Here is a 57,671-nt window from a genome sequence, read left to right as displayed (position 1 = left end):
AAAGTCAGGTTGAGTTTGTGTATATCGGCTAAACTTACGTTTAACAGAATGTGATGCCGTGACTGCTTACACTTTACGTGTTTGTCATCGCTTACTTTTTGGCGTTATATGATGGATAATGCCGGGATACAAGAGACCCGACTCTTTTAATCTTTCAAGGAGCAAAGAATGCTGATTCTGACTCGTCGAGTTGGTGAGACCCTCATGATTGGGGATGAGGTCACCGTGACAGTTTTAGGGGTAAAGGGTAACCAGGTACGTATTGGTGTTAACGCTCCTAAAGAAGTATCTGTCCACCGTGAAGAGATCTACCAGCGTATCCAGGCTGAAAAATCCCAGCAGTCCAGTTACTGATATTATTGCGTCTCGCTGTCGGGCGAGACGCAACCCCCTCCTGTTATTCTTCCTCCATAAAGTTACCGTTCTATTTCAATTGCGCTCTTTTTGACCGCTCCATAACCCTTAACGTCCGCAAAGTTCACGCTTCTCACGTGAGAATGCTGCACAGCTGCCTGCAAAATCCGCTTATAAAACACCCTCTTTGCGGGTTTTACATGCGAATTGCCTGCGATTTGTCCAAACGATAAAAGCTTTTGGAAAATTGTTTGACTTATAAGTCCCAGAAAGTAATATATGCGCCACGCAGCGACGAGAAGCTCTTAACGAGTTACTCGAAGCACTCGAAAGAGGCGTTGTGTGGTGAGGTGGCCGAGAGGCTGAAGGCGCTCCCCTGCTAAGGGAGTATGCGGTCAAAAGCTGCATCCGGGGTTCGAATCCCCGCCTCACCGCCATTTTGCATCCGTAGCTCAGCTGGATAGAGTACTCGGCTACGAACCGAGCGGTCGGAGGTTCGAATCCTCCCGGATGCACCATCTATTACTTCATATTGCTTTAGAAGTGATATGAATATCGAGTAGTACAGTAGTAAATCCCGATGCATCCGTAGCTCAGCTGGATAGAGTACTCGGCTACGAACCGAGCGGTCGGAGGTTCGAATCCTCCCGGATGCACCATTTACTATTTCATATTACCTGGTCGTGATATGAACATCGAGTAGTACAGCAGTAAATCCCGATGCATCCGTAGCTCAGCTGGATAGAGTACTCGGCTACGAACCGAGCGGTCGGAGGTTCGAATCCTCCCGGATGCACCATTTGCTGTTTTTCAAAGCGTTACCCTGATGCATCCGTAGCTCAGCTGGATAGAGTACTCGGCTACGAACCGAGCGGTCGGAGGTTCGAATCCTCCCGGATGCACCATCTTCTCCGAGATAATAGCTACGCTATTGTTTCAAGGTCTGCGGTTTAGCCGCAAGCACCAGGGAGGATAACGTTGCTTTAGCAACGGCCCGAAGGGCAAGGCGCAGCCGAGTAATCCTCCCGGATGCACCATATTCTCCTCTTGTTTATTCCTTCGACGTTCCGTCAGTAATCCCACTCTCTTTCAGCGACAAAAACGCCCGTTTACGATAAAGTAATGCTTTGTTAATCGTTTAGCGAGAGCACGATGTACGCACAGTATGACGGTCTGATCTTTGATATGGATGGCACCCTCTTAGACACCGAGCCGACGCATCGCAAGGCCTGGGATGATGTCCTGGGTCGTTACGGTATGCGTTTCGATTTACAGGCGATGGTTGCCCTCAACGGATCTCCCACCTGGCGTATTGCCCAGGCCGTGATTGAGCTGAATCAGGCCGATCTCGACCCGCATCAACTCGCACGCGAAAAAACCGACGCAGTGAAAGCTATGCTATTAGATACCGTACGTCCTTTGCCATTGATTGATGTGGTGAAGGCATGGCACGGACGTCGTCCGATGTCGGTCGGTACGGGCAGCGAAAGCGCAGTGGCGGAAGCCTTGCTGAATCATCTGGGCCTGCGCCACTATTTTTCTGCCGTGGTTGCCGCCGATCATGTTAAAAATCATAAGCCCGCACCGGACACTTTTCTGCTCTGTGCTGAACTGATGGGCGTACCCGCAGCAAAATGCGTTGTTTTCGAGGATGCCGATTTTGGTATTCAGGCTGCGCGTGATGCCGGAATGGCCGCGGTGGATGTTCGCTTACTATGAGTGACGCGCTGTCACTTGCTTCACTGTTTGCCAGCAGTTTCTTAAGCGCTACGCTATTACCGGGCAACTCGGAAGTCGTACTGGTGGCGATGCTGTTGTCCGGCGCAAGTCAGCCCTGGTTGCTCGTGTTAATAGCAACAATGGGTAATAGCCTTGGAGGGCTGACTAACGTTATTCTTGGGCGTTTCTTTCCGCTACGCGAAAAATCGCGCTGGCAGGAAAAGGCAGTCGGCTGGCTAAAACGCTATGGCGCTGCCACGCTGTTATTAAGCTGGATGCCTGTAATAGGTGATTTGCTGTGCCTTCTGGCGGGATGGATGCGCATCTCCTGGGGGCCGGTTCTCTTTTTTTTGTGCCTTGGCAAGGCGTTACGGTATGTTCTCGTGGCATGGGTAACACTACAGGGTATGACGTGGTGGCACTAATTGGTGGAGTGAGATAGCGACCTTCAATCGTCAACCATTACAATTATGCTGAGAAACATTACTTTGACAGGCGGGAGGTCAAATTGATCCCGGACGTATCACAGGCGCTGGCCTGGCTGGAAAACCACCCTCAGGCACTGAAGGGTATTCAGCGTGGGCTGGAACGCGAAACGCTGCGCGTTAATGCGGATGGCAGCTTAGCGACAACGGGTCACCCGGAAGCGTTAGGCTCGGCGCTGACACATAAATGGATCACAACTGATTTCGCCGAAGCGCTGCTGGAGTTCATTACTCCGGTAGACGGCGATATTGATCATATGCTGAAAACGCTGCGCGATGTCCATCGCTTCACCGCCCGTAATCTGGGCGACGAGCGCATGTGGCCGCTCAGCATGCCGTGCTATATCGAGCAGGGGCAGGAGATTGAGCTGGCGCAGTACGGCACCTCTAACGTGGGTCGTCTGAAAACGCTCTACCGCGAAGGGCTGAAAAACCGCTATGGCGCGTTGATGCAGACTATCTCCGGCGTCCATTACAACTTCTCACTGCCGATGGCGTTCTGGCAGGCGAAATGCGGTGAAACGGATAAAGAGGCGATCTCTGCGGGCTATTTCCGCCTGATCCGCAACTATTACCGTTTTGGCTGGGTCATTCCTTATCTGTTTGGTGCCTCTCCGGCCATCTGCTCGTCGTTCCTGCAGGGGAAACCGACCACATTGCCGTTTGAGAAGACCGAGTGCGGTATGTACTACCTGCCGTATGCCACCTCTCTGCGCCTGAGCGATCTTGGCTATACCAATAAATCGCAAAGCAATCTCGGTATTACGTTTAACGAATTGCATGAATATGTGGCAGGATTGAAGCGGGCGATCAAAACGCCGTCCGAAGAGTACGAAAAAATCGGCCTCGAAAAAGACGGCAAGCGCCTGCAAATCAACAGCAACGTGCTGCAGATTGAGAATGAACTGTATGCGCCTATTCGTCCGAAGCGCGTAACGCGCAGCGGTGAAACGCCGTCGGATGCGCTGCAGCGCGGGGGTATTGAGTACATCGAAGTTCGCTCGCTCGATATCAACCCGTTCTCACCGATAGGCGTTGATGAACAGCAGGTTCGCTTCCTCGATCTGTTTATGGTCTGGTGCGTGCTGGCGGATGCGCCGGAAATGAGTGCGGATGAGTTGCTCTGTACCCGCACGAACTGGAATCGGGTGATTCTGGAAGGGCGCAAGCCGGGTCTGACGCTGGGCATTGGCTGTGAAACCGCGCAATTCCCGCTGCCGAAGGTAGGCAAAGATCTTTTCCGCGATCTGAAACGTGTCGCCCAGACTCTGGACAGCGTCTATGGCGGCGAGGAGTATCAAAAAGTGTGTGACCAGCTGGTCGAAAGCTTTGATAACCCTGAACTGACGTTCTCAGCGCGTATCTTGCGTTCTATGATTGATCAGGGCATTGGCGGCACCGGCCGTTCGCTTGCTGCGGAGTACCGTGAGATGCTGATGCAGGAGCCGTTAGAGGTGCTGAGTGAAGCCGATTTTGTGGCGGAACGCGAGGCGTCTATCGTGCGTCAGAGAGAGGTCGAGGCGGCAGATACCGAGTCGTTTGAGACGTTTCTGGCGAAGCAGGCCTGAGCCAAAAGAAAAAGGCCACATCGCTGTGGCCAAAATATACATCTCTGAATTCAGGGATGATGATAACAAATGCGCGTCTTTCATATACTCAGACGCGCATTCTGTAGAAGAGTTCAGTTTATTTTAAAAAAAATCACTATCGGAGGTGACGTATGCCGTTATTAGATAGCTTTACCGTCGACCATACCCGTATGGAAGCACCTGCTGTACGTGTGGCGAAGACCATGCACACCCCGCACGGCGACACGATCACCGTTTTCGATCTGCGCTTCTGCGTGCCGAACAAAGAAGTGATGCCTGAAAAAGGCATTCACACCCTGGAGCACCTTTTCGCCGGGTTTATGCGTGACCACCTGAACGGCAACGGCGTGGAGATCATCGATATCTCTCCAATGGGCTGCCGGACCGGTTTCTACATGAGCCTGATTGGCACGCCGGAAGAAAAACGCGTGGCGGATGCCTGGAAAGCGGCGATGCAGGACGTGCTGAAGGTAAAAGAGCAGAATCAGATCCCTGAGCTGAACGTATACCAGTGCGGTACTTACCAGATGCACTCTCTGGAAGAAGCGCAGGAGATCGCGCGCCACATCATCGAACGTGATGTCCGCGTGAACAGCAACGACGAGCTGGCGCTGCCGAAAGAAAAACTGCAGGAACTGCACATCTAGTGCACCTTTTCCCTCTCCCTCAGGGAGAGGGTAGGGTGAGGGTTGTTTAGCCCATGACTACAACCGCAACCTTCTCCTTTACCCATCGCCCCCTCATTCCCTTTGCGCATGATTACCTTCATGGCGACAGCGAGCCGTGGCATCAGCACGACTGCGCCCAGCTGCTGCACAGCCTGAGCGGCGTGGTGCGGGTGGACACCGCCTCCGGCTGTTGGGTTGTCCCACCGGGGCGCGGCGTCTGGCTACCGGCGGATACACCGCATTCCCTGCGCATCTCCGGCAACGTTGCCGCCCGCACGCTGTTTATCGATCCGCTGGCGCGCGCCGATCTCCCGGCCACCTGTCAGATCGTGCAGATCTCCGCGCTGTTGCGCGAGCTGATCCTTGCCTCCCTGACGCTTCCCGAATCTTACGCACCCGGCAGCCGCGATGAACGCGTGTATGAGCTGATTCTGGATGAAATCCGCGTGATGCCGGTGCTGCCCTTTCATCTGCCCGAACCGCAAAGCGAACCGTTACGTACGCTTAGCCTGCGTATTCGCCATTCTCCGGGTGAACCCTGGAGCAGCGCCCAGGCTGCCAACGCCCTCGGGATGAGTGAGCGCACGCTGAACCGCCATTTTCAGCAGCAGACGGGGTTACGCTACGGCGAGTGGGTGAGAAGGGCGCGTTTGCTGGAGGCGCTGGTACGGCTGGCGCAGGGCCAGCCGGTATTACGCGTGGCGCTGGATCTGGGCTACGGCAGCCACAGCGCCTTTACCGCAATGTTCCGCCGGGTGATGGGCATTTCACCCAGCGAGTATTTCAAAGACGGTTAACCGACGGCATTCAGCAGCGCCTGCAGCGAAGCGCGCGCCACGTCGCTGTCGATCCCCACGCCCCAGCGGCTGCTGCCGTCCTGGAACAGGCAGCGAATATAGGCCACTGAACGGCTGTCGCTGCGCTCGCCCAGCGTGTGTTCGTGATAATCCTTGATCGCAAACGGCGCATTGATCCAGCGGCTCAGCCCGTTAGCCGCGGCGGATAACAAACCGTTTCCCTGTCCGTCCAGCTGGCGGGTTCCTCCCTCGGTCAGGATACTTGCCGTCAAGCGTAACTGCCCGTCCTGCTCGCTGTCGCTGCGATAGGACTGCAGCGCAAAGCGCGGCGTCGCCACCAGGCCGTAGCGGCTGCGGAACAGCTGCCAGAGCGCGTTCTGGGTCATCTCTTTTCCGTGACGGTCGGTTTCCTGCTGCACGTGCTGGCTAAAGTCCTGCTGCAACGCACGGGGTAATTTCAATCCATGGTTCTGCTCTATCAGCCACGCGCTCCCGCTCTTACCGGACTGGCTGTTCACGCGGATCACCGCTTCGTACGTGCAGCCAATATCCTGTGGGTCGACCGGCAGATAAGGCATCTCCCAGCGCGCGTCAGGCTTGCGGGCATCAAAACCTTTTTTAATCGCATCCTGATGCGAGCCGGAAAACGCGGTGTAGGCCAGCCGTCCGGCCCACGGATGGCGCGGATGGACCGGAAGCTGATTACAGTTTTCTACCACTTCCACCACGCGCGCCATCTCGCTGAAGTCAAGGTTCGGGCTAACGCCCTGGCTGTAGAGGTTCATCGCCAGCGTCACCAGGCAGACGTTGCCCGTGCGCTCGCCGTTACCAAACAGGCAGCCCTCCACGCGGTCGGCCCCGGCCATCACGGCCAGCTCCGCGCTGGCAATGCCGGTGCCTCGGTCGTTATGCGGGTGCACGCTGATACAAACGTCGCGGCGGCGGCTAAAGTGGCGGCAGAAATACTCAATCTGATCGGCATAGACGTTCGGCGTGTTGACTTCTACGGTGGCGGGTAAGTTGATCACCATCGGGCGTTCGGCGCACGGCTGCCAGATGTCCGCCACGGCTTCGCAAATCTCCAGGGCAAACTCCGGCTCGGTAAAACAGAAGGTTTCCGGCGAGTATTCATACTGCCAGCGGGTTTCAGGGTTAGCCTCACAAAGCTGACGGATCAGGCGCGTGGACCGCGTGGCCAGCTCCACGACGTGCGTCTTCTCCATGCCGAACACCAGGCGACGGAACAGCGGGGCGGTCGCGTTATAGAGATGCACCGTGGCCTGTTTTGCGCCGCGCAGGGACTCAAAAGTGCGGAGGATCAGATCTTCCCGCGCCTGGGTTAACACCTGAATCGTGACGTCATCCGGAATGCGGTTCTCTTCAATCAGCTGGCGAACAAAGTTGAAGTCGGTCTGCGAGGCCGACGGAAAGGCGACCTCAATCTCTTTGAACCCACAGCTCAGCAGCAGATCCCAGAACTGCAGCTTGCGCGCGCTGTCCATCGGCTCGGCAAGCGCCTGGTTGCCATCGCGTAAGTCCGTTGAGAGCCAGCGTGGCGCATGGGTAATGCGCTGTTCAGGCCAGCGGCGGTCGGGCAATGAAACGGTAGGATAGGGGTGGTATTTGTCGGCGGGTGTATTCAGCATGATGCGCTCCTGTTGTCTTTTCACTATCGTGAATCGATTTCAGGTGCGCTGCTTTATCGGAACTGACAATCGCTGTCGCGTTTTGGACAAGGTGGCGATGGTTGCCCGGTGGCGGCTACGCCTTACCGGGCCTACGGATGTGCCGGTTATCGTAGGCCGGATAAGGCGTAGCCGCCGCCCGGCAACCTGCACAGAAGGTTAGTGCGCGCCGCCGCCGCCGCTACCGGCACCAAACGGTGGTCTGGCAAACCACACCAGCCCCAGCAGGACGAGGAAAATCCCTGCCGAGATCCAGAAAATCTCGTTGGCGGAGATAATCAGCCCCTGGTTGGTGATCTGCTGGGCGATCCAGCCGGACGCCTGCTGCTCCGTCATGCCCATACCCTGCAGCTGGCTGTACATCTGCTGGGCATTCGGGTTAAACGGATTCACCGCTTCTGTCAGCTGGGCATGGTGCATCGATTCACGGTTGGTCCAGAGCGTGGTGGTGATCGATGTCCCGATGGAGCCTGCCAGCGTTCGGGTAAAGTTCGACAGGCTCGACGCTGCCGCCATGCGCTCAGGGGGCAAGCCGGAAAGCGTGATGGTGGTGAGCGGCATAAAGAAGCACGCCACGGCGAAGCCCTGAATAAACTGCGGCCACGCGGAAGCGCCAAAGTCCATGCCCGGTTCGAAGGTATAGGCGCGCCAGTAGAAGCACACGGCATACATAATGAAGCTGAACGTCACCAGCCTGCGCATATCGAGCTTATGGGCGAAGCGGCCAATAATCGGCGACAGCAGCACCGGGATCAGCCCAACTGGCGCAGAGGCCAGCCCTGCCCAGGTTGCGGTGTAGCCGTATACCTCCTGCAAAAGCTGCGGCAGCAACACAATTGCGCCGAAGTAGAGCATATAGGCCAGGCTGATACACAGGCAGCCGATGGTGAAGTTTCGCGACTTAAAGAGCGAGAGATCGACAATTGGGTTATCGTCCGTCAGCTCCCAGACAATCAGGAAGCTCAGCGAGATCACCGCGACAACCGTCAGAACGATAATCTCTTTCGAGTTAAACCAGTCCAGCTCTTTACCCTGGTCGAGCATCACCTGCAGGCTACCAATCCCCAGCACCAGCAGCGCCAGGCCAACGGCATCAATTCGCCGCTGCTCGGTTCGGGTTTCGCGACCGCGCAGCGTTTGCAGGGTCAGCATCACCACGACCGCGCCAATCGGCACGTTGATGAAGAAGATCCAGCCCCAGTGATAGTTATCGCTGATATAGCCGCCCAGAATAGGACCGCAAATCGGGGCGACAATCACCGTCATTGACCACAGTGCCAGCGCGATAGAGCGTTTGGCGGGCGGATAGTTGTTGAGCAGCAGACTCTGCGACAGCGGAATCAACGGCCCGGCAACGATCCCCTGAATCACGCGGAAGAAGATCAGCATGGTCAGGCTGGATGACACGCCGCACGCCCACGAAGCAATGACAAAGGCGATAGTCGACCAGAGGAACAGTTTCACTTCACCGACGCGCTTCGCCAGCCAGCCGGTGATGGGAATGGAGATGGCGTTCGCCACCCCGAACGAGGTAATGACCCAGGTTCCCTGGCTCAGCGACGAGCCAAGGTTACCGGCAATCGTTGGGATCGCCACGTTTGCGATGGTGGAGTCCAGCACCTGCATGAATGTCGCCAGCGAAAGCGCAATGGTCATAATGACCAGTTGCGCCCCTTCCAGCGGTTTTTGCGGCTTTTGCTGTTGCATAGCGCTCACCTTCGGCTTAACCGGCGTTTGCCTTCACGATGTCATCGATCAGCTTGTTGACCGGATCGAGGTTGATTTCACGGGCGTTACTTTCGTACGCCGGGCTGCTACGCACCTGGCTTGCCAGGATCTGTCCGTCGCGGTTGGCGGTGTCGACCGTCACCAGCGTGGAAAGGCCAATACGCAGCGGATGATCCGCCAGCTGTTTGGCATCCAGTTCGATACGCACGGGCAGACGCTGAACTACTTTGATCCAGTTACCGGTGGCGTTCTGCGCAGGCAGCAGGCTAAATGCGCTGCCGGTACCCATATCGAGACCCACCACTTTACCGGTGTATTTCACGTCATCACCGTAGATGTCGCTGACAACGGTTGCGGTCTGGCCGATACGCATGTGGGCAAGCTGCGTCTCTTTGAAGTTGGCATCCACCCACAGGTTGTTTGCCGGTACCACCGCCATCAGCGGCGTCGTTGTGCCGATCTGCGCGCCAGGCTGAACCGAGCGGCGAGAGACGTAGCCGGTCATCGGGCTGACGATTTTGGTACGCTGCAGGGCAAGCCATGCGTTACGCACTTCGGTCGCCGCCTGTTTTACCGCTGGCTGGTTTTCCAGACTGGTGCCCAGCACCATCGCCTGGTTGGCGTTGTATTGCTGAATGGCGACATCCAGCTGGGCCTGCGCGCTGGCCACGGCGTCACGCGCGTGCTGCAGCTCTTCACGGCCAATCAGGTTGGCGGTGCCGAGCGGAACGCGACGGTTCAGGTCGCTCTGCGCCTGCGCCAGTGCGGTTTTCTGCACGTCGATGCTGGCCTGCAGCTGTTTACTGTTGATCATCAGCTGGCGGGTCTGACGCACGCTGGAGGCCAGCTGCGTCTGCGCTTTTTCAAACGCCTGTTGGGCGTCGGTCGGGTCGAGCGTGACCAGCACATCGCCTTTTTGCACAAAGTCGGTATTGTCAGCCCAGACTTTCGTCACGCTGCCCGACACCTGCGCCATAATTTGTACCTGGTTCCCTGCCACGTAGGCATCGTCCGTCTCTTCGACGTGACGCAATACCAAAAACCAATAAATCCCATATGCCACGGCAATAATAATAAAGAGCAAGGTCAACAGAAGAAGGGCGCCCTTACGTTTACCTTTCTTGTTGGCCGGTTGCTGCGGGTTGGTGGTCTCCGCATTTGCGCTCATTGTTGTTCTCCACAATCTTCTTATTTTCACATCGGCTGAGCCGACCTGTTGTCAGAAAGGCCAGCAGTATTACGTGCTGGCCTGTCGATTTTCTTTTTAAACTCTGGATGTTCGAGCGTGTTGTCGCGTTAGCGCAGCGCCTCAAGAACGGCGCCATCTTCATCCATCTGATCCAGACGGGTAAGAAGTTTGCGCGTGATTTGCTCAAGCTGCTCGCGCTCGGCGGTGCTGAGGGCAGACCAAAGCTGATGCAGGCAGTTGTGCTGAGGTGGCAGCACCTCACGCAGGAATTGGTGACCTTTATCGGTCAGTTGCAGATGCAGGCAACGGCGATCGTTGTCGCTTTCACGGCGCTCAATCCAGCCGCGTTTTTCCAGCTCATCGGCAATACGGGTAGCATTGGTGCGGGACGAGCCCAGCGCGCAGCTCAGCTCAGACGGCTGAATACTGTGGTTTTCCTGAGACTCCAGCGTAATCAACGCCATAAATAACGTCTCGTTAATCCCTTGAGCTTTCAGCATCTTATTACGGTTATCCAGCAGCTTACCCTGCATGTGCATGCACAGGCGGGTCAACAGGATCTCCTGATACGGGAAGTCCTCATGACGACTGGCGCGGAATTTAAGCATTTGTTCAATGGGCGTAAACGAACTATCCATTTGGGCATAACCTCATTAATTACAGCCGATATAGTAACGATAGTGACAAATAATGTAAATTAATTATTTGTGCGGTTATATCCGCAGCATGAATGTCACCATCATAAAGCGCCGGGTAGGTCCGTGACCCGGTGAGCACAGAAAGGGCGGTGAATTTCCCAGGGAAGGAGGATGTGAGGACGGGGGTCTGAACTATTCATGCCGGTTGTAAATATGTCACCCACATTAAAATTTCTGGGATAAATGATTACGTTTACATTAACAGAGTGCAGGGCCCCTTTACACCCTAAGAGGCCCAAAGCAATGTAAAACTTAATGAATCGCTTCCTGTCGATGATAGCCGCGCCACCAGACCAGCAGGTTTAGCGTGGCGACAATGGCCCCGATGGCGCAGACGCCCGTCCAGCCGGCATGCTGCCAGGCAGAGGCCGAAATCAACGACCCGGCCGCACCGCCGATAAAGTAGCTGGTCATGTAGCCCGCGGTCAGGCGGTTACGCGCTTCAGGCTTCACCCGGTAAATGACGGTCTGGTTAGTGATGTGCACGCCCTGCACGGTGAGGTCGAGCACCAGAATACCGACGATCAGCGCCAGCACGGAAACATGTCCATACCAGATAGCGGCCCACGAGAGCAGCAACAGCACCAGCCCGGCGCTGGTGGTCATGTGCGATTTACCCTTATCGGCCAGCCCACCGGCCGGACGCGCGCCCAGGGCACCGGCTGCCCCCGCGAGGCCAAACAGGCCAATCACCCCTTCGGAATAGTTAAACGGCGGCGCAGCGAGCAGGAACGCCATCGATGTCCACAGAATGCTAAAGTTGGCAAAAGTGAAACAGCCCAGAATAGCGCGGGTGCGCAGCAGTTTATCCTGAGTGAACAGGCTAAAAACGGAGGCCAGAAGCTGGGGATAGTTCAGGTGGTTTTCCTGCTTCACCTTTGGCAGACCGCGCCACAGCGCCAGGGCCATGATTACCATCAGCACGCTCGCCACCCAGTATACGGTACGCCATCCACCGAGACTCGCCAGCAGCCCCGCAACGGTACGCGCCAGCAAAATCCCCAGCAGCAGGCCGCTCATGATGGTCCCGACCACTTTGCCACGCTTTTCCGGTGCGGCAAGCGTAGCGGCGAGCGGGACCAGAATTTGCGCCACCACCGAGAACAGCCCCGTCAACGCGGTGCCGAGGATCATCATCCCCAGCGACTGGCTGCTTGCGGTGATCAGCATGCCGCCTGCGGCCAGCAGCGTCATGGAGACAATCAGCATGCGACGTTCAAACATATCACCGAGCGGGACGAGGAACAGCAGCCCTGCGGCATAGCCGAGCTGCGCGGCCGTCACAATAAAACCCGCCGAGCTGGCAGAGAGGTCAAACGCGCGGGCGATGGTGTCGAGCAGAGGCTGCGCGTAATAGTTGCTGGCGACGGCAAGGCCCGTTGCCACAGACATTAAAAGGATAAGCGCCGGGCTAAGCCCTTGAGTTGATTTGGTCATCAGGTTTGCGGATCGTCAGTTGAGTGATTATTTTTCCGGAAACCATCATACCGAATGATTGAGAATGTTGGGGAGTTGTTACGTGGTGGATTGTGCGGTTTAGGTCTCCCTTACCCTAACCCTCTCCCGGAGGGAGAGGGCAGGAGTGAAGGGACAAAGCATTACTTCTGCGCGGCCAGCGCCTCTTTCACCCAACCATCAAACTGCTGCTGGTGGGCTTTGATCCAGCCGTCGACATGGCCTTTCACGTCCGCTTCAGACGATTTGCCGTCATGCATCATGGCGTTCTGGGCGTTGATGTCCGCCAGCGGCAGTTTCATTACCGAGAACAGCTTCGCCGCCGCCGGGTTTTTCTCAGCCCAGGCTTTGTTGGCAACGATGTGCATGGTATTGACCGGGAAGCCGTAGTTCATGCCGTTCGGCAGCTTAGTGTCAATATCTTTCTGCTCGCCAGGCAGAGAAGAGAACGGCACCTGCAGCCACACCACGTCTTTACCCGGCTTCAGTACGTCGCTCACCCAGTATGGGGTCCAGGTGTAATAGATAACCGGCTTACCCTCTTTGAAGCGGGCAATGGTATCGGCCATCATTGCCGAGTAGTTGCCGTGGCTTACGTCGACGGTTTTCTCCAGATCGAAGGCTTTATTCTGGTGGTTAATGACCGCCTCGCAGCCCCAGCCCGGTGAGCAGCCCATCATATCGGCCTTGCCGTCACCGTTGGTGTCGAACAGTTTGGCGATCTTCGGATCTTTCAGCTGTTCAATATTGGTGATGTGATACTGCTCGGCGGTTTTCTTGTCGATCAGATAACCCTGCGCCGCGCCGGTCACGAAGGTGCCTTCACGATAAAACTTCTTGTCCCCGCCCGCAGCGGCATACATGTCGTCGTGCAGCGGCTGCCAGTTAACGGCGGTGAACGTCGCATCGCCGGAGGCAATGGAGGTATAGCCCACGTTGTAATCCACTTCGCTCGGCGTGTTCACCGTGTAGCCCAGTTTTTCCAGCGCGCGGCTGACGATCAACGTCTGGAAGCTCTCTTCCGAAATGGTGCTCTGCACCGGCTGTACGGTGATGCCTTTGCCCGGCAGGTCTGCGGCAAACGTGCTGGTGGAGACAAGGGTGGCAAACGCTGTGGCAAAAAGTACCTTATGTCGCATCGTTGTTCCTTATTTTGATTTCGTGAAAGGGCGGGTGATTAACCCGACAGGGCCGGTGGTATACCAGCGACGGTTGCCGCGACTGCGTGAATCACGACCGACGGCCTGGGTCAGGCGGTCAAGAATAATGGCGAGGATCACAATGCCCACGCCGCCTACGGTAGCCAGCCCCATATCGAGGCGGCCAATGCCGCGCAGCACCATCTGGCCCAGACCGCCCACGGCGATCATCGAGGCGATAACCACCATCGACAGCGCCAGCATCAGCGTCTGGTTAACGCCTGCCATGATGGTTGGCATGGCCAGCGGAAGCTGAACCTTAAACAGCATCTGACGCGGGCTTGCACCGAACGAGCGTGACGCCTCAATGAGATCGGCTGGCACCTGGTTAATCCCCAGAATGGTCAGACGAATAATCGGCGGCAGGGCGAAGATAATGGTCACCACCACGCCCGGCACGTTACCAATACCGAACAGCATGACGATAGGTACCAGGTAGACGAACGCGGGCGTGGTCTGCATGGCATCCAGCAGCGGGCGAATGATCTTCGCCGCCCGCGGGCTTCGCGCCAGCCAGATCCCCATCGGCAGGCCGATCACCACGCAGAAGAGCAGGGCGGTTAAGACCAGCGCCAGGGTGATCATCGCCTGCGACCATGCACCAATCGCCCCGATGGCAATCAGCGAGATCAGCGTGGCGACCCCCATCCCCGCGCTGCCAAACTGCCAGGCGATCAGGGAGAACAGGATAATCGCCACCGGCGCGGGCATACCCAGCAACATCTGCTGGAAGCCGTTCAGGATGTAATCCACCGGGACGCGGATCCCCTGGAATACCGGGCGGAAGTGCGTCACCACCCAGTCGATCCCTTCGGTTACCCAGCGGTCGAGCGGGATCAGCGTTTTGTGGAACGGATCCATAATATTGAAGTGTTCAGGCGCCGGTGCAGGCGCGCTGTTGAGCCAGTCCGCCGTGCTGCCATCGGTTGGCGCAGGCGTGGATGACCCCCACGCGTCGGCAGATTGTGCAGCGCTGTCCGCTGCTTCAGTGGTGCCCCACGGGTTAGATTGATCAGCCATTGTTTGTCCCCTCGCGATCTAAAGCCTGCAGCAACATGCGTTTTGAGATGATGCCGACGTACTGTTGTTCTTCACCGACGACCGGAACGGCACAGGGTGCCTGGCCAACGTGTGAGAGCAACTCGCTAAGCGGCGTTTCGGCGTCCACGGCAAGCGGGGCGTCGATCACGGCCGCATCAATGCTCTGATTTTCAGCCAGAGCGGTTTTCAGGGAGTCGATGGAGACCACGCCAACAAATTTGTTACCGCGTTCAACCAGATAACCGTATTCTCGGTCTTCATCCTGCAGCAGTTTGAGCGCGGAGCGTGGGCCGAAGCCTGGCGTTTTGCGAATGATGCCGTTCGGCGTGCGGCGCGCAATATCTTTGGCGCTAAACACCTGGCTAATATCCACACCGCGGAAGAAGGTTCGCACATAATCATTCGCCGGATTATTGAGTATTTCATCCGGTGTACCGACCTGCACGACTTCACCGTTTTGCATAATGGCAATGCGATCGCCAATACGCATGGCTTCATCAAGATCGTGGGAAATAAATACCACGGTTCGTTGATGTTTAGCCTGTAATTTTACCAGTTCATCCTGCATTTCAGTACGAATTAGCGGATCGAGCGCGGAGAAGGCTTCATCCATTAATAAAATATCGGGATTAATGGCTAATGCGCGGGCTAATCCTACGCGCTGACGCATCCCACCAGAAAGTTCATCTGGATAAGCGTGGGCATAATTTTCAAGGCCCACCTGACGTAATGCATCCAGCGCTTTTTCCTGACGTTCAGCGGCGCCTGCGCCTGCTAATTCCATGCCAAAGGCGGTATTATCTAATACCGTCATGTGTGGCATCAGCGCAAATGACTGAAAGACCATTGCAATCTTCTTTCTGCGCACCTCGCGAAGCTCAGCATCTGATATTCTGGCGATATCCACGCCATCAATCAGCACCTGTCCACGGGTGGGTTCAATCAGGCGATTGAGAAGGCGAACCATAGTGGATTTACCCGAACCGGATAATCCCATGATGACAAAAATCTCGCCTTCTTCAATGGCCAGACTGGCGTCTTTAACGCCAAGCGATAGCCCGGTTTTATCCAGAATTTGTTCTTTCGAGAGGCCTTTCTCAATATATTTGAATGCGCGCTGCGGATGCTCGCCAAATATTTTATAAAGATTTTTCACTTCTAATTTAATTGCCATGCAATAGAGAGTGTCCTGTTATTTGTTTATGTCGATATCATTACCATGGTAAATAGTTAACTGGCATTACCCTAACATACTCAGAATCTGAGACAACCCTGGGTTTGCTTATGGCATGAATTTTGCCACAGGCGAAACGGCTGAATTTCCCATGATAGAAGGGCTGAGGGCAGTTTCAATTTTTCTCAATTTTTTGTTTCTGCATCGGGAAATTTCGCCTGTATCGAAGAGATTCAGGCGAATATGACGTGGAAATTACAGTGTAGTAGCCAGGGAAATATAAGGGAGAAACTCATGGGATTTATCATAAATTAATGAACGTTAATTATCCCCTCACGCTGCCCAGAGGGGAGAGGGCAGCGTGAGGGGAATAATGCTTTAAAAATCCCAATCCTCATCTTCAGTTTCAACCGCTTTGCCCATCACGTAAGACGATCCGGAGCCGGAGAAGAAATCGTGGTTTTCATCAGCATTGGGTGAAAGCGCCGCCAGAATGGCCGGGTTTACGTCCGCCATGTCCGGTGGGAACAGCGCCTCGTAGCCAAGGTTCATCAGCGCCTTATTGGCGTTGTAGCAGAGAAACGCTTTGACCTCGTCCTCCCAGCCGGAGCCGGCGTACAACGCCTCGGTATAGCTCAGCTCGTTGTCATAGAGATCCATCAGCAGATCCAGCGCAAAGCCTTTCAGCTCCTCGCGCCGGGCTTCGCTGACGCTCTCCAGCCCTTTCTGATATTTATAGCCAATGTAATATCCGTGTACGGCTTCATCGCGAATGATCAGACGAATCAAATCGGCGGTGTTGGTCAGCTTACCGCGGCTCGACCAGTACATCGGCAGCCAGAATCCGGAATAGAACAGGAACGATTCCAGAAATACGCTGGCGATTTTTTTCTTCAGCGGATCGTCGGCCTGATAATACTCCAGCACCAGGTTCGCCTTGCGCTGCAATGATTCGCACTCCTCACTCCAGTCGTACGCGGCGTCCACATCTTTGGTCTGACACAGGGTTGAGAAAATCGAGCTGTAGGAGCGGGCGTGAACCGCCTCCATAAAGCTGATGTTCGACATCACCGCCTCTTCATGCGGCGTCAGCGCGTCACTCATCAGCGCGGGCGCACCCACGGTATTCTGAATGGTGTCGAGCAGCGTCAGCCCGGTAAAGACGCGGATGGTCAGCTGCTGCTCGGCGTGGCTAAGCGTTTGCCAGGCCGGAATATCGTTAGATAACGGCACTTTCTCTGGCAACCAGAAGTTGCTGGTCAGGCGGTTCCACACCTCCAGGTCTTTATCGTCCTGGATCTTGTTCCAGTTAACGGCACTCACGCGTGACAGTTTCATCCTTTCTCCTTACAGCGCGCAGGACACGCAGCCTTCGATTTCGGTGCCTTCCAGCGCAAGCTGGCGCAGGCGAATGTAGTAGAGCGTCTTGATGCCTTTCTTCCAGGCATAGATCTGCGCCCGGTTGATATCGCGCGTGGTGGCGGTATCCGGGAAGAAAAGCGTCAGCGACAGACCCTGATCCACATGTTTTGTCGCCTCGGCGTAGGTATCGATGATCTTCTCCGGGCCGATCTCATACGCGTCCTGATACAGGGCCAGGTTCTCGTTGGTCATAAACGGGGCCGGGTAATAGACGCGGCCGGTTTTGCCTTCCTTGCGGATCTCAATTTTCGACACAATCGGGTGGATGCTCGACGTGGCGTGGTTAATGTAGGAGATCGACCCCGTGGGCGGCACCGCCTGCAGGTTTTGGTTATAGATGCCGTATTGCATCACCTCATCGCGCAGTTGCTGCCACATCGCGCGCGTGGGCAGCGTGACCCCGGCGCGGGCAAACAACTGGCGCACCTTTTCGGTTTTCGGCTGCCAGTCATTTTCCAGATACTGATTAAAATACTCGCCACTGGCATAGCGCGACTGCTCAAAGCCCGCGAAACGCTGGCCGCGCTCGCGCGCCAGCATCATTGAAGTGTGCAGCGCGTGCCAGGTGATGGTGTAGAAATAGAGATTGGTGAAATCCAGCCCTTCGGGGCTGCCGTAGGCTATTCCTTCGCGCGCCAGATAACCATGCAGGTTCATCTGCCCAAGGCCGATGGCGTGCGACGCGGCGTTGCCCGCTTCAATCGAGGGCACGCTGCGAATATGGCTCATGTCCGACACCGCCGTTAGCCCGCGCACGGCGGTCTCCACGGTGCGGCCAAAATCGGGGGAGTCCATGGTGTGCGCAATATTCAGCGACCCGAGGTTGCAGGAGATATCCTTGCCCACGTCGGCGTAATCAAGGTTTTCGTCATAGGTCGACGCCGCGTTGACCTGCAAAATTTCCGAGCACAGGTTGCTCATGTTAATGCGCCCGGCAATCGGATTGGCGCGGTTTACCGTGTCCTCGTACATGATGTACGGATAGCCGGACTCAAACTGGATCTCGGCGAGCGTCTGGAAGAAATCGCGGGCGTTAATGTACTTTTTGCGGATGCGATCGTCGGCCACGAGTTCATCGTAACGTTCGCTTATCGCCACGTCCCCAAAGGCTTTACCGTAAAGACGTTCGATATCGTAGGGTGAGAACAGCGCCATATCGGCATTCTCTTTCGCCAGTTGGAAGGTGATATCCGGGATCACCACGCCAAGTGACAGGGTTTTAATGCGAATTTTTTCATCGGCGTTTTCGCGTTTGGTATCCAGAAAACGCAGGATATCCGGGTGGTGCGCATGCAGATACACCGCCCCGGCTCCCTGACGCGCGCCCAGCTGGTTAGCGTAGGAGAACGCATCCTCAAGCATTTTCATCACCGGAATAACACCGGAGGACTGGTTTTCGATGCGCTTAATCGGCGCACCCGCTTCGCGCAGGTTGGAGAGCAGAAACGCCACGCCGCCGCCGCGTTTGGAGAGCTGCAAAGCCGAGTTCACCGCCCGGCCAATCGACTCCATATTGTCTTCGATGCGCAGCAGGAAGCAGGAGACCAGTTCGCCGCGCTGCGCTTTCCCGGCGTTGAGAAACGTTGGGGTGGCAGGCTGGAAACGGCCCGAGAGGATCTCATCGGTGAGTTGCACGGCCAGCGCCTCATCCCCCTGCGCCAGGGTGAGTGCCACCATCACCACCCGATCCTCGAAGGTTTCGAGATAGCGTTTACCGTCGAAGGTTTTCAGGGTGTAGCTGGTGTAATACTTCCACGCCCCGAGAAAGGTCTGGAAGCGAAAACCCCTGGCGTGCGCACGCTCGAACAGCTTAACGATGGCGTCACGCCCGTAGCGGGCGAGCACGCGCTCTTCGTAGTAGCCCTCTTTGACAAGATAATCGAGACGCTGTTGGATGCTCTCAAAAGCCACGGTGTTCGGGCGAACGTGGGCGGTAAAAAAGGCGTCCACCGCATCATGGTCTTTGCCAAACTGAATGTGCCCCTCACGATCGTAGAGGTTAAGCATCGCGTTTAATGCGTGATAATCCGGTGTCGCCTGGACTACGGGTTCTGCGGTTGTCGTTGCCAAAATTCGTTCACTCCTTTACGCACGTTTTCTACGTCCTGCTGTGTCCCCATCAGTTCAAAGCGATAGAGATACGGCACGCCGCATTTTTGAGAGATGACATCCCCGGCGCGTCCAAACGCATCGCCGAAATTACGGTTACCCGCCGCGATCACGCCGCGGATAAGCTGTCGGTTTTGAGGATCGTTAAGAAAGCGGATCACCTGCCGGGGCACGGCCCCCGCCGTTCCGCCGCCGCCATAGCTGGGCACCACCAGGATGTAGGGTTCGGTCACCTGAATCCGCTCCCGCTCGTTGAGCGGAATGCGGATCGCAGGCAACCCGACGCGCGCCATAAAGCGGAGCGTGTTTTCCGAACTACTGGAGAAGAAGACCAGCCCACTCATGCACGGGCGGCCTGGGCGGCAAGGCGGTTGATCATATCCGGGCGAAAGCCAGACCAGCTGGTTTCCCCGGCGATCACCACCGGCAACTGCCGGAAACCCTGCGCCCGCAGGGAGTCTGCGGCGTCCGGGACCGTGTCGATATTCACCATCTCAAACGCAACGCCGCGACTTTCCATGGCGCGTTTGGTGGCGTGGCACTGAACACAATTGTTACGAGTGTAAATAATAATGCTCATGATTCGTATTTCCATTTAGAATGAGAGAGCGGCGCGATGTATCGCGTCAGGTTGTGTGTATCTTGCTAAAGGGAATACTAGATGTAGTTGTGATAAGTTTCAACCATACAAGATATGGGAAATTTAGATTGATATCGCCACGATGATGAGCATAGCGGGGCAGGGTGTGCTGTACGGGTTTTTCAGCGTAGCAGGCAAAGAAAAGCCCCGGCGCCTGAGGCAACCGGGGCAGCGTTCACCGCGAATTACTTACGCAGGCTGAGCAATGCGCCGACAAAAATACCGACGGCGGCGACGGTTCCCAGCGCGCACATCGGTTTCTCACGCACGAAGGTGCTGGCGCAGCTCATCGCGTCGCAGGCGGCCTGTGAAGTGCGTGAACGGCCGTTCATCCGGGCACGGGTTTCACGCAGCAGAGACTGAGCCTTACGTTTCGCGGCATCTGCTTCGTCCTTCGCATCAGAACCCCAGGATTTCAGCACTTCCTCCAGCGTGTCCGCTAATTGGCTGACATCGTTACGAATATCCTGAGCGTCGTCGTTAATTTCGTTTCGGTTCGGTCTGTTAAACATACGATCCTCCTTAATTTTGCATTCCCGTTTAGTTTAGCTCATGAATTTAATATCTGAAGTCAGTCACGGCGTATTGCGCAGTTTATGGAATATTCTGAGGGCGCTGCTATTGCTCAATACGGTAAGGTTGCCGTGCAGGAAAAGATAACGAGGAATATATATGTATTTACGACCTGATGAGGTGGCGCGCGTTCTTGAAAAGGCGGGATTTACCATGGATGCGGTGACGACTAAAGCCTATGGATATCGCCGCGGTGAGAATTATGTTTACGTCAACCGTGAAGCGAGAATGGGGCGTACGGCTCTCATTATTCACCCGACGCTGAAAGACAGAAGTCAGACATTTGCTGAGCCTGCCTCGGATATTAAAACCTGCGATCAGTATCAGCAATTTCCGCTCTATTTAGGCGGAGAAAGGCATGAGCATTATGGTATACCGCATGGTTTCAGTTCACGCATGGCGCTGGAACGGTTCCTGCAGGGACTGTTTGGCGACGCGCAGTAAACGTGCGACTGGCCTGCGCCAGTCGCTTACCTTCCTGCTCAGGCCTGGCTGTAACGGCTGACCTTAAACAGGCGACGGCAGTAGTCGAGAAAATAACCGTACACCGCACCCATCATCATCGACACCACGATATTCGAGCTGACCGCCGCGGCGATTTGCTGCCAGCTTGCTCCTACCGTCAATAAAATCACCACATATACCGGCGACTGGAAGGTCACATACGCCAGCACATCTGCCAGATTCTTCGCCCATCCACCCGGGCTAATGCGGCGAGCAAAGCGCATCGCAGCGTCACGGTAAAACCCGTAAGGCCAGGCAATCAGGATATTGACCGGGATGGCCACCAGGCGCGAGGAGAGCGACTGCTCAAACGTCATGCCAGAGAGAACGATTTCAATCACCATGTTCACAACGGAACAGTAGACAACCATCGCGAACGTATCCGCTACCGCGTGGCGCAGGCGAGATTGCGGTGAGAACATGTCTGAACTCCTTGAAATGGACAAAATGACGGCGTTGAGCGGGTTAAGCCAGTGCATTAGGTTGGTTTGTTTATCGAGCATAGAATAAGTCTCTGGCTATAAACTAACAACTAGTGATAAATTTTTATTTGTAGGCGTTTTGTCCACAAAATTCTCTAAAATTGGTTATTTCTTACGCGCTGCGTTATTTTCTCTCTCTTACCCGCATTTATTACCACAAATCAATGTGTTGAGCTAACAGTGTGCCGAAACCTGCCTTTCATCCGGGGAGGCATTGATTGATGGGATGATTAATACGCCGGAACGCTATCCATGTGCTGAGGGGATATATGAATAATATGTTTTCAAAATATTTACAATAATGTCAAAAAGGGTCCATGGGTGGATATTGCGATAAAAATGAATTATTCTTGCAGCTTAATTTTCAATTTACCCCTCTGAAAAGGTTTTTAATTTATATGTCTTTGACGTTACAGAATCTTAATAATATCCGCACCCTTCGTGCGCTGGCGCGTGAATTATCCCTGGAAGTTCTGGAAGACGTGCTGGAAAAAGTCAGGATCGTGACTGAGGAAAAACGCACCGAGCAGGCGGAATTGGAACGGCAGCGCGCTGAACAGCAGGACAAAATTAATGCGCTGCTGGAGCTGATGAAAGCCGACGGTATTTCCCCGAGCGATCTGCTCGGCAATGAGCTGGTAAATGCAGGTCAGCCGGCGAAAAAACGTAAAACGCGTGAAGCAAAATATCGCTTTACCGACGCCAACGGTGAGGTGAAAACGTGGACCGGCCAGGGCCGCACGCCGAAGCCTATCGCGACTGCGCTGGCAAACGGTAAGAGCCTGGATGATTTCCTGATCTAATCCGTGAATCGGGCGGCAGAGTCCGCCCGGTTATTAACTTAGCAGACGCCGAAGTCACCTTCTTCGGTATACAGCACAACGTCCGCCGCTTTCAGGGTATATTTCTCGCCCTGCTCATCGCTGGCCTGCACGGCCACAATGCTTTCACCCTTCACGTCGAGCACTTTTAATTTCGGACCGCCCTGACGCGGTTGGACATAATCGCCGACAGAAAACATAGCACCTCCTCATCGTTGTAATGATCTTCACCATAGCCCACGTCCCGGACGGGGTACAGTCTAATCTGTCTGTTACTGCTTATGTGGTACGGCGGTTCCACGGCATCACTTTCAGCAATCGCGCCATGCCGCAAAAACCGGTTACGCCGGCGAACAGCAGTCCGGCCCCCACAAACCCGCTCAGCAGGAAAAAGAGGCTGGAGACGCCGTAACCCAGCAACACGCCGCAAAGGATCAGCAGCCCGGCGGCGATCTGCACCTGACGCATCAGCGGAAGCGGCTGGGTTTTGTCTTCAATGGTCGGCAGCCCGGCCTGTTTCCAGCCCTGAATTCCCCCCTCAACCACGAATGCCTGCGCAGGCGACGCCGCCTGGGCAAGACGTGCGGCATTGTTTGAGGTTCGCATCCCGGACTGACAGTGAAAAATGACCGTTTCACCGGGGGCCGGGTGTAGCTCGCCGGGTAATAAATCCAGCGGTATGGCGCGCGCGGCCGGAATATGCTCGCGGGCATACTCGTCGGCATCGCGAATATCGACAAGTTTTGCTCCCTTATCAATCAGAGCACGTGCCTGCTGCGGTGAAATAACAGGAAGTGACATGGCAGCTCCTCACGGACAGTAAAGGGATTTTAGGATGCTGATAAGCTTATGCACCGCATCGTTTTTGATGGAGTAAAGAATGCGTTGCGCTTCCCGGGTGCTGTCGATAAGCCCCTCTTCACGCATACGCGCCAGATGCTGAGAGGTGGCCGAGGGGCTTAGCCCGGTGGCGCGCGCCAGATCGCCCGCGCGGGTCCCGGGGGCGTCGCACAGCGTACACAGGATCAGCAGCCGGTGCGGATTGCTCATGGCTTTTAACAGCGTGGCGGCCTGTTCAGCGCTGGCCTGAAGTTGTTCGAGTTCAGTCATGGTTATTTAGCATTATCTTAATTAAGATAATGCTAAACTAATGGTATGGATTAAACCAGTGTCAAAAGCGTAAAAGAGGGTAAAAGGGTGCAAAAGTGATGGCGAGGGCAGGTAAACTGGCTACGCTTAGAGGGCATACTCTTTTTTAGATTCAACTGTTTAGCTTGCATGGAGATTTTATGGGTTTTTGGCGCATCGTCTTTACAATCATTCTTCCGCCACTGGGTGTTTTACTGGGTAAAGGCTTCGGATGGGCATTTATCCTGAATATCGTCCTGACGCTGCTGGGCTATATTCCTGGCCTGATCCACGCGTTCTGGGTGCAGACCAAAAGCTAGGCGCGCCAGAGTAAATCGCGATAAATTCCGGTCAGTACCCCCTCAGGGCCAAACTGTTGTTTAACCCAGCGGGTCACCTGACCGGTAGCCGCATGCTGTGTGGCAAGCAGCATGCGCGAATCCTGACGCGGGTTATTAATGCGCCGCGTCACCAGCAGCCCCTCTTCCACGGCCTCCCGCGCCATATACTCCGGTAAAAATCCAATCCCTTCCCCCAGGATCTGACACTGGCATTTGGTGTTGAAGTCCGGCACCAGAATCGCCTCCTGACCGTGCAGCAGCCAGCCCACCTTTTTGTTGATGGTGTGGGCCGTGTCTTCGACCATGATATTGGGGTACAGGCGCAGCTGGCTTTCGGCAATCGGCTCCGGGGTAAATGCCAGCGGGTGTTCGGGCGAGATCGCAAAGACCCAGCGAATCGCGCCGATCTCGGTGTAATCAATGCCGCCGCCGTCGAGCAGGGTGTCCGGCGCGCCGATGGCGATATTAGCCTGATTATTGATGATGGAATCCCACACCCCGTTGTAGACCTCGGTTGTCACCGTGATCTGGCAGGTCGGAAACTGTTTTTTCAGCACCTGCAGCAGCCGGGCGGTGTGGCGGGGCGTATACAAAAGCTGATTAATGCAGATCCTGACCCGCGTTTCGATGCCCTGCGAGATGGTGTCGATCCCGCGCTTGATGGCGTGAAAGTCGTTCAGCAGGTCGGTCGCCTTGCGATAAAAGTAAAACCCTGACTCGGTCAGCTCAATGTTGCGGGTGTTACGCACGAACAGCACCACGTCCAGCCCGGTCTCCATGCGCTTGATGGTGTAGCTGATGGCTGAGGTTGTCACGCCCAGCTCTTCCGCCGCCTTGCTGAAGCTGCTGTAACGCGCCGCCATGGTGAAGGCCAGCAGGTTCTCTTCGGTAAAGATGGAATTCATATCACTGCTCCCGTCCACCATCAGTTTTGAACATATTTTAACAACGCAGTTACACCGTATTTGAAGCGGATCACAATTTTGATGCGTAGCTACGTGCCGCGTGGCGCAAGGCTTTTTTAGCCATAAGCATAATGTCGCGCCGGGCGTAAAAACGCGGCGAAACATAAGAAAAAGAGTGCACACCCGCACATTTTGGCTGAACTGTTGAATTTAACTCAATAATGAATTGCCTGTCGATGAATGATTTTTAAGCGGATTCTTTTCCTGAAAGGCTGTTGCTATTCTCGGGACATCAGCAATGAAAAACCAGGGAGTGTGAATATGTCTGCAACTGAACTCGTGACTGAATTTCTGCTGGCGGCCGAGCAGGGAAACGTGGATGCGCTTAAAGCCTGCCTCGATAAAGGCGTGGATATCAACGCCACGAATCGCCAGAAAAGAACCGCCATTATTATTGCCAGCCTGAAAAAGCATTATCCGTGTGTGGAATATTTAATTGCCGCCGGCGCGGATATTGATAAACAGGATCAGACCTGCTTTAACCCTTTTCTGATTAGCTGCCTGACCAACGATCTTACTTTGCTGCGCATTGTGCTTCCTGCGAATCCCGATCTCGATCGCCTTACGCGCTTTGGCGGCGTGGGGATCACCCCCGCCAGTGAAAAAGGCCACGTCGACATTGTGCGCGAGCTGCTGGAAAAAACCGATATCAACGTCAACCACACCAACTTTGTCGGCTGGACGCCGCTGCTGGAAGCCATTGTCCTCAATGACGGCGGCGCGAAGCAGCAGGAGATCGTCAGGCTGCTGTTGGAAAACGGCGCGAACCCGCACATGACCGATAAATACGGAAAATCTCCCCTCGAACTGGCCCGGGAAAAAGGCTTCGATGAAATCGCCGACCTGCTGCTTGCCGCAGGCGCTTAATTAATTCGGCCAGCCCTTTCCGGCTGGCAGCGACATAAAAAAGCATTCTACCGTCGTGCGTTTTGCACGATGGCGGCCCCCTTTTATCCGCATTCAGGAGAAACCCATGCCCACCAAAATCGTTATCAAAAAGAATACCTGGTTTGATTCCGTCTCGCTCATGTCGGTATCGACCAAAGCCAATAAATTACCGGGCGTTGAGCAGGCCGTCGTGGCCATGGCGACGGAAATGAATAAGGGCGTATTACATAACCTCGGGCTGCTTACGCCGGAATTAGCCGAGGCCAAAAACGGCGACCTGATGATCGTGATTAAAGGCGAGGCGGCGAATGATGAAACGCTGGCCGCCATTGAAGCCTTATTCACCCGCAAGGAAAGTGCAGGCTCCCATGAAGCCCGCTACGCCACTATTGCCAGCGCCAAAGCCCACCGCCCTGACGCAAACCTGGCGGTGATCTCCGTCAACGGCACCTTTGCCGCCCGCGAGGCGCGACAGGCCCTGGAGAACGATCTCAACGTGATGCTGTTCTCCGATAATGTCTCCCTTGACGACGAACTGGCGCTCAAGCAACTGGCGCACCAGAAAGGACTGCTGATGATGGGGCCGGACTGCGGCACCGCCATCATTAACGGCGCGGGGCTGTGCTTCGCCAACGCCGTGCGTCGCGGATCGATCGGCATCGTCGGGGCGTCCGGCACCGGCAGCCAGGAGCTGAGCGTGCGCATTCACGAATTCGGTGGCGGCGTGTCGCAGCTGATTGGCACCGGCGGGCGCGATCTGAGCGAAAAAATTGGCGGCCTGATGATGCTCGACGCGATCGCCATGCTGGAAGCCGACGAGAACACTCAGGCGATCGTCCTCATCTCCAAGCCGCCAGCTCCTGCGGTGGCGGAGAAAGTGCTGGCCCGCGCCCGCGCCTGCCGCAAACCGGTTATTGCATGTTTCCTGGGGCGCAACGCACCGCCCGCAGACGAGGACGGCCTGCAGTTTGCCCGCGGCACCAAAGAGGCAGCCCTTAAAGCGGTGCTGCTGACCGGCATTAAACAGGAATCCCTCGATTTACACCCGCTCAACTGGCCGCTGATTGAAGAGGTACGCGCCCGCCTGACTCCGCAACAAAAGTATATTCGCGGCCTGTTCTGCGGCGGCACGCTGTGCGATGAAGCGATGTTTGCCGCGCTGGAGAAATACGACGACGTCTACAGCAACATCCAGCCCGATCCGGCAAAGCGACTGAGCGACATCAACGTCAGCCAGGCCCACACCTTCCTGGATTTTGGCGATGACGACTTCACCCACGGCAGGCCGCACCCGATGATCGATCCGAGCAACCGCATCACCCGCCTGCTGCAGGAGGCGCGCGATCCGGAAGTGGCGGTGATCGTGATGGACTTCGTGCTCGGCTTTGGCGCACATGACGATCCGGTCGGGGTGATGATCGGCGCCATACAGGAGGCGCAGGCGATAGCGAAAGCCGATAACCGTCCGCTGGTCATTCTGGGCTACGTACTGGGCACCGACCAGGATCCCCAGTCGCTGGCGCAGCAGTGCCAGCGGCTGACCGACGCTGGCGTGATTTGGGCCAGCAGCAGCACCAACACCGGCTTACTGGCCCGCGAATTTGTCTGCAAAGGGGAGAATGCATAATGACCACCTTATTTAACCAGCCGCTGAACGTGATCAACGTTGGTATTGCGATGTTCAGTGACGATCTTAAACAGCAGCACATTCCTGTCACCCACCTCGACTGGACGCCGCCGGGGCAGGGCAATATGCAGGTGGTGGAGGCGCTCGACCAGCTGGCGGACGCACCGCTGGCGGAAAAAATCGCCGCCGCCAACGCCATTGCGCTGGAGCGCATTATTCAGTCCCATCCGGTGCTGGTGGGTTACGACCAGGCGATCAACGTGGTGCCGGGCATGACCCGTACCACCATTCTTCATGCCGGTCCGCCGGTTGCCTGGGAAAACATGTGCGGTGCGATGAAGGGGGCGGTCACCGGGGCACTGGTATTCGAGGGGCTGGCGAAAGATATCGAAGACGCGGAGCGCGTCGCGGCCTCGGGCGACATCACCTTCTCGCCGTGCCACGAGCACGACTGCGTGGGTTCGATGGCGGGCGTCACCTCCGCGTCGATGTTTATGCACATCGTGGAGAATAAAACCTACGGCAACCGCGCGTTTACCAACCTCAGCGAGCAGATGGCGAAGATCCTGCGCATGGGGGCCAACGATCAGAGCGTGATCGACCGTCTGAACTGGATGCGTGACGTGCTCGGCCCGATGCTGCGCGACGCAATGAACATTCTCGGCGAAATCGATCTGCGTCTGATGCTGGCGCAGGCGCTGCATATGGGTGATGAGTGCCACAACCGCAACAACGCGGGCACCACGCTGTTGATCCAGGCGCTGACGCCGGGGCTGATTCAGGCGGGGTATCCGGTAGAGCAGCAGCGCGAAGTGTTCGAATTTGTCGCCAGCAGCGACTACTTCTCCGGCCCGACGTGGATGGCGATGTGCAAGGCCGCGCTCGACGCCGCGCACGGTATCGAGTACAGCACCGTGGTCACCACCATGGCGCGCAACGGCTACGAGTTTGGCCTGCGCGTCTCCGGCCTGCCGGGGCAGTGGTTCACCGGCCCGGCGCAGCAGGTGATTGGCCCGATGTTCGCAGGCTACAGGCCGGAAGACTCCGGGCTGGACATCGGCGACAGCGCCATCACCGAAACCTACGGCATTGGCGGCTTCGCGATGGCAACCGCCCCGGCGATTGTGGCGCTGGTGGGCGGCACCGTAGAGGAGGCCGTCGACGTCTCCCGCCAGATGCGCGAAATCACCCTCGGGGGAAACCCCAACGTCACCATTCCGCTGCTGTCGTTCATGGGCATTCCGACCGCCATCGACATCACCAGGGTAGCGGGCAGCGGCATTTTGCCGGTGATCAACACCGCCATTGCCCACAAGGACGCCGGTATCGGCATGATTGGCGCGGGCATTGTTCACCCGCCGTTTAGCTGTTTTGAAAAGGCGCTGTTGATCTTCCGCGATCGCTACTTTTTATAAGGCATGCATCCATGAAAAACATGAAACTGGAGTGGAAAAGAGGTGACTGGGCGGCGTATTTCGGGTTGATGACCAACAACCTGACCAATTTGCTGACCATGATGGGGCTGCTCATTTTTGTCGTCGGCATCCCGAAGGAGATTGTTTATGGACGTATCGCGCCAGCCTTCGGGCTGGCGGTTCTGGTGGCGAGCGTCTGCTACACCTGGTTTGGCCTGCAGATGGCGCGCCAGACTGGGCGTAACGACGTGACCGCGCTGCCGTCGGGCCCCAGCGCGCCGTCGATTTTCACCGTGACCTTTCTGGTGCTGATGCCGGTCTATCAGCAAACCGGCGATGCGGATTTCGCCATTCAGATTGGCCTGGTGTGGTGCTTCGTTGAGGCGCTGATCCTCGCGGGCGGCTCCTTCCTCGGGGAGACCATCCGCAGGATGATCCCGCGCACCGTGCTGCTGTCGTGCCTCTCTGGCCTTGGTTTGCTGCTGCTGGCGATGAACCCGATGCTGCAGGCCTTCGAAGCGCCGACGGTGTCGTTCATCGTACTGCTGCTGATTTTCATCAACTGGTTCGGCAAGAAGCCGATCTTTGCCCGCATTCCGACCGGCCTGCTGCTGTTGATCGCCGGTACTCTGCTGGCGTGGATCTCCGGCCTGCAAAGCCCGGAAGCGATCAGGGCCTCAATGTCGTCATTCGGCTTTAACCCGCCATCCGTACACATCGACGGCTTTATGCAGGGTCTGCCGCACGCGCTGCCGTATCTGGCCTCCGCCGTGCCGCTGGGGCTGGCGAACTACATCTTTGACCTGGAGAACATCGAGAGCGCCCACGCGGCGGGAGACGAATACCCGACGCGTAAAGTGATGCTGGCGAACGGCCTGGCGTCGATGCTCGGCTGTCTGATGGGCAACCCTTTCCCGGTGACGGTCTACGTGGGCCACGCGGGCTGGAAGGCAATGGGGGCCAGCATCGGCTACACCCTGGCCTCCGGCGTGACCATGTTCATCGTGCCGCTGTTCGGGCTGGGGGCCTTTATGCTCGCCATCATTCCGATGACCGCCATCGTGCCGATCCTGGTATTTATCGGCGTGGTCACCGCCAACCAGGTGGTGCGCGAAACGCCGAAGGTGGAGGTGCCCGTTATCTTCATCTGCCTGTTCCCGTGGATCGCCAACTGGGCGCTGACCATGGTGAACAGCGTGATGGGCGCGGCGGGCACCAGCGCGGCGAAAATCGGCACCGACGTGCTGCACAGTAAAGGGATTTACTACGAAGGGCTGGTGCATCTCGGCAGCGGCGCGCCGCTCGCCAGCATGCTCTGGGGCTGTATCGCCATCTTCGCCATCATCAACAAACCGCTGCGCGGCGCGGTAGCTGCCGCAGGTGGCGCGCTGCTGGCGCTGTTCGGGGTGATCCACGCGCCGGTGGTCGGCTTCGCCGAGGGCAGCTCGCTGCTGTTCGTCACGGCCTACCTGATGATGGGCGGCATGTTCGTGGTGAAGCATGTGCTGGACAGCCGGGAAGCGGCAAGCGCGGCGGCACCGGTTTCTGAATCCTGATAATGCCTGATGCCCTCACCCTAACCCTCTCCCACGGGGAGAGGGAACGTTAATCCCCCTCTCCCTATGGGAGAGGGCCGGGGTGAGGGCACCAGAACGCACTTTTTTAAAGGAAAACAAATGAAAGAGCTCATGGTCGTCGCCATCGGCGGCAACAGCATTATCAAAGATAACGCCAGTCAGTCGGTGGAACATCAGGCCCAGGCGGTAAAAGCGGTGGCTGAGTCGGTGCTGGAGATGCTGGCATCCGACTATGACATTGTGCTCACCCACGGCAACGGCCCGCAGGTGGGGCTGGATCTGCGCCGCGCCGAAATTGCCCACGAGCGTGAAGGGCTGCCGCTCACCCCGCTGGCAAACTGCGTGGCGGATACGCAGGGCGGCATCGGCTACCTGATCCAGCAGGCGCTGAACAACCGCCTGGCGGCGCGCGGCGAGCAAAAAGCGGTCACCGTTGTTACGCAGGTGGAGGTGGATAAAAACGATCCGGGCTTTACCCATCCCACCAAACCCATTGGCGCGTTCTTCAGCGAGGCGCAGCGCGATGCGCTCCAGCTTGAGCATCCGGCATGGCAGTTCGTTGAAGATTCTGGCCGGGGCTATCGTCGCGTGGTGGCCTCGCCGCAGCCGTTGCGCATTGTGGAAGCCGATGCCATTAAAACGCTGACGCAAAAAGGCTTCGTGGTGATAGGCGCGGGCGGCGGCGGTATCCCGGTGGTCCGTACGCAAGCGGGCGAGTATCAGAGCGTGGACGCGGTGATCGATAAAGATCTCTCCACCGCGCTGCTGGCGCGCGAGATCCACGCCGACGTGCTGGTCATCACCACCGGCGTAGAGAAAGTGTGCATCAACTTCGGCAAGCCGAACCAGCAGGCGCTGGACCGGGTGAGCGTGGCGCAGATGACGCGCTACAGGGAGGAGGGACACTTCCCGGCGGGCAGTATGCTGCCGAAAATCGTTGCCTCTCTGGAATTCTTGCATCACGGCGGCAAACGCGTGGTGATTACCTCGCCGGACTGCCTGGCCGCGGCGCTGCGCGGCGAAACCGGTACCCATATTGTTAATGAAGGAAGATAAGATGAAAGAGAATAAAAGCCGCCGCGAGTTTATTAGCCAGAGCGGCAAAATGGTCACCGCCTGCGCGCTGTTTGGCGCGACCGGTTCCGTCGCGTATGCTGCCGATAGCGCAAAGCCAACCTGCGAGGCCGGCAAACCAATGAGCATCACCGCAAAACACTACTACCTGGATAACGTGCTGCTGGAGGCCGGATTTACTTTCGACGGCGGGGTGGCGACAAGCACCCGTACCGAGCTGAAAATGCTGGAGATCCGGGACGGCAAAATCGTCGCCCTGCGCGACAACCAAAGCCACGCCGACGCCACGCTGCCGCGCTATGACGCGGGCGGTAAACTGATGCTCCCGGCGATGCGCGATATGCATATCCACCTCGACAAAACCTTTTACGGCGGCCCGTGGCGCTCGCTTAACCGCCCGGCGGGCACCACCATTCAGGATATGATCCGCCTTGAGCAAAAGCTGCTGCCGGAGCTGCAGCCCTATACTCAGGCGCGTGCAGAAAAGCTGAGCGACCTGATTCAGTCGAAAGGCTCCACCATCGCCCGCAGCCATTGCAACATCGAGCCGGTATCCGGCCTGAAAAATCTCGAAAACCTGCAGGCGGTGCTGGCGCGTCGCAGCGCAGGATTTGACTGCGAAATCGTGGCCTTCCCGCAGCACGGCCTGCTGTTATCTAACTCTGAAAAGCTGATGCGCGAAGCGATGCAGGCCGGGGCGCACTACGTGGGCGGGCTGGATCCGACTAACGTGGACGGCGCAATGGAGAAGTCGCTTGATACCATGTTCCAGATTGCGCTGGACTACGACAAAGGGGTGGACATCCACCTGCATGAAACCAGCCCGGCGGGCGTGGCGGCGGTGAATTACATGGTGGAGACGGTAGAAAAAACGCCTGAACTGAAGGGTAAATTGACCATCAGCCACGCCTTCGCGCTGGCGACGCTGAACGAACAGCAGGTGGACGAGATCGCCACCCGCATGGCGGCGCAGCAGGTGACCATTGCCTCCACGGTGCCAATTGGCACACTGCACATGCCGCTGAAGCAGCTGCGCGATAAGGGCGTGTTTGTCATGACCGGCACCGACAGCGTGATCGACCACTGGTCGCCGTACGGTCTGGGGGACATGCTGGAAAAAGCCAACCTTTACGCCCAGCTCTATATCCGCCCGAACGAGCAGTCGCTCTCCCGGGCGTTGGGTATCGCCACCGGTGACGTGCTGCCGCTGAACGAGAAAGGCGAGCGCGTCTGGCCGAAAGCGCAGGATGCCGCCAGCTTTGTGCTGGTGGATGCCTCCTGCTCCGCCGAGGCCGTGGCGCGCATTTCACCGCGTACCGCGACGTTCCATAACGGCAACCTCGTCTGGGGGACGGTGGGCTGATGTGCATTTCTCCCTCTTCACGTGGGAGAGGGAGGGGTGAGGGCATCAGGCCGCATCTTTTGTAGGCCGGGTAAGCGCAGCGCCACCCGGCAATGTTTTATACTGGCTGCCATACACTCAAAGAGGGATCTTCCATGGCACAAAACATCTACGACAACCCGGCATTTTTTGAAGGCTACGCTCAGCTTCCGCGTTCGGTGCAGGGCCTGGATGGCGCGCCCGAGTGGCCTGCGCTGAAAGCGATGCTGCCGGATTTAAACGGGAAAACGGTTATCGATCTCGGCTGTGGTTACGGCTGGTTCTGCCGCGTGGCCCGCGAGCTGGGTGCTGCTGAGGTCACCGGCGTCGATATCTCTGAAAAGATGCTCGCCCGCGCGGCGGAGCTGACGCACGACACGCGGATCCACTATCAGCGTAGCGATCTGGAATCGTTAGCGCTGAAAGAGAATAGCCTCGATCTGGTCTACAGCTCGCTGGCGCTGCACTACCTGCCCGAGCTGGACACGCTGTTCAAAAACGTTCAGCGTGCGCTTAAGCCGGGCGGCTTTCTGATCTTTTCGATGGAGCACCCGATTTACACCTGCGCGACCCGCCAGGGCTGGCTGACCGACGACAACGGCGAGCGGTTCTGGGGCGTGAATCAATATCAGGATGAGGGCCAGCGGGTGAGCAACTGGCTGGCGGACGGCGTCATCAAATACCACCGCACGCTGGGCACCACGCTCAACGCGCTGATTGGGGCGGGATTAACCGTAAGCCACGTCAACGAATGGGGACCAACGCAGGCGCAAATTGACGCCTGGCCCGCGCTGGCTGAAGAGGCTGAACGCCCGATGCTGGTATTAGTCGCTGCCCGTAAGGCTCAGTAACCTACCGTATATACCCGTCCGCTCTGCACCCCTTCCACGCTGCGGCGATAGGCCTGCGCCACGCGCGCGGCGGGGACGCTTTCAAAACCCGGGAAGAAACCGTCATAAGCGTCGGCGGACTCGGTGAGTACGGTCGGGCTAATCAAATTGATGCGGATCCCGCGCGGCAGTTCGCAGGCGGCAGCGCGGACGAACCCTTCCAGCGCGGCGTTCACCGTGGTGGCATTCACCCCCTGGGTAATCGGCTCGTGCGCCACAATGCCGCTGATAAGCGTGATGGAGCCCCCCTCGTTCAGGTAATGTTGCCCGGTCAACGCCAGGCGTACCTGTCCCAGCAGTTTGTCCTGTAAGCCCTGGTTGAAATCGCTGTCTTTCATGGTAGAGAGCGGGCCGAAGTGCAGACCACCGCTGGCAGAGACGATGGCATCCACCTTACCCACCGAGTCAAACAGCGCGCTGACGCTCTCCTGAGAGGTGATGTCCACCTGCAGATCGCCCTGCGTGCGGCCCACGCGGATCGTCTCATGACGACGGCTCAACTCCTCCGTCACCGCCCGACCGACCGTACCGCTGGCACCAATAATCACGATTTTCATAGCCGACTCCTTATGTTGTGAGCATGCATTCTTTAATAAATAAGAAGTCGGATAAACTGGGCTAAAGTTAGAGGATTACTAACCAGAGGTTTGCAATATGGATAAGCTACGCGGCATGGAGACCTTTATCGCCGTGGTTGAAAGCGGAAGTTTTACCGGCGCGGCGTCCAGGCTTGAGATGTCGGCGGTGATGGTCGGGAAATACATCGCCCAGCTGGAATCGCGCCTTGGCACGCGCCTGCTGGAGCGCAATACCCGCCGCCAGAGTTTAACCGACGCCGGGCGCGTCTATTACGATGAGGCAAAGCGGGTGCTGGAGCAGGTCACCATTGCCGAAAGTGCGGTCGAACGGCTGCGCGCCACGCCCGCCGGAACGCTGCGCGTCACCGCCCCCACGTCGTTTGGCGGATGCGTGATAGCGCCACTCACCGCCACGTTTTTACAGCGCTACCCGCAGGTGCGCGTCGAACTCGATCTGACTAACCGCCGGGTCGATTTGGTCGAGGAAGGGGTCGATCTGGCAATTCGCATTGGAGACATGCATGCCGACGATGTTGTCGCGAAATATCTGTGCCCCTACCGGATGGTGATCTGCGCCGCGCCGGACTATCTGGCACGCTACGGTACGCCGCAAACGCCTGCCGACCTGGTGGATCATCTGTGTCTTTCCCATACGGTGTGGACCGCGCGCAACGAGTGGCGGCTGCCGGGCGTGGAAGGGGAGGTGCGCTGGAAACGCGATGCGGTGTTGCGCTGTAACGACGGCTACGGGTTACGCATGGCGGCCCGGGCGGGCGCGGGGCTGCTGCTGCAACCGGAGGTGCTGGTGGCGGAAGAACTGGCAAGCGGCAGGCTGGTTCGGGTGCTGGAGCACTACACCCCAACGCCGAGGCCGGTAAATCTGCTGTGGCGACAGGATTTACGCCCGCTGCCAAAACTGACCGAATTTATTGCGCATCTTATCCGACACGCGTTGGCCTGATATTTCTCTCCCCCGGATGGCGGGGGAGGAAATAAGGATAACGACAAGGGAAATAAGCGTAGCGTACGAACGGGATTTATTTTTGAATATGATTGACGCGAACGACAGGCGGTGAGGATTTTTTATCCAGACTCCCGTTGATGGAGAGCATATTATCAGGTTCTACCGTTCGGCCATCAAATACTGCCTTTGGAATGACGAGATCTATTTCACCCGTTTTATCACGGAAACGGTATTTGTCCCCGGAGCCGTCGATCAAATTCCCGCGCAGTGAAATGGTGGCCCCGTCGTGCATCTCTTTAGCCTGCTCGACCGTCATGATACGTGCATCCTCGGCACCGCGATATCCGTCGTCCAGGGCATGCGGTGGCGGTGGTGCCTCGCCTTTTTTCAATCCACCGTTATCGTCTGCCCAGGCCGTTGACATCAGCAGGCAGCAAAATAAGGGTGCGTAGGAAAATTTCATTCTTGCCTCCGGTAGCGTGTTGGCTTGACTTATTAAGCCTGGTTGCTATTGCTTAATCTGGCAAACGAGATGTGTCTTAAAAGGGCTTTTCCTTATAAATCATAAGGATGATTAATTTAATGGAATGCACGGGGTGACAAATGGCGGGATTTGATGGTGAAGAAGATACCTTACCCGGCGTAAACGAGAGTCGTCTGGCACTGAATTTTGAAGCCGCCTGTCAGCGCCTGGGGCTGGTCCTTCTTTTACTGATTATTTTATTGGCCGTGGCGGGCGTTTTCTCTAACGGCTATGTCAGCACGGCAACAAAAGAAAATACCGCCAAAACGCTGACGGTTAATTATGAGCGTTATGGGCGATTGCAAACGGAATATAAGCTGGCCTTTACGGCGAAGGGACTACAGGCAGACCATTATGAGTTTCGCCTGGGGGGTGATTTTAATAAGGCATTCCAGCCCGGCAGTATTACGCCGCAGCCGGACAGCATGTTCAGCCGGGGTAATACGCTGCACCTGATCTATAACAACGTCAGCAATAAACAGGATTTCACCGTCTGGCTGTATATCACCCCTACGCAATTCGGGAATACGGTCAGTTCGCTTGGTCTGAATAACCAGCCGGACATCACCTTCCGGCAATTTATCTACCCCTAGGAGAACGATATGGAGATGGTATTCCGTGCCCTGGCGATTTATCTGATTCTGCTGGTGGTATTTAAAATCGCCGGTCGTCGCGCGTTGCTGCAGATGACCAGCTTCGATCTTATCCTGCTGCTCATTATCAGCGAAGCCACCCAGCAGGCGCTGCTGGGAAATGATTTCTCCGTTACCGGGGCCATGCTCACCATTGTCACGCTGGTGGTGGTCGATATTCTGTTTGGTATTGCGAAGAAATATTTCTCCGGCGCCGAGAATCTGCTGGATGGCACGCCGGTGATTCTGGTGGAAAACGGCATGCCTTTTACCGATAAACTTAAAAAGGTGGATGTCTCCTGCGACGATATTCTGGTCGCCGCGCGGCAAAACCAGGGGATCACCGAGTTCAGTAAAATCAAATATGCCATCCTGGAGCGCAACGGCCACATCTCAATTATTCCTGTTGAAAGTTAAAAGGTGCGATATGAATCAATCAGCCTATAACGTAGCGAAAACCACCGGCGAACTGACCAAACAGGTCGCCAACGTTCTGACCGATCGCGGCCTGCGGTTAACCACGGCGGAGTCCTGCACGGGGGGCAATTTAGCCACCGCGCTTTGTGCGGAAGAGGGCACCGCGGCGTTCTATGACATTGGGGTGATCACCTTTAGCGATGAGGCCAAACAGAAGATGCTGGGCGTGCAGGCTTCAACGCTTGAGAAGTACACCGCCGTCAGCGAGCATGCCGTCCGGGAGATGTCGGCAGGCGCGCTGGAACGTGCCGGGGCCGATATCAGCATCGCCATCAGCGGCTATGCCGGGCCGGACGGCGGAGACGATGGCACCCCCGCGGGCACCGTCTGGTTTGCGTGGAATTTCCACGGCCAGATCAAGACCGACCGCCAGCTCTTTTCAGGGGATTGTCAGGACGTGGTGGAGAAGTCGGTAAGGTACGCTCTGGCGGAACTGGTCGCCAGCCTCTATGCATGGAAAAAGAGCAAGGCATAAGCGCAGGGGTTATCAAAGCGTCAGACATATGATACTAAGAAGGAGATCATAAGAAAAAATAAGGTACCAACAGCATGTCATCCCAAAAACTCGCTACCAGCGTGCAAAGCCTGCAATCTTCCGCCATCCGCGAACTTCTGAAACATAGCAAAATGGCGGGCGTGATTTCGCTGGGCGGCGGCATTCCAAACCCTGCGCTTTTCGATCATGAAGGGCTAAAAATTGCGGCTGATGCCGTGTTATCCCAACAGTTTGGCGAGGCATTTCAGTACGGCCTGACGGAAGGGGTTCCGGCGTTACGCGAGGGGATCCAGCAGATCTGTGCCGACAGGGGTATTCACTGTTCGGCGGATGACGTGGTTGTCACCTCCGGTTCGCAACAGTCTTTAGATGTGCTCGCCCGCGCCTTAATTAACCCCGGCGATATCGTCGTGGTCGAGCGCCCAACCTATTTAGCCGCACTGCAGGTGTTTGGTCTGGCGCAGGCGCAGTTTGAATCCGTGGGTACCGATGGCGATGGCATGATTGTCGATGAGCTGGAAACGCTGGTACAAAACAAAACCATCAAAGCGGTCTATATCGTCCCAACATTTGGCAACCCGGGTGGCGTCACGCTGTCTGAGGTGCGGCGTAAGCAGTTGGTGGCCTTATCCCAGCGCTACGATTTTGTCATCATTGAAGACGACCCCTACAGCGAAATTAATTATACCGACGAGGTGTTCCGCCCGCTGATTGCCCATGCCAAAGCCATCGGTAATGAGGATAACGTCGTGTATACCTCCACCTTCTCGAAAATTCTCGCCCCGGGCACCCGAGTGGGCTGGGTGATCGTCCCTGAATGGCTGAAACGAGCGGTGGTTAACCTTAAGCAGACCACGGATCTCCACACCAGCACGCTCTCACAGCTGATGACCTCCGAGTACCTCAAAACCGGACGTCTGAAAGGGCAGATTGCCACCATCCGCGAAGCCTACCGTCAGAAGTATCAGCTTTTTGCCCGCGAGCTTGAAGCGGAACTGGGGGACGTGATGTCCTTCCATAAACCGAAAGGCGGGATGTTCCTGTGGGCCAGCATGAACAATGGCATCAACACCACGCGCTGGCTGGAGAAAACCTTAAGCAACGGCGTGGTGTTCGTGCCGGGCGAGTTTTTCTACTGCGCTAACCCGGACCACACCACCTTGCGTATGTCATTTGTGACGCCAACGGATGAACAGCTTATTGAGGCCGTTAAACGGTTGAAAGCCTCTTTATAAGCGGGTTCCTGACGTAGCCCTCTCTTAACGGGAGAGGGCTACGCGTCGCACTGCTTACCGCTCCCGCAGCGCCTCTTTCGCGCGGTTAAACGGTTTGATCATGTAATCCAGCACCGTTTTCTCACCGGTTTTGATATCCACCGTCGCAATCATCCCCGGCACAATCGAAAAATGCCGTCCCGCTTTGTTGACCAGATAATCCTGGCTGGTGCGGATGAACACCCGGTAGTAGAACACTTCTGGTTTCGCTTCGTCCTGAATGGTGTCCGGTGAAATGGTTTCCACCACCCCGTGCAGCCCACCGTAAATGGCGTAATCGTAGGCGGTGATTTTCACCAGCGCCTCCTGGTTTGGGTGGATGAAGGCGATATCACGCGGGGAGAGGCGGGTCTCGATCAGCAGGTGGTCGTCCACCGGCACAATCTCCATCAGCTCGCCGTTCGGCGGGATCACGCCGCCGATGGTGGTGACTTTGATATTTTTCACGATGCCACGCACCGGGGATTTGACCGTCAGACGCGTGACGGAATCTTCCCGCCCCTTCAGGACCGCCGAAACCATGTCCACTTCGGCATTGGCTTTGGATAACGCTTCACGCGCCTGCACGTAATACTGCGAGCGCACGTCGGTAAGCTTGAGCTCCAGGTCGCTTTTCTGCCGCTGCAGACGCAACACTTCGACGTGGCTGGCGGCCCCGGTTTTCACCAGACGCTGGGTGATAGCCAGCTCCTTGTTGGCGAGATCGAGCGCTGCACGCAGCTCGCGCTGGGTGTCCTCCAGCTGGGCGCGACGCGAATTGTAGAGACGCGTTTCGGCGGCGATCAGATCCTTCCATTTCGCCAGCGACGGCGGGAACGTCAGCGGCAGATCGTTCACTTCTGCATACAGACGCACGCTGGAAGCCAGCGACGCGCGATAGCGGGCGGCACTTTCTCCGACGTTGGACTCCGATCGCGTGGGATCGAGACGCGCCAGGATCTGACCGGCCTGCACCTGATCGCCCTCGTGGACGTTCAGTTCAGTGAGGATCCCACCGTCGAGCGACTGTAAAACCTGCTCGCGCGAGCTGGGGATCACTTTCCCGGTCCCGGTGGAAACTTCATCAAGCACGCCGAACCACGCCCAGATGCCGAGCGCGATAAACAGCAGCAGGGAGAAGATAACGATCCGCCGTGCGCCGGTGTAGCCGCTTTCGGAGTCGAGGGCATTGTCCAGGTCTTCCATCGCGGCGACGTCACGCTGACTGATTTTCATTTTTCCACTCCCGTCCGGTTGCCTGCTGCTGTTGCTGCATACGGCTGTTGCTCAGGGCCTGCGCTTTCGGCGCGTCCATCACCAGCATGCCCTCTTTCAGCACCACCACGCGCTCCACCAGCTCCAGCACCGGAACGCGGTGGGTGGCGACCACCAGGGTGCGGTTGCCGAGCCAGGCGCTCAGACGCTGGATAAACTCCCGCTCGGTGTGCTCGTCCAGCGAGGCCGTGGGTTCATCCATCAGCACGATATTCGGGTCCCGCAGGAGCATACGCGCCAGCAAAATGGACTGGCGCTGACCGCCGGATAACCCGACGCCGTTTTCCATAATTGGGTAGTCCAGCCCCTTCGGCAGCTTCTGGACAAAGGCTGCTGCGCCGCACATCTCCAGCACCTCGAAAATTTCTTCGTCGGTGGCGCGCGGCATGCCGAGAGTGATGTTCTCGCGCAGGGTGCCGTAAAACAGCCGCGCGTTCTGGGTCATAAAGCCGACGTTGCGCCGCACGTCCGCCACGTCGAGATGGGGCAGACTGAAGTTGTCGAGACGCAGCTCGCCGCCCGCCAGATCCATGCCGCCCGCCATCGCCTGTAGCAGCGTCGATTTCCCCGCGCCGTTGCGCCCGAGGATCGCCACCTTCTCGCCGGGTTTGATCTCCAGGCGGTTAATGCGCAGCGCCATGCGCGGATCTTCCGGGTGATAGCGGAACTGCGCCTGCTCAAACAGATAATGGCCGCGCAGCACGTCCTGGCGGATCGGCGTCTCTTCCCGCTGGTTTTCCGTGGGCAGTTGCATGATGCTGTCCAGCCCTTCCTTCGCCGCTTTGACCTGCTGCCAGCGCGCCAGCACGCCGCACAGGGTAGCCATCGGCGCAATCATGCGCGAGGCCAGCATCGAGGCGGCGACCACCGAACCGGTGGTTAAGGTGCCGTCGATCACCATCGGCGCGCCGACCACGATCACCCCGGCATACACCAGGCTTTGAATGGTCATCCCCCAGTTGATCAGGTTCTGCGTCAGCTCGCGGGTGCGCAGGCCGGATTCGGCGGTGATCTGGATATAGCTGTTCCACTGCTGCAAAAAGCGGTTCTCCGCCTGCATCAGCTTGATGTCCTCCAGCCCCTGCACGCTCTCCACCAGCACTGCGTTGCGCAGGGTCGATTCATGCGCCGACTGCTTCGCCAGCGCCGCCAGTTTCTTTTGCAGCAGCAGGCCGGGCAGCACCATGATGACCGCCGCAACCGGGGCGATCCACGCCAGCTGCGGGGCGATGATCGCCAGCACCACCACGAACAGTAAGAAGAAGGGGAGATCGACAATGGTCGAAATGGTGGAGGAGGTGACCATCTCGCGGATCTGCTCCAGCTCGCGCAGCTGGGAGATAAAGCTGCCGGTAGAGCGCGGGATGGCGCTGTTGCGCAGGCGCAGGGCGTGGCCGAAGACGCGATCCGAGACGCGCAGATCCGAGCGTTTGCCCAGCAGATCCATGATGTGCCCGCGCGCCACGCGCAGCACAAAGCCAAACAGCGTGGCGATCAGCACGCCGATGGTCAGCACGTAAAGCGTGGGGTAGGACTGGGCGGGGATCACCCGGTCGTACACCTGCATTGAAAAGACAATGCCCGACAGCGACAGCACGTTGATAAACAGCGCCGCCAGCATCACCCAACTGTAGGGGCGCAGGTCGCGCATCACCAGCCGGTAGAGCCAGTCCGGACGGTATTTCGAGATATAGGCGTCCACGCGGCTGTCCTTCAGCGCGGCCAGCGGGCGCAGGGCAATAACGTGGCGGATGGCGGGCAGCATCGCGCTCAGCGACAGACGGTTGGTGTGCGTGGCGTCATCGAAGAAACTGACTTCCAGGGTGTCCTCGCCGTCGAAGTGATCGATGACGCCAATTCTCCCCTCGGTTAGCTCCACCACCACCGGTAACCTCCAGCTGTTGATGGCATGCCGATCCGCCGTCAGCAGCTGAAACGACAGCCCGGCTTCGCGGGCGAGCTGGGTAAGGGCCGGGACCCTCTGCTTGCCCTTAAGCCACGGGGCACCTGCCATCAGCGCGCCGGGCGAACAGGCCACGCGATAGCGCGTGGCAACGTAGCCAAAGGCCTGCGCCCACTGCGCCAGCGCCTCATCCGTCATGGGCTCACCCTGCGGGATATCGCGTTGCTTCATGGCTGGATCTCCACGGTCTGGATGGTGCGATTTTCAAGGTCGAACGCGTGGCGCAGGCGTCCGGTATTGTAGAGGCAGTTCAGCTGGAGCTGATGCAGCTGCCCGGCGGTTTGCTGCTGGGTGAAGCGGGCCTGATAAACTTCCTGCTCGGCGTTGAGGACGTCCAGCAACGGGCGCGACCCGAGGTCGAGATACTGCTGCTGATAGAGTTCGCGGGTGCGGGCGCTCAGCGCCTCCTGACGGCCCTGAATTTGCAGCGTGCTCATCAGGCTTAACACCTGACTGCGCGCCTCCAGCAGCTTCTGCCGCACGTCGAGACGGGTGCGCTGGATTGTGGACTGCGCGGACTCCACCGCGTGTCCGGCGGCGTTGCGTCTGGCGGTCAGGCCGCCGCCCTGATAGAGCGGCATCTGCACTTTCACCCACGCGGAATACTGGGTGCGGTCCAGCGTTTGGTTGCCCGCGTAGCGATCGTTAAGGTAGTGACGCACCTCCGGCTCCAGCGAGACGGTAGGGGTCATCTGGGCGTTGGCGTAGTCGAGATTAGCCTGCGCCACGTTCGCCTGTGCCCAGGCTGCCAGTACGGCGGGCACCAGGCGATCGTCCGGCTCGGCGATATCGCAGCTGCGGGACAGGCTTTGCGGGAAGTCGTTGCTGACGGTGTTGAGGCTGTTCCAGCCGAGGAAGCTCATCAGCGTGGCGCGAGCGCTGTCGAGGCTGGCCTGATACTGCATCAGCTGCGCGCGTGCCCCTTCGATACGGGCATCGGTCTGCACCACGTCAGAAAGCGACGTTGCCCCTTCGTCGTTTCGCAGTTTGGTCAGTTTGCCGATGGAGGAGAGCGCATCAAGCTGCTCTTTGGCGGTGTCGACCATCTGCTGCATGGTTTGCACCTGCACCATGGCGATGGCGGTATCGTGCGCGATGGTATCAATGCTGACCAGCACGTTGGCCTGCTGCTGGGCCACTCCGGCGGTTTCGGCACGGACCTGGCTGGCGACTTTGCCGAAATCGTAGAGCATCTGGGAAAGGGAGAGCACCAGCGACGGGGTAAAGCCATTGTCACCGCCGTCGTGGGTGTAGCCGTTCTCCATGCCGGCATTAACCTGCGGATAGTATTTCGATTTGGCGACGTCGACCTCTTCGCTCTGCTGGTAAAGTTTTCCGACGGCTTCGCTGATGGCGGGGTGCCAGGTGACGGCGCGGTTAACGGCTTCGCCGAGCTGGAGCGTGCCGGGTGCGGCGTTCCCGACCACCGGCGCGACGCGGCCGCTTAATGAAGGTAGCTCCTGTGATTCGCTCAATTCTCCTGTATTAATCATCGCGGCGGAACTGGCAGCGATAGCGGGCACAGATATCAGGCAGCACGAGAGCCACCAGTAAGGCATCTTTATTCCCATGTCTTATCCCTAATAAAAAAGTACTGCTTTATTGTTTATGCCCGGGCGCTGTGCGCCCGGGTCATTTGGTGCAGGTGCTATCAGGTAATGATGTGTTGCTGGTTTACCAGCTCGTCGTAGGTGGTCTGAACGTTGTCCAGCGTAACGAGCGTGGTATTAGTGTAGGTGCCCCCTGCACCATCACGGTCGATGGAGATCACAGTATTGCCATTACTATTAGTGACATGCAGGTAGTTACCCAGGGTAGAGGCACTGCCGTTCCAGCCCACAAGCAGATCGCCGATGTCGATCTTGTCTCCCTGCGCCAGTGAGAAGTTGGTCCAGTGATCGCCCGCCGTGCTGTTGACGTTACCCGCCGTGGCGTTGCCCACCGTGTTGTTCAGCACCTGATAAATCAGCGTATCGCCGTAGGCCGTACCGGTGATGACGTCGTTATGCTCAGAGCTGATGAACTGCGGTGCCATGTTGATGGTCAGCGTGGCGCTGTCCGTCTTACCGGCCGCATCGGTCAGGGTGTAGTTAAAGACCTCCTTCGAGGTGATGGTGGAGAGCGACACCCCGGCGTTGAGGGTGTAGGTGTAATGGCCGTCCGCCGCAATCGCCAGCGTGCCGTAGTGACCGACGACGTTGACGGTGGCGCTGCCAGTGTACGGATCCAGCGTGGTGGTTACGCCGTTGTAGCCCGTCACGCTCAGGCGGGTATCCACCGAGTGCAGCTGATCCATTGCCCCGGCGGAATCCGTACCGTCAAAGATATTACCGTTGACGGTGTGGCCGCTGGTGGCGTCGAACTGGCTCAGGGAGTAGGTGGTCCCGGTGACGCTCGGGGTGATGGTGACGCCGCCCAGCCCAAGTGCAGGCATGCTCCCCGTATAGCTCAGGGTGTAGGTGCCCGCGTTAAGATCCAGACCGGTCACAGCGATATCCGCATTGCCCCCCAGCAGCAGCCCGCCGCCGAACGATCCGGTCCGCAGGGTGGTGCCCCCCTGGGAGATCGTCCAGTTCACGGTCAGCCCGCCCAGCGTCAGCAGCGAGGCGACGTTGAAGTGCAGCACCACGTTATGCAGCGCGGTATTGGCATCGACCACGAAGGTCCCGCTGCCGCTGCCCGACGTTGGGGCCAGCAGGGCGGCGTTCCAACTCGCCGTGCCCACCGTGGTGTCCGAATAGGCCGAGGTATGGTGCACCGAGGTGACATCCAGAACCTGGCTGACATCGTTCACCGCGTCCATCGCTCGGGCGGTTGGCGTGATGTTCAGCGACGCCGTATCTTTCGCGCCGCCAGGTGCGGTAATGGTGTAAACAAAGGTATCCGAGGTGTCGATATGGTCTGCACCGACGCCCGTTTTCAGGGTGTAGGTGTACTGCCCGGATGCGTTGATGGTCAGCGTGCCGTACTCCCCGACAATGCTGGTTACGCCGCTGTTGTTCACCGCGACGCCGTTCACGTCAGACACGACGGTGCCGGATGGGGCAATGTCGTCTGCGAGCACGTTGCCGGTGGTGCTGGTGCCCACGCTTGAGACGCTGTAGACGTGGTCTTCCAGCACGTTAAGCGTATAGCCCGTCAGCGCCGTGATCCCCGCGGCGGTATTCAGCAGGAACAGATACTCTCCGGACGGCAGGTTCAGCGTCAGCTGGGACGAGGTTCCGCCCAGCAGCGGCGCACGCAGCCAGCCCGGCTGAACGCGCATCTGCTCAAACGTCTGGGTCGCATCGTTGAACTTGTAGATATACAGGTCAAACACCGAGGCCAGCGCCACGCCGCCAACAGAGGCCTGGATGGTCATGGTACGGGTGGTGCCTTCCTCAACGCTGTAGATGATCGGATTGCTCAGGTCATCCAGCAGGTTCAGGCCGAGCGTATTGCCAAGGTTAACCCCCACCACGGTAAAGCCGCCCTGCGACGAGGTACCGTTATTGATCTCATGCACAGTGGTGTCGTAGGTCAGCGACGCCGTGTTATCGACGGCCACAATGCTGTTCGCGGTGGTGCCTGCACCCAGGGACAGCACCAGATTCGCCGAGGCGCTGGCACCGTTATGGGTGATGGTGTAGGTGAAGTTCTCTGTCCGGCCAATCACCGAGGCGCTGGTATTGGTCAGGTTGTAGGTGTAGGTCCCGTCAAGGTTGATGGTTAACGTACCGTAGAGGCCCTGAATGACGGTGCCGTTCGCCGTGACGTTGACCGTGTCGCCCTGAGAGTTAGTGACCGCGCTGACCGTGGTTCCCGCCGGGGCGTTATCGCTGCCGGCTGTAGGATCCGTATCGAGAATCACGTTCCCGCCGAGGCTGGTTTCCCCGGTCACGGTGCCTGCGCTGGTCTCTTTCACCGCCACATCAATACTGGTGTAGGAGCCGGTCGCCAGCAGGTTGGTGTTGTAGCTCAGCACGCGATACTGACCGTTGGCAAGCCCGGCCAGGTTCAGGGAGACGCCGGTTGCGCCTAGCGTCAGCAGGTCTGCGAACTGCGGCTGTCCGGTATCCACCACCGTGGTCCAGGTGTTATTCACGCTATCGAAACGCTGCACCACCAGCTCAAGGGTGTTGAGCAGTGACAGCACCGCGCCGGTGGCGTTTGCATTGACGGAGATATCCGCGCTGCCGCCGCTTCCCACCGTAAAGCCAACCTGCGCAGTGTCATTGCCGAGCAGCGTCAGCGCGTTGCCCAGCGCGCCCACCAGCAGGAAGCCGTAGTCGTTGTACTGCGCGTTCGTCACCGTGGCCGTGGTGCTCAACTCCAGCTCTTCGACGTTAGTGCTGGCCGACAGCGGTACGACCGGCGCAAGCGCTGAACCGATCGGGGAGACGTTGCCCGCGGCATCGGTGGCGGTGATTTGCAGCGTCTGGCCTTCCGTCTGCTTATTCAGGAAGGTATAGGTAAAGTTCCCGTTGCTGTCGGCGGTAGTCGTGACCGTCGAATTATCCGCCAGACGAATGGTCACGGTGCTGCCCGCTTCGGCGTTGCCGGTCAACACGCTGCCGTCCGTATTAAAGGTGCCGGTAGGCTGAGTCGGCGCGGTAACGTCGACAATCACCGTTGTGGCGCCAGATATCGGACCGGTGCCCGTCGCGTTGGATGCCGAGGCGGTAAAGGCGTGGGAGCCTTCGCTCAGCGCCGGGGTGGTGAACGTCCAGTTCCCGGCACCGTCGGCAACCACGGTCCCCATCGCCACGCCGTTGTTATACAGGGTAACGGTAGCGTTAGGCTGCGCCGTCCCGCTCAGGGTCGGGGTGGTGTCATCGGTGGTTTTGCCGTTGGTCAGATTGCCGGTCACGGTACCGACGTTATCGTTAATATTCGCGATCACCGGCGCGTTCGGCAGGGTGGTGAACGGCGCCGTAACCGAGGCGTTGGCACCGGCGTTACCCGCTTTATCGGTGGCAAACGCCAGCAGCGTTTCGCCCCCGGTCTGTGCCGGAGCAATGGTCACGTTAAAGTTGCCGCTGCCATCCGCCGTCGCCGTACCCAGTACCGTCCCGGTGCTGGTGGTGATAGTGACGGTGCTGCCCGCTTCGGCGGTGCCCGTTACGTGTGTACCGTTGGTAATAACGGCCAGCGTAGCAGGCAGTGCTGGCGGCGTCACATCAACGGTGATCGAGGTGACAGGTGATGCCGCGCTGGTATTGCCTGCGGCATCGGTCGCCGTGGCGGTAAAGTTGTGCTGGCCTTCGGTCAGCGTGGTGCTGGTCTGCGGCAGCGTCCAGTTGCCGTTGGCATCGGCGGTGACGGTGCCAACCAGCGTGGTGCCATCGTAGATCCGCACCGTTGCGTTGGCTTCAGCGGTGCCGTTGAGCGTCGGACGGGTGTCGTTGGTCGGGTTACCGCCGGTAATGGCCCCGGTTACGGTGCCAACATCGTCCACGATGGAACTGATGACCGGCGCGGCTGGCGCGGAGGCATCCACGACGATAACAAAGCCGGTGGTTGGCGCACTGACATTACCCGCTGCGTCGGTTGCGGTGACGGTCAGGGTGTGAGAGCCGTCCCCCAGCGCGGTGGTCGGGGTAAAGCTCCAGTTTCCGCCGGTGGCGACCACGCTGCCCAGCAGGGTGGTTCCATCGTAGATGTTCACCGTTGCGCCGGCCTCTGCGGTGCCGTTGAGGGTCGGCAGGGCATCGTTGGTCACCTGGCCGTTGGTCAGGTTAACCGTCGCGCCCACGTCGTCCACCACCGAGGTGACAACAGGCACGGCTGGCGGGGTAGTGTCGATGTTAATGACAAAGTCCCCCGACGGCGTGCTGACGTTGCCCGCCGCATCGGTCGCCGTTGCGGTAATGGTATGCGGGCCGGTGGTCAGCGCCGTCGTGAGCTGAATCGTCCAGGAGCCGTCCGCCCCGGCGGTGGTCTGGCCGATCTGTATGCCGTTCTCAAACAGACGCACCACGGCGTTGGCTTCGCTGGTTCCGTTGAGCACCGGCAGCGTGTCGTCGGTGACTTGTCCGCTGCCAAAGGTGCCGGTCAGGGTGCCGACATCGTCAACGCCCTGGCTGATAATCGGCGCGACAGGCGCAACGGTATCCACTACCACCGTGAACCCGGTCGACGGCTGGCTGAGGTTGCCCGCGGCATCGGTTGCCGTCAGCGTCAGCGTGTGGCTGCCGTTGGCCAGCGTGGGTGAAAAGGTCCAGTTACCGGTCTCATCCGCGCGGGTCTGGGCGATCTCCACGCCGTTATCGTAGATGCGAATAACCGCGTTGGCTTCCGCAGTCCCGGCGAGCGTCGGCTGAGGATCGTTGGTTGCCTGGCCGTTGGTCAGGGTACCGGTCGACGGCAGTTGGTCGTCGGTGACGGTGTTGAGCACCGGCGCGTTAGGGACCAGGGTATCGACCGTCAGGTTAAACAGGGTGGTGCCGGTGCTGGTATTGCCCGCCGGGTCGGTCGCCGTCAGGCCCAGAACGTGCGGCCCTTCGCCAAGCGGCGTGGTGGGGGTAAAGGTCCACGTGCCGGAGGCGTTCACCACGGCGGTACCAATCTCGACGTTGTTATCAAAGATATGGATGGTGGAACCAATTTCCCCGGTGCCGTTAAGGGTCGGTTGGGTGTCGTTGGTGGTGGAGCCGGTGACTAACGCACCGGTGCCCGGGCCAATATCATCCAGCACGCTGGTAAGGGTTGGCGCAACCGGCGGCGCGGTATCCACCGTCAGAACAAAGGCCGGTGTATTTGCCGAAACGTTGCCTGCGGCATCGCTGGCGTTGATGCGAATGCTGTGCGCCCCCTCCGGCAGGGCGGTGTCTGGCGTCCATGTCCAGGTGCCGTCGCTGCCCACCTGCACGGTGGCGATTTCCGTGCCGTTATCGAGAATATGGATCGTCTCCCCGTTATTTCCCGTGCCGGTCAGGGTTGGGGTGCTGTCGTTCGTGACCTGGCCTGACGTCAGCGCGCCGTTCACGCCGCCGGGAACGTTATCCGTGACGGCGGTCAGCACAGGCGTATCGGGCACCACGGTGTCGACGATCACGGTGTACTGATTCGATGATGAGCTGACGTTGCCCAGTGGGTCGGTGGCCGTGACGTTAAAGGTGTGGGTTCCGTCCGTCAGCGGTGACGTTGGCGTAAAGCTCCATGCGCCGCTGGCGTTGGCCAGTACGGTGCCAATCTGCGTGCCGCCTTCGAAAATGGCAATGGTGCTGTTCGCTTCGGCGGTTCCCGAGAGCAACGGCGTGGCATCGTTCGTCGTGCCGCCGCTCGGCACGTTGACGACCGTCCCGACGTTATCCTCCGCGCCCGTAATGACCGGCGTCGTCGACACGGTATCGACAATAACCACAAACGGAGCAGATTCTGGACCCTGATTACCCGCCGGATCCGTGGCGCGCACGGTGAGAGAGTGGGTGTCGTTGCTGAGCGCAGACGGTGGCGTAAAGCTCCACGCGCCGGTTGCGCCCACCACGACGGTGCCAAGCAGGTTGCCGTTATCGTAAACCGATAGGGTGTCGCCAGGCGTCGCGGTACCGCTGAGGGTTGGACGATCGTCGTTGGTGGCCTGGCCGGTGGTGAGTGGCCCGGTTCCCGGCCCCACATCATCCGTTACGGCACCGATGGTCGGTGCCGCAGGCGCGGTGGTATCGATGGTGACCGTCGCAGCCGGAGAGAGGCCGCTGGTTTGCCCGTCCACCGTCGCGGTGACCTCGAAGCGGTGTAATCCTTCCGTCAGTTCCGTGGTCGGGGTGTAGCTCCAGGCGCCGGTCGTGGCGTCTGCGACCACGGAGCCCAGTAACACACCATCGAGATAAAGGGTGACGGTACTCCCGGCGACGGCGGTGCCGTTCAGGGTTGGCGTGGTGTCATCCGAGCTTCTGCCTTTCACATCGCCCGTGACCGGGCCTTCATTGTCAATCAGGGTGGCGATCACCGGGATAGCCGGCAGGTCCGGCACGTCGACGACGGTGAACGGCGTTTCAGCGCTTACGTTACCGGCGAGGTCGGTGGCCGTGACCTCCAGCGTGGTTGGGTTGGTTTGCGCAGGCGTCAGGGCGATAGAGAAGGTCCCGTCTTGCCCCACAAACCCGGTGCCGATAACGGTGGTGCCATCGCGGACAGTGATGGTTGAACCGGCTTCACCCGTACCGGTAAGCGGCGTGCCTTGCTCCGTCAGCGCCAGGTCGGCAGGCGCGCTCGGTGGCAGGTTGTCCACGTTGAGGGTAACGGTGGTCGATCCCGACAGGTTGCCTGCCGCATCGGTGGAGGTGACCACGAGAGTGTGAGAGGTGTTATCCGCCAGCGCAGGGTCGGGTGACCATGTCCAGGTGCCGTCCGGCTGAACCACGGCGGTGATGGTCGATGGCGTATTGTCGATGCTGACCGTGATGGTCGCACCCGGTTCACCGGTCCCGCTCAGCGTCGGTGCCGTGTCCTGAGTGTAGTGAACGCCGTCGACCAGATTACTGGCGGAAACGCTATCCACCAGCGGCGTCGTTGGCGCAACGGTATCGATCGTCACGCTGTAGACCGGGCTGGTGCCGCTGACGTTACCCGCAGCATCAATCGATGAAGCGGTGAGGTTCAGCGTGCCGTTTGGCAATGCGGTGTCTGGCGTGTATGTCCAGACGCCAGCGTCAACGAACACGCGCGCGATTTCGACGCCGTTATTATAAATAATCACCTGATCGCCGGTGGTGCCCGTCCCGGAGAGGGTTGGGGTGGCATCATCGGTTGCTCCCCCGGTAGCAACGCCTGCGACATCGGTAATGACCGGCGTGACGGGTGGCGTGGTATCCACGGTAAAGGTGATATCCGAAGACGGAACAGAGACGTTACCGGCTTCATCGGTGGCGGTGGTAGTGATCGCATGCTGCGCATTGCCCAGCGGCGTGTCAGGACGCCACGTCCAGTTGCCGTCCGCCCCGACGGTGACCACCCCAATCTGCTGGGTTGCACCGCCGTTCACGCTGTCGAAGATGGTGATGACATCGTTTGGCGTGCCGGTTCCGCTCAGGACCGGACGCGGATCGTTGATGCTGTCCCCTGCGGTGACAGGCCCCGTCACCTCGTTGACGTTATCAACGACGGTTGGCGGAGTTGGTGCATCCGGCGCTTCGGTGTCAATGGTTATCGAAACCGGCTGTGACGGCGCACTTTCGTTACCGGCCCCGTCCTTCGCGGTGACGGTCAGCGTCAGGTTATATGTGCCATCGTCTAACCCACCCTGTGGGGTCCAGGTCCAGACGCCGCCCGGCGGGATCACCACGGTGCCGAGAGCTTCGTTCCCGTTATAGATGGTGATGGTATCGCCTTCGGTGCCGGTACCAGACAGCACCGGGTTGGTATCACGGGTAATATCGCCTGAACCGAGCGTAACCTCTGAACCGTCCGGATTCACCGTGACGGCAGGGGCGTCCGGCGTATCCGGGGCCAGCGTATCCACCCGGATAACGATTGGATCCGAGGTGGTCGTTGTCCCCGCGCTGTTGGTGGCGACGACGGTCAGCGAATGCGTGCCGTCGGGCAGGGGAGAGGTTGGCGTGAAGGTCCACTGGCCAGTGCCGTTCACTGTTGCAGTACCGATAGGGTTCGCCCCGTCGAACACGGTAATGGTGGTGCCCGGATCGGTGGTCCCCTGCAGCAGAGGCGAAGAATCGTCAGTGACTGCGCCGTCAGTCAGGCCGCCAGTCACTGGCCCAACGTCGTCGGTAATCGACTCGATCACCGGTACCGACGGTGCGTCGGTGAAAATGTTCAGGTTAAAGCCTGGGGAGGCCGGGCTTTGGTTCCCGGCAGCATCGGTGGCAACCGTTGTCAGGACATAATTGCCATCAGGAATGTCGGCAGGCGGCGTAAAGACCCATGCGCCGTTCTGCCCCACCACTGCGGTCCCGAGCGGATTACCATCGAGGAGAATGGTGATGGTCGCACCCGGCTCGCCGGAGCCGTTGAGCGTTGGGCGGTTATCGTTAGTCTGTTGACCGCTGGTCAGCGCCCCGGTCACGCCTTCGACGTCGTCCACCACGCTGCTGACCACCGGTGCGGCAGGCAGTTGGGTGTCTACCGTGATGCTCCAGCTGTTGGACAAGCCGCTGCTGTTCCCGGCCGTATCGGCTGCTGAAACGGTAAAGATGTGCCCGCCCTCGGCCAGCGCCGGTGGCGTGAAGCTCCAGTTTCCGGTTCCGTCGACCTGGACCGTATCGACAAGCCTGCCGTTATCGAAGATCGAGAGCGTCGAGCCAGCCTCGCCGGTTCCACGAAGCAGCGGGGTGTTGTCATTGGTTGTCACGCCATTGCCGAGCAGGCCCGTATTTGCTTCAACGTTATCCTCCACGGAGACAATCACCGGCACCGCTGGCGGAGTAACATCCGGTGCGTTGACCGGGGTGGAATCGCCGATATTACCGGTAGGATCCTTGGCGCTAACGTCGAGGGTTTCGCCATTTTTCTGCGGCGGATTAAGGGTGACCGTGAAGTTACCCGCATCATCAACCGGGCCAGTGCCGATGGTGGTGGTGCCCTGTTTCACCGTCACCGTGGTGCCTGGCTCTGCTGTACCGGTCAGGGTGGTGCCATCCGGGCTAACGGTCAGACCCGACGGGGCATCAGGTGCCGTGGTATCCGGGGCAGTGGTTTGCGCCGGTGTGCTGATATTGCCGGTACCGTCTGTGGCCGTTACGTCGAGCACTTCGCCATTATTTTGCGCCGGGCTTAATGGAATGGTGAATGTACCATCCTGGCCGACAGGGCCTTCGCCGACCGTCGTGCCGTCCGGATCTTTAATGGTCACGGTACTGCCTGGTTCAGCGTTACCTGAAATACTTCCTCCGTCAGGCGCAACGACCACACCGGTTGGGCTGTTCGGGGCCGTGCTGTCCGGGGCTTCAACCGGGGTGGCGAGACTTCCGTTACCTGCTTTGTCTGTCGCGGTGACGTTCAGGGTTTCGCCATTTTTTTGTGCCGGGGAGATGGACACCGTGAAGCTGCCATCGTTTCCGGCGACGCCCGTGCCTATCGTCACGCCGTTAGCATCTTTTACGGTGATGGTGCTGCCCGCTTCGGCGCTGCCGGTGACCTGAGTCCCGTTCGCCACAACGTCAACATCGTCAGGCGCAACGGGAGGAACGGTATCGATAATCACGGTAAAGGAGATGGAATCACCGCTGGTGCCCGCCGGCGTGGTGGCCGTTGCGGTTATCACGTGCGTGTTATCGAGCAGGATTGGTGAAGGGAAGCTCCACTCACCGCTGCCATTCGCCTGCGCGGTGCCAAGCAGAACGCCATTGTCATAGAGGGTGATAGTGGCATTCGGTGCTGACGTCCCGCTAATCAGCGGGGTGTTGTCATTGGTCGCCTGACCGAAACCGACGGAGACGGGGTCGTCCCCGTTATCGTTATCCACGCGGATGATTACTGGCGTGTCCGGGAAGCCGGAATTACTGGCGGTGAAGGTCGTGGCGTTGCCGAGGTTACCGGCGGCATCTTCGGCGACGGCGGTCAGCGTTTTGCCATCGGTTTGCGCTGGCGTCACGCGAACGGAATAGCGTCCGTCCGTGCCGGCGATCCCCTGTCCAATTAACGTGGTGCCGTCATAGATAAAGACCGTGCTGCCCGCTTCCGCAACGCCGGTCACGAAGATCCCGGTATCGGCCATCGGCTCGACCTGAGGCGGTTCGGGCGGGGTGGTATCAACCACAAAGTTGATCGGCTGTGACGGCTGGCTCTGGTTGCCCGCCGGGTCGGTTTCCCGCACGGTGATGGCGTGCGGCCCTTCAGCCAGAGCGCCCGTTGGCGTGTAGCTCCAGGTTCCGTTCGCGCTGACGGGAACGGTGGCAATAGGCTGGCCGTTATCGTAGATGGTAATGGTGTCGCCCGCGGTACCTGTACCGCTCAGCCGTGGGCGCGTTTCATCCGTTAGCCCGCCGTTCTCGACCGCCCCCACGATGCTGCCGCTGGTGTCATTGACAATGACGGCCACCGGCGTGGCGGGTGGCGTGACGTCGACGGTGAAGGTAAAACTCCCGCCCGCAACCGTGGTGTTACCCGCCGCGTCGGTGGAACGCACGGTTATCTGATGCGACCCTTCAGCGAGATCGGCCGACGGCGTGAAGGCCCATGTTCCGTTGGAAGAAACGGTCGTTTGACCCAGGTAGACACCTTTGTCGTAGACGGAAATGATGGTCCCGGCTTCGCCTGTCCCGTTAAACGTCGGACGGGCGTCATCGGTCACCTGCCCGCTGGTGAGCGGGCCTTTGAGGGTGCCCACATCGTCCGTCACGCTGCTTAAAACGGGCACCGTTGGGGCGACGCTGTCTACGATCACCGTGTACGCGCCGGATGCCGCACCGGTGTTTCCGGCGGCATCGGTGGCTTTGACGGTGAACTGATGGCTGCCTTCACCCAGGGTAATGTCCGGGGTAAATGTCCATTTGCCGCTGCCATCCGCCTTCACGGTACCAATAGCGATCCCTTTATCGTAAATGGTGACGGTGGAATTAGCTTCGGCGGTACCGGTCAGGGTTGGACGCTGATCGTTGGTGCTGCCGCCGTTACCCACAGCACCGGTATTGGGGGAGACATCATCGGTCACGCTGGTAATGACGGGGGCCTGAGGTGCCAGGGTGTCTACGATGAACGAGACGTTTGTTGAGGCAGGGCTGGTATTTCCGGCTGCATCTGTCGCCGTGGCCGTAAGAGTATGGCTGCCTTCTGCCAGCGCGGTTGCGGGCGTAAAGCTCCATTTTCCTTCGGCGTCCACTTTCGTGATGCCAATGGCTTTGCCGTTATCGTAAACGGTGATGGTCGCTCCCGCCTCACCAATGCCGCTTAGCGTAGGGGTTGCATCGTTGGTCGGCTTGCCGTTGCCGACGGGGCCAGCGTCAGAGCCAACGTTGTCATTGACCAGCACAATCTCAGGGGCGTCAGGCGCGGTGGTGTCCGGGGCGGTGGCGTGCGCCTCCTGGCTGACATTTCCGGAGGGATCGGTTGCCGTCGCGACAATTTGCTGCCCATTCGTGAGCGGCGTGCCAAGCTCAATGGTGAAGGTGCCATCGCTGTTGGTTTTACCCGTGCCGATCAGGTTACCTTCGCTGTCTTTTAACGTGATGGTACTGCCGGGTTCGGCTCTGCCCGTCACCGTTTTGCCATCGCCTGAAATCTGTAGGCCGGTCGGGGCATCAGGCGGCGTGGTATCCGGATTGTTTGGGTTTCCGGGGTTGCCCGGGTTACCGGGATTCGAATTATTATCGTCATCTCCGCCGCCACCACCACCGCTACTTGCCGCGATAGCCACCCCGCCAGCAGCGGCTAACCCGCCCAGCACCCAGGGCCAGACGGCTGCGCCACCGGTTTCGCTCCCCGAGGCGGCAAGCAATACGTCTGTCGACGCAATGGATTCATACGTGGCAGCCCCGGTTGGATCTTCAATCCACCACAGCGCGCCGTTGCTCTCGGAAAGCACTAGCTGGCTCACGCCTTGCGCATCCGCGACGTAAAAATTCTTGAGGGTAATCACTTCGCCGGAGTGAAGGGAAATGACCAAATCGTTGCCGTTGCGCGCGTAGTTGGCAATATCGGCTCGCTCGACATGAAGCTCCACAATCGAGGAATGACTCAGCGTAACCTGAGAGCCCTCCATTGTTGTTTCCACGCCGGTAAGTTTTGAGATAACAGAGATTTGGCTCATATTGTTATTACTCCAGAAGAGTTGTCATGGACGGCAAATAAGACATGGCCATCTCTTTGTGGAGGGACAAGCGCGCCCCCGGCAGAGCTGCTGATGTTTAATCAGCGCTCACCGTACTTTTTTCGGCGCGATCGATGCCCGCCAGCGTGAAAAGTGGCAACATCAGAATGAAACTATTTATTTAGAACAGATTACGTTACGTGATTAATTTCCTGTAATAGGCAAAACCCTGTTATTAATAAAGGAAATAAATATTTAGGTGTAAAAATGATATAGCTACAAACGGATTAATATGCAAATTAAGCTTCCGTAAAGCTATTGAGTAACAATGAAGGGGGAATTAAATGATTTATGACTAATAAAAAACACGCTATTTATTTGTGGGTTTTTTGTCTATAAAAAACAATAACTTACATATTTTGCTGGTGCTGTTTTTTGGCGAAAATATTTCGAGGATTATTCAGCTCAAAACTAAGTTGTATGAGTGCTTAATTAATATTTAAGTTAGGGTAAACTTATCTGCTACAGGATATATTATGTTTGTTCGCATTTTTTAAATATATCCCTGTGCATATCATATCTTCTGCTATGAACGAAAAAACAAAACGCAGAGGAAAAAGAAATAGAGCATAGAAGCGGAAAGATTATTCGCAGAAATAAAAAAGGCCGCTGGCGCGGCCTTTTAGGTTCACAGAGAATTATTCAGTGACTTTCTTTTCCAGGTCGCTGGCACCTTGTTTGGTTTTATTCCAGCCTTTTTCGGTCCCTTCTTTGGTGGCATCCCACCCTTTCTCGGTACCTTCTTTGGTTTTGTGCCAGGCTTTCTGCGAATCTTCGCTTACCTTGCTGCCGACGCTATCACGCTTACCTTCAGCGGCATGCTGTTGCTTCAGCTTCAGCTCTTCACCCTTGTTCTGCTCTTCATGCAGCTTTTGCTTCGCGTCGTTAGCGTTAGCATGGGCGGCCGCTACGGTATCATCTGTTGCATGTGTCGTTGCTGCTAAAACAGGGGAAGCCAGCAGAATGGCAGAAAGTGCAATAATTGTTCTTTTCATAATTTCCTCATCTAACGTTTCGGTTGTGAGCGTGATTAAGGGTGACACAGACGAAACGGTGTGGCTCTAGGAAAAAACTGTAATGAGATCAAGACAGCGATCGCGCAAGTGGATTCTGAGGGTAAGGGAAGTTACTGGGAATGGCTATCCTGAGCAGAATTGGATAAATACCATCAATCAGAATTTTTCATTTTTATAGAGAATAATTCATCTGAGAAATAATGTTAAAAGAGAAGAGTAAGCATATGCAGATTTTTTTGTGCTGCTTTTGCAGGCTGCAATCAATAAACCTTTATAATCGAACCCAGCTCCGCATCGCAGCCCGATAAATGGCTGAAGGTACGGGTATCTCATCTCTATGGAAATATAAATAAAGAATATTAATCTGATGAATCAATGATTGATGGATGAAATGTGTTTTTTTAAAAGTATCTATTAACCAGGCTAGCCTGTATTTTAAAACTTAGTATTGTCCATTATCGGACTGTTTTAGTGCCGCGACATACCTCAGAATCAGGCAATTACTGCATTATTTAATAGCCTCTCTTAGGTATTGAGTTTGCTGGTGTTGATATTGCTGTATTGATTTAAATCAATAAAAAAGCTGATGTTCCGCATGCGCCTGATTTTTGTCGCATGCATGGCTGTTAATTAGGTGTTTATGTAAAAAAGTAGTCAATACCCCTTTGGTTTGGTGCTGCAGAAGTATTACTATTTGATTACATTTAGTGGAAAATTCTTAAGAAGTATCCTATTGAAGATCTTCGATCTGCGAAGTTGATCTTGGGTAGTTATTTGTTCTAGTATTGCTGTGTAAAGAAACGTCGTTCATTTAACAATCATTCCTTAAGGAAAGGGACTGCTATGGCTGATACGTTCCAGAATGAAGTGCCTAAGGCACGCATTAATTTAAAGTTAGCTTTACACACCGGGGGCGCGCAAAAGAAAGTCGAACTGCCCCTTAAGCTCCTTACCGTTGGTGATTTCAGTAATGGCAAAGAGTCCCGTCCATTATCTGAACGCGAAAAAATCAACGTCAACAAGAATAACTTCAACAGTGTGCTTTCAGAATTTTCTCCAGAGGTTAATCTGACTGTCCACAATACGCTGGCAGGAGACGGTTCAGAAGAGAGCGTAAAATTACGTTTCTCCG

The 57,671-nt window shown here is 57.6% G+C and carries 47 protein-coding genes and 5 tRNA genes (1 of these 52 only partly in view); 27 read left to right on the top strand and 25 right to left on the bottom strand.

The window, feature by feature from the left end:
- The first annotated feature begins 168 nt into the window (after positions 1-168).
- The 11 genes from csrA to FFS28_RS13695 all read left to right on the top strand — a co-directional run bounded on the left by csrA (position 169) and on the right by FFS28_RS13695 (position 5,612).
- Entirely contained in the window at positions 169-354 is a 186-nt protein-coding gene (csrA, locus tag FFS28_RS13745) for a carbon storage regulator CsrA (RefSeq protein ID WP_000906486.1), read from the top strand.
- 344 nt (positions 355-698) lie between these two features.
- Positions 699-791 (top strand) — tRNA-Ser (locus FFS28_RS13740).
- Between the two features lie 4 nt (positions 792-795).
- Positions 796-872 (top strand) — tRNA-Arg (locus tag FFS28_RS13735).
- A gap of 64 nt (positions 873-936) precedes the next feature.
- Positions 937-1,013: transfer RNA gene (locus FFS28_RS13730), tRNA-Arg, on the top strand.
- 63 nt (positions 1,014-1,076) lie between these two features.
- Positions 1,077-1,153: transfer RNA gene (locus tag FFS28_RS13725), tRNA-Arg, on the top strand.
- A 29-nt stretch (positions 1,154-1,182) separates the two neighbouring features.
- Positions 1,183-1,259 (top strand) — tRNA-Arg (locus FFS28_RS13720).
- Between the two features lie 247 nt (positions 1,260-1,506).
- On the top strand, positions 1,507-2,073 hold the full coding sequence (gene yqaB / locus FFS28_RS13715; RefSeq protein ID WP_006178158.1) for a fructose-1-phosphate/6-phosphogluconate phosphatase: 567 nt from the start codon (positions 1,507-1,509) through the stop codon (positions 2,071-2,073).
- Entirely contained in the window at positions 2,070-2,498 is a 429-nt protein-coding gene (locus tag FFS28_RS13710) for a YqaA family protein (RefSeq protein ID WP_058608497.1), read from the top strand. The genes yqaB and FFS28_RS13710 overlap by 4 nt, the downstream gene beginning before the upstream one ends.
- A gap of 83 nt (positions 2,499-2,581) precedes the next feature.
- Positions 2,582-4,126 carry a glutamate--cysteine ligase gene (gene gshA / locus FFS28_RS13705; protein ID WP_137849825.1) on the top strand — a complete coding sequence of 515 codons (1,545 nt, stop codon included), beginning with the start codon at positions 2,582-2,584 and terminating at the stop codon, positions 4,124-4,126.
- Positions 4,127-4,278: 152 nt separating this feature from the next.
- A complete protein-coding gene (luxS, locus tag FFS28_RS13700) occupies positions 4,279-4,794 on the top strand; it encodes an S-ribosylhomocysteine lyase (protein ID WP_006178155.1) in 516 nt (171 codons plus the stop codon).
- A 53-nt stretch (positions 4,795-4,847) separates the two neighbouring features.
- The gene (locus FFS28_RS13695) at positions 4,848-5,612 is read left to right on the top strand and encodes an AraC family transcriptional regulator (RefSeq protein WP_042321780.1); all 765 of its coding nucleotides are present in this window, start codon (positions 4,848-4,850) and stop codon (positions 5,610-5,612) included.
- Here the strand turns inward: FFS28_RS13695 and leuA are convergent.
- The 13 genes from leuA to FFS28_RS13630 form a co-directional block, all read right to left on the bottom strand.
- Entirely contained in the window at positions 5,609-7,258 is a 1,650-nt protein-coding gene (leuA, locus tag FFS28_RS13690) for a 2-isopropylmalate synthase (protein WP_137849824.1), read from the bottom strand. The two genes, FFS28_RS13695 and leuA, sit on opposite strands and share 4 nt — an antisense overlap.
- Before the next feature lie 198 nt (positions 7,259-7,456).
- The gene (emrB, locus tag FFS28_RS13685) at positions 7,457-9,004 is read right to left on the bottom strand and encodes a multidrug efflux MFS transporter permease subunit EmrB (protein ID WP_137849823.1); all 1,548 of its coding nucleotides are present in this window, start codon (positions 9,002-9,004) and stop codon (positions 7,457-7,459) included.
- A gap of 16 nt (positions 9,005-9,020) precedes the next feature.
- The gene (emrA, locus tag FFS28_RS13680; protein WP_006178150.1) at positions 9,021-10,193 is read right to left on the bottom strand and encodes a multidrug efflux MFS transporter periplasmic adaptor subunit EmrA; all 1,173 of its coding nucleotides are present in this window, start codon (positions 10,191-10,193) and stop codon (positions 9,021-9,023) included.
- Between the two features lie 128 nt (positions 10,194-10,321).
- Positions 10,322-10,852, bottom strand: coding sequence for a transcriptional repressor MprA (mprA, locus tag FFS28_RS13675; RefSeq protein WP_006178149.1), 531 nt, complete (start codon positions 10,850-10,852; stop codon positions 10,322-10,324).
- Between the two features lie 312 nt (positions 10,853-11,164).
- A complete protein-coding gene (locus tag FFS28_RS13670; protein WP_137849822.1) occupies positions 11,165-12,349 on the bottom strand; it encodes an MFS transporter in 1,185 nt (394 codons plus the stop codon).
- A 161-nt stretch (positions 12,350-12,510) separates the two neighbouring features.
- Positions 12,511-13,506, bottom strand: coding sequence for a glycine betaine/L-proline ABC transporter substrate-binding protein ProX (gene proX, locus FFS28_RS13665; RefSeq protein ID WP_006178146.1), 996 nt, complete (start codon positions 13,504-13,506; stop codon positions 12,511-12,513).
- Positions 13,507-13,515: 9 nt separating this feature from the next.
- On the bottom strand, positions 13,516-14,586 hold the full coding sequence (gene proW / locus FFS28_RS13660) for a glycine betaine/L-proline ABC transporter permease ProW (protein WP_137849821.1): 1,071 nt from the start codon (positions 14,584-14,586) through the stop codon (positions 13,516-13,518).
- On the bottom strand, positions 14,579-15,781 hold the full coding sequence (proV, locus tag FFS28_RS13655) for a glycine betaine/L-proline ABC transporter ATP-binding protein ProV (RefSeq protein ID WP_137849820.1): 1,203 nt from the start codon (positions 15,779-15,781) through the stop codon (positions 14,579-14,581). The genes proW and proV overlap by 8 nt, the downstream gene beginning before the upstream one ends.
- 378 nt (positions 15,782-16,159) lie before the next feature.
- Entirely contained in the window at positions 16,160-17,119 is a 960-nt protein-coding gene (nrdF, locus tag FFS28_RS13650) for a class 1b ribonucleoside-diphosphate reductase subunit beta (RefSeq protein ID WP_101737087.1), read from the bottom strand.
- A gap of 9 nt (positions 17,120-17,128) precedes the next feature.
- Positions 17,129-19,273, bottom strand: coding sequence for a class 1b ribonucleoside-diphosphate reductase subunit alpha (gene nrdE, locus FFS28_RS13645; RefSeq protein WP_137849819.1), 2,145 nt, complete (start codon positions 19,271-19,273; stop codon positions 17,129-17,131).
- The gene (gene nrdI / locus FFS28_RS13640) at positions 19,246-19,656 is read right to left on the bottom strand and encodes a class Ib ribonucleoside-diphosphate reductase assembly flavoprotein NrdI (protein ID WP_058608491.1); all 411 of its coding nucleotides are present in this window, start codon (positions 19,654-19,656) and stop codon (positions 19,246-19,248) included. The genes nrdE and nrdI overlap by 28 nt, the downstream gene beginning before the upstream one ends.
- A complete protein-coding gene (nrdH, locus tag FFS28_RS13635; RefSeq protein WP_042321774.1) occupies positions 19,653-19,892 on the bottom strand; it encodes a glutaredoxin-like protein NrdH in 240 nt (79 codons plus the stop codon). Before nrdH ends, nrdI begins: the two co-directional genes overlap by 4 nt.
- Before the next feature lie 245 nt (positions 19,893-20,137).
- Positions 20,138-20,464, bottom strand: a complete 327-nt coding sequence (locus tag FFS28_RS13630) for an ElaB/YgaM/YqjD family protein (RefSeq protein ID WP_006178139.1) — start codon at positions 20,462-20,464, stop codon at positions 20,138-20,140.
- Positions 20,465-20,624: 160 nt separating this feature from the next.
- Between FFS28_RS13630 and FFS28_RS13625 the strand changes: the two genes are divergently transcribed.
- Positions 20,625-20,969 (top strand): DUF2002 family protein, encoded by a 345-nt coding sequence (locus FFS28_RS13625; protein WP_006178138.1) that lies wholly within the window; start codon positions 20,625-20,627, stop codon positions 20,967-20,969.
- A gap of 38 nt (positions 20,970-21,007) precedes the next feature.
- Here FFS28_RS13625 and alaE read toward each other — a convergent pair whose 3' ends face one another.
- Positions 21,008-21,451: an L-alanine exporter AlaE gene (gene alaE, locus FFS28_RS13620; protein WP_137849818.1), complete on the bottom strand. Its 444-nt coding sequence runs from the start codon at positions 21,449-21,451 to the stop codon at positions 21,008-21,010.
- A gap of 458 nt (positions 21,452-21,909) precedes the next feature.
- Here alaE and stpA point away from each other — a divergent pair, with 458 nt between their 5' ends.
- On the top strand, positions 21,910-22,314 hold the full coding sequence (gene stpA, locus FFS28_RS13615) for a DNA-binding protein StpA (RefSeq protein ID WP_137849817.1): 405 nt from the start codon (positions 21,910-21,912) through the stop codon (positions 22,312-22,314).
- A gap of 38 nt (positions 22,315-22,352) precedes the next feature.
- Here stpA and FFS28_RS13610 read toward each other — a convergent pair whose 3' ends face one another.
- The 3 genes from FFS28_RS13610 to FFS28_RS13600 all read right to left on the bottom strand — a co-directional run bounded on the left by FFS28_RS13610 (position 22,353) and on the right by FFS28_RS13600 (position 23,442).
- Positions 22,353-22,532: a GDFGVC terminal motif YodC-like protein gene (locus FFS28_RS13610; protein WP_058608490.1), complete on the bottom strand. Its 180-nt coding sequence runs from the start codon at positions 22,530-22,532 to the stop codon at positions 22,353-22,355.
- A gap of 79 nt (positions 22,533-22,611) precedes the next feature.
- Positions 22,612-23,133, bottom strand: coding sequence for a rhodanese family protein (locus FFS28_RS13605; protein ID WP_137849816.1), 522 nt, complete (start codon positions 23,131-23,133; stop codon positions 22,612-22,614).
- A gap of 9 nt (positions 23,134-23,142) precedes the next feature.
- Positions 23,143-23,442: an ArsR/SmtB family transcription factor gene (locus FFS28_RS13600; protein ID WP_137849815.1), complete on the bottom strand. Its 300-nt coding sequence runs from the start codon at positions 23,440-23,442 to the stop codon at positions 23,143-23,145.
- A gap of 179 nt (positions 23,443-23,621) precedes the next feature.
- Here FFS28_RS13600 and FFS28_RS13595 point away from each other — a divergent pair, with 179 nt between their 5' ends.
- The gene (locus tag FFS28_RS13595; RefSeq protein WP_006178132.1) at positions 23,622-23,780 is read left to right on the top strand and encodes a YqaE/Pmp3 family membrane protein; all 159 of its coding nucleotides are present in this window, start codon (positions 23,622-23,624) and stop codon (positions 23,778-23,780) included.
- On the opposite strand, the gene FFS28_RS13590 is transcribed toward FFS28_RS13595, so the two are convergent.
- Complete coding sequence (locus FFS28_RS13590; protein WP_137849814.1) at positions 23,777-24,706, bottom strand: LysR substrate-binding domain-containing protein; 930 nt, start codon at positions 24,704-24,706, stop codon at positions 23,777-23,779. The two genes, FFS28_RS13595 and FFS28_RS13590, sit on opposite strands and share 4 nt — an antisense overlap.
- 321 nt (positions 24,707-25,027) lie before the next feature.
- On the opposite strand from FFS28_RS13590, the gene FFS28_RS13585 reads away from it, so the two are divergent.
- The 7 genes from FFS28_RS13585 to FFS28_RS13555 all read left to right on the top strand — a co-directional run bounded on the left by FFS28_RS13585 (position 25,028) and on the right by FFS28_RS13555 (position 33,579).
- Positions 25,028-25,633, top strand: coding sequence for an ankyrin repeat domain-containing protein (locus FFS28_RS13585; protein ID WP_042321764.1), 606 nt, complete (start codon positions 25,028-25,030; stop codon positions 25,631-25,633).
- A gap of 106 nt (positions 25,634-25,739) precedes the next feature.
- Entirely contained in the window at positions 25,740-27,281 is a 1,542-nt protein-coding gene (gene fdrA, locus FFS28_RS13580) for an acyl-CoA synthetase FdrA (protein WP_137849813.1), read from the top strand.
- A complete protein-coding gene (locus tag FFS28_RS13575; protein WP_171007412.1) occupies positions 27,281-28,696 on the top strand; it encodes a YlbE family protein in 1,416 nt (471 codons plus the stop codon). The genes fdrA and FFS28_RS13575 overlap by 1 nt, the downstream gene beginning before the upstream one ends.
- 11 nt (positions 28,697-28,707) lie before the next feature.
- The gene (locus tag FFS28_RS13570) at positions 28,708-30,252 is read left to right on the top strand and encodes a xanthine permease (protein WP_101737091.1); all 1,545 of its coding nucleotides are present in this window, start codon (positions 28,708-28,710) and stop codon (positions 30,250-30,252) included.
- A gap of 120 nt (positions 30,253-30,372) precedes the next feature.
- Entirely contained in the window at positions 30,373-31,329 is a 957-nt protein-coding gene (locus tag FFS28_RS13565; RefSeq protein ID WP_006178126.1) for a carbamate kinase family protein, read from the top strand.
- Between the two features lies 1 nt (position 31,330).
- On the top strand, positions 31,331-32,710 hold the full coding sequence (locus FFS28_RS13560; RefSeq protein ID WP_137849812.1) for an amidohydrolase family protein: 1,380 nt from the start codon (positions 31,331-31,333) through the stop codon (positions 32,708-32,710).
- 134 nt (positions 32,711-32,844) lie between these two features.
- Positions 32,845-33,579, top strand: coding sequence for a class I SAM-dependent methyltransferase (locus FFS28_RS13555; RefSeq protein WP_137849811.1), 735 nt, complete (start codon positions 32,845-32,847; stop codon positions 33,577-33,579).
- On the opposite strand, the gene FFS28_RS13550 is transcribed toward FFS28_RS13555, so the two are convergent.
- The gene (locus FFS28_RS13550; protein WP_137849810.1) at positions 33,573-34,175 is read right to left on the bottom strand and encodes a short chain dehydrogenase; all 603 of its coding nucleotides are present in this window, start codon (positions 34,173-34,175) and stop codon (positions 33,573-33,575) included. The genes FFS28_RS13555 and FFS28_RS13550 overlap by 7 nt on opposite strands.
- 97 nt (positions 34,176-34,272) lie before the next feature.
- Here FFS28_RS13550 and FFS28_RS13545 point away from each other — a divergent pair, with 97 nt between their 5' ends.
- Positions 34,273-35,157 (top strand): LysR substrate-binding domain-containing protein, encoded by an 885-nt coding sequence (locus FFS28_RS13545; protein WP_006178122.1) that lies wholly within the window; start codon positions 34,273-34,275, stop codon positions 35,155-35,157.
- A 76-nt stretch (positions 35,158-35,233) separates the two neighbouring features.
- Here FFS28_RS13545 and FFS28_RS13540 read toward each other — a convergent pair whose 3' ends face one another.
- A complete protein-coding gene (locus FFS28_RS13540) occupies positions 35,234-35,623 on the bottom strand; it encodes a YdeI family stress tolerance OB fold protein (protein WP_042321754.1) in 390 nt (129 codons plus the stop codon).
- A 140-nt stretch (positions 35,624-35,763) separates the two neighbouring features.
- Between FFS28_RS13540 and FFS28_RS13535 the strand changes: the two genes are divergently transcribed.
- The 4 genes from FFS28_RS13535 (at position 35,764) to FFS28_RS13520 (ending at position 38,523) form a co-directional block, all read left to right on the top strand.
- Positions 35,764-36,276: a hypothetical protein gene (locus FFS28_RS13535; RefSeq protein WP_137849809.1), complete on the top strand. Its 513-nt coding sequence runs from the start codon at positions 35,764-35,766 to the stop codon at positions 36,274-36,276.
- 9 nt (positions 36,277-36,285) lie between these two features.
- The gene (locus tag FFS28_RS13530; protein ID WP_006178119.1) at positions 36,286-36,732 is read left to right on the top strand and encodes a DUF421 domain-containing protein; all 447 of its coding nucleotides are present in this window, start codon (positions 36,286-36,288) and stop codon (positions 36,730-36,732) included.
- A 10-nt stretch (positions 36,733-36,742) separates the two neighbouring features.
- Entirely contained in the window at positions 36,743-37,267 is a 525-nt protein-coding gene (locus FFS28_RS13525; protein WP_137849808.1) for a 2-oxo-tetronate isomerase, read from the top strand.
- Positions 37,268-37,341: 74 nt separating this feature from the next.
- Positions 37,342-38,523, top strand: a complete 1,182-nt coding sequence (locus FFS28_RS13520) for an aminotransferase-like domain-containing protein (RefSeq protein ID WP_137849807.1) — start codon at positions 37,342-37,344, stop codon at positions 38,521-38,523.
- A 54-nt stretch (positions 38,524-38,577) separates the two neighbouring features.
- Here FFS28_RS13520 and FFS28_RS13515 read toward each other — a convergent pair whose 3' ends face one another.
- From FFS28_RS13515 to FFS28_RS13495, 5 genes are all read right to left on the bottom strand, one after another.
- Complete coding sequence (locus FFS28_RS13515; protein ID WP_088208688.1) at positions 38,578-39,747, bottom strand: beta-barrel domain-containing protein; 1,170 nt, start codon at positions 39,745-39,747, stop codon at positions 38,578-38,580.
- A 10-nt stretch (positions 39,748-39,757) separates the two neighbouring features.
- Positions 39,758-41,950: a type I secretion system permease/ATPase gene (locus FFS28_RS13510; protein WP_058608479.1), complete on the bottom strand. Its 2,193-nt coding sequence runs from the start codon at positions 41,948-41,950 to the stop codon at positions 39,758-39,760.
- The gene (locus tag FFS28_RS13505; protein ID WP_058608478.1) at positions 41,947-43,350 is read right to left on the bottom strand and encodes a TolC family outer membrane protein; all 1,404 of its coding nucleotides are present in this window, start codon (positions 43,348-43,350) and stop codon (positions 41,947-41,949) included. The genes FFS28_RS13510 and FFS28_RS13505 overlap by 4 nt, the downstream gene beginning before the upstream one ends.
- Before the next feature lie 80 nt (positions 43,351-43,430).
- The gene (locus FFS28_RS13500; RefSeq protein WP_137849806.1) at positions 43,431-55,463 is read right to left on the bottom strand and encodes a BapA/Bap/LapF family large adhesin; all 12,033 of its coding nucleotides are present in this window, start codon (positions 55,461-55,463) and stop codon (positions 43,431-43,433) included.
- A 698-nt stretch (positions 55,464-56,161) separates the two neighbouring features.
- Positions 56,162-56,518, bottom strand: a complete 357-nt coding sequence (locus FFS28_RS13495; protein WP_137849805.1) for a KPN_00521 family repetitive protein — start codon at positions 56,516-56,518, stop codon at positions 56,162-56,164.
- Between the two features lie 864 nt (positions 56,519-57,382).
- Between FFS28_RS13495 and tssB the strand changes: the two genes are divergently transcribed.
- On the top strand, positions 57,383-57,671 hold the 5' portion of the coding sequence (gene tssB / locus FFS28_RS13490) for a type VI secretion system contractile sheath small subunit (protein WP_137849804.1). It continues 203 nt past the right edge of the window; 289 of the gene's 492 nt are visible here — the first part of the coding sequence; it begins with the start codon at positions 57,383-57,385; its stop codon lies beyond the right edge, outside the window.

Origin of the sequence: Enterobacter sp. 2VL, from assembly GCF_005503595.1 — a bacterium.
Classification (GTDB): Bacteria; Pseudomonadota; Gammaproteobacteria; order Enterobacterales; family Enterobacteriaceae; genus Enterobacter; species Enterobacter cancerogenus.
Note: the sequence above shows the minus strand (reverse complement) of the source record. Positions and strands in the feature narration are given on the sequence as shown.

Coding starts and splice junctions, on each gene's coding strand:
- FFS28_RS13525 (WP_137849808.1), top strand. CDS start 36,743: ATGAATCAATCAGCCTATAACGTAGCGAAAACCACCGGCGAACTGACC.
- FFS28_RS13560 (WP_137849812.1), top strand. CDS start 31,331: ATGAAAGAGAATAAAAGCCGCCGCGAGTTTATTAGCCAGAGCGGCAAA.
- FFS28_RS13610 (WP_058608490.1), bottom strand. CDS start 22,532: ATGTTTTCTGTCGGCGATTATGTCCAACCGCGTCAGGGCGGTCCGAAA.
- nrdI (WP_058608491.1), bottom strand. CDS start 19,656: ATGAGTGGGCTGGTCTTCTTCTCCAGTAGTTCGGAAAACACGCTCCGC.
- FFS28_RS13630 (WP_006178139.1), bottom strand. CDS start 20,464: ATGTTTAACAGACCGAACCGAAACGAAATTAACGACGACGCTCAGGAT.
- FFS28_RS13710 (WP_058608497.1), top strand. CDS start 2,070: ATGAGTGACGCGCTGTCACTTGCTTCACTGTTTGCCAGCAGTTTCTTA.
- FFS28_RS13570 (WP_101737091.1), top strand. CDS start 28,708: ATGAAAAACATGAAACTGGAGTGGAAAAGAGGTGACTGGGCGGCGTAT.
- stpA (WP_137849817.1), top strand. CDS start 21,910: ATGTCTTTGACGTTACAGAATCTTAATAATATCCGCACCCTTCGTGCG.
- FFS28_RS13550 (WP_137849810.1), bottom strand. CDS start 34,175: ATGAAAATCGTGATTATTGGTGCCAGCGGTACGGTCGGTCGGGCGGTG.
- alaE (WP_137849818.1), bottom strand. CDS start 21,451: ATGTTCTCACCGCAATCTCGCCTGCGCCACGCGGTAGCGGATACGTTC.
- FFS28_RS13520 (WP_137849807.1), top strand. CDS start 37,342: ATGTCATCCCAAAAACTCGCTACCAGCGTGCAAAGCCTGCAATCTTCC.
- FFS28_RS13625 (WP_006178138.1), top strand. CDS start 20,625: ATGTATTTACGACCTGATGAGGTGGCGCGCGTTCTTGAAAAGGCGGGA.
- emrB (WP_137849823.1), bottom strand. CDS start 9,004: ATGCAACAGCAAAAGCCGCAAAAACCGCTGGAAGGGGCGCAACTGGTC.
- proW (WP_137849821.1), bottom strand. CDS start 14,586: ATGGCTGATCAATCTAACCCGTGGGGCACCACTGAAGCAGCGGACAGC.
- FFS28_RS13590 (WP_137849814.1), bottom strand. CDS start 24,706: ATGAATTCCATCTTTACCGAAGAGAACCTGCTGGCCTTCACCATGGCG.
- leuA (WP_137849824.1), bottom strand. CDS start 7,258: ATGCTGAATACACCCGCCGACAAATACCACCCCTATCCTACCGTTTCA.
- mprA (WP_006178149.1), bottom strand. CDS start 10,852: ATGGATAGTTCGTTTACGCCCATTGAACAAATGCTTAAATTCCGCGCC.
- FFS28_RS13495 (WP_137849805.1), bottom strand. CDS start 56,518: ATGAAAAGAACAATTATTGCACTTTCTGCCATTCTGCTGGCTTCCCCT.
- FFS28_RS13565 (WP_006178126.1), top strand. CDS start 30,373: ATGAAAGAGCTCATGGTCGTCGCCATCGGCGGCAACAGCATTATCAAA.
- yqaB (WP_006178158.1), top strand. CDS start 1,507: ATGTACGCACAGTATGACGGTCTGATCTTTGATATGGATGGCACCCTC.
- FFS28_RS13540 (WP_042321754.1), bottom strand. CDS start 35,623: ATGAAATTTTCCTACGCACCCTTATTTTGCTGCCTGCTGATGTCAACG.
- proV (WP_137849820.1), bottom strand. CDS start 15,781: ATGGCAATTAAATTAGAAGTGAAAAATCTTTATAAAATATTTGGCGAG.
- nrdH (WP_042321774.1), bottom strand. CDS start 19,892: ATGAGCATTATTATTTACACTCGTAACAATTGTGTTCAGTGCCACGCC.
- FFS28_RS13695 (WP_042321780.1), top strand. CDS start 4,848: ATGACTACAACCGCAACCTTCTCCTTTACCCATCGCCCCCTCATTCCC.
- FFS28_RS13530 (WP_006178119.1), top strand. CDS start 36,286: ATGGAGATGGTATTCCGTGCCCTGGCGATTTATCTGATTCTGCTGGTG.
- FFS28_RS13535 (WP_137849809.1), top strand. CDS start 35,764: ATGGCGGGATTTGATGGTGAAGAAGATACCTTACCCGGCGTAAACGAG.
- FFS28_RS13575 (WP_171007412.1), top strand. CDS start 27,281: ATGACCACCTTATTTAACCAGCCGCTGAACGTGATCAACGTTGGTATT.
- emrA (WP_006178150.1), bottom strand. CDS start 10,193: ATGAGCGCAAATGCGGAGACCACCAACCCGCAGCAACCGGCCAACAAG.
- FFS28_RS13585 (WP_042321764.1), top strand. CDS start 25,028: ATGTCTGCAACTGAACTCGTGACTGAATTTCTGCTGGCGGCCGAGCAG.
- fdrA (WP_137849813.1), top strand. CDS start 25,740: ATGCCCACCAAAATCGTTATCAAAAAGAATACCTGGTTTGATTCCGTC.
- FFS28_RS13605 (WP_137849816.1), bottom strand. CDS start 23,133: ATGTCACTTCCTGTTATTTCACCGCAGCAGGCACGTGCTCTGATTGAT.
- FFS28_RS13510 (WP_058608479.1), bottom strand. CDS start 41,950: ATGAAGCAACGCGATATCCCGCAGGGTGAGCCCATGACGGATGAGGCG.
- nrdF (WP_101737087.1), bottom strand. CDS start 17,119: ATGAAACTGTCACGCGTGAGTGCCGTTAACTGGAACAAGATCCAGGAC.
- FFS28_RS13595 (WP_006178132.1), top strand. CDS start 23,622: ATGGGTTTTTGGCGCATCGTCTTTACAATCATTCTTCCGCCACTGGGT.
- FFS28_RS13515 (WP_088208688.1), bottom strand. CDS start 39,747: ATGGAAGACCTGGACAATGCCCTCGACTCCGAAAGCGGCTACACCGGC.
- FFS28_RS13670 (WP_137849822.1), bottom strand. CDS start 12,349: ATGACCAAATCAACTCAAGGGCTTAGCCCGGCGCTTATCCTTTTAATG.
- csrA (WP_000906486.1), top strand. CDS start 169: ATGCTGATTCTGACTCGTCGAGTTGGTGAGACCCTCATGATTGGGGAT.
- FFS28_RS13500 (WP_137849806.1), bottom strand. CDS start 55,463: ATGAGCCAAATCTCTGTTATCTCAAAACTTACCGGCGTGGAAACAACA.
- FFS28_RS13600 (WP_137849815.1), bottom strand. CDS start 23,442: ATGACTGAACTCGAACAACTTCAGGCCAGCGCTGAACAGGCCGCCACG.
- FFS28_RS13555 (WP_137849811.1), top strand. CDS start 32,845: ATGGCACAAAACATCTACGACAACCCGGCATTTTTTGAAGGCTACGCT.
- FFS28_RS13545 (WP_006178122.1), top strand. CDS start 34,273: ATGGATAAGCTACGCGGCATGGAGACCTTTATCGCCGTGGTTGAAAGC.
- FFS28_RS13505 (WP_058608478.1), bottom strand. CDS start 43,350: ATGGGAATAAAGATGCCTTACTGGTGGCTCTCGTGCTGCCTGATATCT.
- proX (WP_006178146.1), bottom strand. CDS start 13,506: ATGCGACATAAGGTACTTTTTGCCACAGCGTTTGCCACCCTTGTCTCC.
- luxS (WP_006178155.1), top strand. CDS start 4,279: ATGCCGTTATTAGATAGCTTTACCGTCGACCATACCCGTATGGAAGCA.